56 protein-coding genes, 1 tRNA gene and 2 pseudogenes (2 of these 59 running past the window's edge) are annotated in these 55,300 nt (G+C 71.3%); 29 read left to right on the plus strand and 30 right to left on the minus strand.

Going from position 1 to position 55,300, the window contains the following annotated elements; all coding sequences use genetic code 11:
- The 3 genes from nagA to AMK22_RS27125 all read left to right on the plus strand — a co-directional run.
- Positions 1-1,002 carry the 3' portion of an N-acetylglucosamine-6-phosphate deacetylase gene (gene nagA, locus AMK22_RS27115; protein WP_073789236.1) on the plus strand. The gene continues 153 nt to the left of window position 1, outside the view, so the window shows 1,002 of its 1,155 coding nt (coding positions 154-1,155); the start codon falls outside the window, past its left edge; it ends in the stop codon at positions 1,000-1,002.
- A gap of 305 nt (positions 1,003-1,307) precedes the next feature.
- Complete coding sequence (locus AMK22_RS27120) at positions 1,308-2,318, plus strand: 1-phosphofructokinase family hexose kinase (RefSeq protein WP_073789237.1); 1,011 nt, start codon at positions 1,308-1,310, stop codon at positions 2,316-2,318.
- A gap of 141 nt (positions 2,319-2,459) precedes the next feature.
- Positions 2,460-3,308, plus strand: a complete 849-nt coding sequence (locus AMK22_RS27125; RefSeq protein WP_073789238.1) for a class II fructose-bisphosphate aldolase — start codon at positions 2,460-2,462, stop codon at positions 3,306-3,308.
- A gap of 162 nt (positions 3,309-3,470) precedes the next feature.
- On the opposite strand, the gene AMK22_RS27130 is transcribed toward AMK22_RS27125, so the two are convergent.
- On the minus strand, positions 3,471-4,424 hold the full coding sequence (locus AMK22_RS27130; protein ID WP_073789239.1) for a CBM35 domain-containing protein: 954 nt from the start codon (positions 4,422-4,424) through the stop codon (positions 3,471-3,473).
- 161 nt (positions 4,425-4,585) lie between these two features.
- The gene (cdgB, locus tag AMK22_RS27135) at positions 4,586-6,232 is read right to left on the minus strand and encodes a diguanylate cyclase CdgB (RefSeq protein ID WP_073789240.1); all 1,647 of its coding nucleotides are present in this window, start codon (positions 6,230-6,232) and stop codon (positions 4,586-4,588) included.
- 524 nt (positions 6,233-6,756) lie between these two features.
- Here cdgB and AMK22_RS27140 point away from each other — a divergent pair.
- On the plus strand, positions 6,757-7,263 hold the full coding sequence (locus AMK22_RS27140; protein WP_073789241.1) for a flavin reductase family protein: 507 nt from the start codon (positions 6,757-6,759) through the stop codon (positions 7,261-7,263).
- A 63-nt stretch (positions 7,264-7,326) separates the two neighbouring features.
- Here the strand turns inward: AMK22_RS27140 and arfB are convergent, their stop codons facing one another.
- Positions 7,327-7,761, minus strand: coding sequence for an alternative ribosome rescue aminoacyl-tRNA hydrolase ArfB (gene arfB / locus AMK22_RS27145; protein WP_073789242.1), 435 nt, complete (start codon positions 7,759-7,761; stop codon positions 7,327-7,329).
- 324 nt (positions 7,762-8,085) lie between these two features.
- Between arfB and AMK22_RS27150 the strand changes: the two genes are divergently transcribed.
- On the plus strand, positions 8,086-8,661 hold the full coding sequence (locus AMK22_RS27150) for a TerD family protein (protein WP_073789243.1): 576 nt from the start codon (positions 8,086-8,088) through the stop codon (positions 8,659-8,661).
- A 331-nt stretch (positions 8,662-8,992) separates the two neighbouring features.
- A complete protein-coding gene (locus tag AMK22_RS27155; RefSeq protein ID WP_073789244.1) occupies positions 8,993-10,573 on the plus strand; it encodes a M4 family metallopeptidase in 1,581 nt (526 codons plus the stop codon).
- 89 nt (positions 10,574-10,662) lie between these two features.
- Here the strand turns inward: AMK22_RS27155 and AMK22_RS27160 are convergent, their stop codons facing one another.
- The 3 genes from AMK22_RS27160 to AMK22_RS27170 all read right to left on the minus strand — a co-directional run bounded on the left by AMK22_RS27160 (position 10,663) and on the right by AMK22_RS27170 (position 13,925).
- Positions 10,663-12,114, minus strand: a complete 1,452-nt coding sequence (locus AMK22_RS27160) for a M1 family metallopeptidase (RefSeq protein ID WP_073789340.1) — start codon at positions 12,112-12,114, stop codon at positions 10,663-10,665.
- A gap of 594 nt (positions 12,115-12,708) precedes the next feature.
- On the minus strand, positions 12,709-13,305 hold the full coding sequence (locus AMK22_RS27165; RefSeq protein ID WP_073789246.1) for an ankyrin repeat domain-containing protein: 597 nt from the start codon (positions 13,303-13,305) through the stop codon (positions 12,709-12,711).
- Positions 13,306-13,352: 47 nt separating this feature from the next.
- Positions 13,353-13,925 carry a GlcG/HbpS family heme-binding protein gene (locus AMK22_RS27170; protein ID WP_073789248.1) on the minus strand — a complete coding sequence of 191 codons (573 nt, stop codon included), beginning with the start codon at positions 13,923-13,925 and terminating at the stop codon, positions 13,353-13,355.
- 308 nt (positions 13,926-14,233) lie between these two features.
- Here AMK22_RS27170 and AMK22_RS27175 point away from each other — a divergent pair.
- Positions 14,234-14,683, plus strand: a pseudogene (locus AMK22_RS27175) (LuxR C-terminal-related transcriptional regulator); the annotation flags it as partial.
- Between the two features lie 10 nt (positions 14,684-14,693).
- On the opposite strand, the gene AMK22_RS27180 reads toward AMK22_RS27175, so the two are convergent.
- A complete protein-coding gene (locus AMK22_RS27180) occupies positions 14,694-15,152 on the minus strand; it encodes a hypothetical protein (RefSeq protein WP_242434148.1) in 459 nt (152 codons plus the stop codon).
- Between the two features lie 265 nt (positions 15,153-15,417).
- On the opposite strand from AMK22_RS27180, the gene AMK22_RS27185 reads away from it, so the two are divergent.
- Entirely contained in the window at positions 15,418-15,915 is a 498-nt protein-coding gene (locus tag AMK22_RS27185; protein WP_073789250.1) for a hypothetical protein, read from the plus strand.
- A 72-nt stretch (positions 15,916-15,987) separates the two neighbouring features.
- On the opposite strand, the gene AMK22_RS27190 is transcribed toward AMK22_RS27185, so the two are convergent.
- The 3 genes from AMK22_RS27190 to AMK22_RS27200 all read right to left on the minus strand — a co-directional run bounded on the left by AMK22_RS27190 (position 15,988) and on the right by AMK22_RS27200 (position 18,430).
- On the minus strand, positions 15,988-16,665 hold the full coding sequence (locus AMK22_RS27190) for a pentapeptide repeat-containing protein (protein WP_073789252.1): 678 nt from the start codon (positions 16,663-16,665) through the stop codon (positions 15,988-15,990).
- Between the two features lie 84 nt (positions 16,666-16,749).
- The gene (locus AMK22_RS27195) at positions 16,750-17,226 is read right to left on the minus strand and encodes a GNAT family N-acetyltransferase (protein WP_073789341.1); all 477 of its coding nucleotides are present in this window, start codon (positions 17,224-17,226) and stop codon (positions 16,750-16,752) included.
- Positions 17,227-17,398: 172 nt separating this feature from the next.
- Positions 17,399-18,430, minus strand: coding sequence for an aminoglycoside phosphotransferase family protein (locus AMK22_RS27200; protein WP_443333319.1), 1,032 nt, complete (start codon positions 18,428-18,430; stop codon positions 17,399-17,401).
- 6 nt (positions 18,431-18,436) lie between these two features.
- Here AMK22_RS27200 and AMK22_RS27205 point away from each other — a divergent pair.
- Positions 18,437-19,123: pseudogene (locus AMK22_RS27205) on the plus strand (rhomboid-like protein); the annotation flags it as partial.
- A gap of 310 nt (positions 19,124-19,433) precedes the next feature.
- A complete protein-coding gene (locus tag AMK22_RS27210) occupies positions 19,434-20,834 on the plus strand; it encodes an NAD(P)/FAD-dependent oxidoreductase (protein ID WP_073789254.1) in 1,401 nt (466 codons plus the stop codon).
- A 214-nt stretch (positions 20,835-21,048) separates the two neighbouring features.
- Here the strand turns inward: AMK22_RS27210 and AMK22_RS27215 are convergent, their stop codons facing one another.
- Positions 21,049-21,720, minus strand: a complete 672-nt coding sequence (locus AMK22_RS27215; protein WP_073789255.1) for a hypothetical protein — start codon at positions 21,718-21,720, stop codon at positions 21,049-21,051.
- Positions 21,721-21,878: 158 nt separating this feature from the next.
- Here AMK22_RS27215 and AMK22_RS27220 point away from each other — a divergent pair, with 158 nt between their 5' ends.
- Both AMK22_RS27220 and AMK22_RS27225 read left to right on the plus strand, forming a co-directional pair.
- Positions 21,879-22,370 (plus strand): hypothetical protein, encoded by a 492-nt coding sequence (locus tag AMK22_RS27220; RefSeq protein WP_073789257.1) that lies wholly within the window; start codon positions 21,879-21,881, stop codon positions 22,368-22,370.
- A 267-nt stretch (positions 22,371-22,637) separates the two neighbouring features.
- Positions 22,638-23,138, plus strand: coding sequence for an inorganic diphosphatase (locus AMK22_RS27225; RefSeq protein ID WP_073789344.1), 501 nt, complete (start codon positions 22,638-22,640; stop codon positions 23,136-23,138).
- 2 nt (positions 23,139-23,140) lie between these two features.
- Here AMK22_RS27225 and AMK22_RS27230 read toward each other — a convergent pair whose 3' ends face one another.
- A complete protein-coding gene (locus AMK22_RS27230) occupies positions 23,141-23,806 on the minus strand; it encodes a SixA phosphatase family protein (RefSeq protein ID WP_073789346.1) in 666 nt (221 codons plus the stop codon).
- A 23-nt stretch (positions 23,807-23,829) separates the two neighbouring features.
- Positions 23,830-24,435 carry an inorganic diphosphatase gene (locus AMK22_RS40205; protein WP_079186421.1) on the minus strand — a complete coding sequence of 202 codons (606 nt, stop codon included), beginning with the start codon at positions 24,433-24,435 and terminating at the stop codon, positions 23,830-23,832.
- A 394-nt stretch (positions 24,436-24,829) separates the two neighbouring features.
- On the opposite strand from AMK22_RS40205, the gene crcB (AMK22_RS27240) reads away from it, so the two are divergent.
- The 4 genes from crcB (AMK22_RS27240) to AMK22_RS27255 are packed head-to-tail and all read left to right on the plus strand — an operon-like array spanning position 24,830 to position 26,817.
- Positions 24,830-25,300 (plus strand): fluoride efflux transporter CrcB, encoded by a 471-nt coding sequence (gene crcB / locus AMK22_RS27240; RefSeq protein WP_079186427.1) that lies wholly within the window; start codon positions 24,830-24,832, stop codon positions 25,298-25,300.
- Positions 25,297-25,674, plus strand: a complete 378-nt coding sequence (locus AMK22_RS27245; RefSeq protein WP_073789260.1) for a DUF190 domain-containing protein — start codon at positions 25,297-25,299, stop codon at positions 25,672-25,674. The genes crcB (AMK22_RS27240) and AMK22_RS27245 overlap by 4 nt, the downstream gene beginning before the upstream one ends.
- Positions 25,671-26,045 carry a fluoride efflux transporter CrcB gene (crcB, locus tag AMK22_RS27250; RefSeq protein WP_073789261.1) on the plus strand — a complete coding sequence of 125 codons (375 nt, stop codon included), beginning with the start codon at positions 25,671-25,673 and terminating at the stop codon, positions 26,043-26,045. The genes AMK22_RS27245 and crcB (AMK22_RS27250) overlap by 4 nt, the downstream gene beginning before the upstream one ends.
- Positions 26,046-26,100: 55 nt before the next feature.
- Complete coding sequence (locus AMK22_RS27255) at positions 26,101-26,817, plus strand: MarR family transcriptional regulator (protein ID WP_079186422.1); 717 nt, start codon at positions 26,101-26,103, stop codon at positions 26,815-26,817.
- A gap of 111 nt (positions 26,818-26,928) precedes the next feature.
- On the opposite strand, the gene AMK22_RS27260 is transcribed toward AMK22_RS27255, so the two are convergent.
- The 3 genes from AMK22_RS27260 to AMK22_RS27270 all read right to left on the minus strand — a co-directional run bounded on the left by AMK22_RS27260 (position 26,929) and on the right by AMK22_RS27270 (position 28,992).
- Complete coding sequence (locus AMK22_RS27260; protein ID WP_242434149.1) at positions 26,929-28,056, minus strand: MFS transporter; 1,128 nt, start codon at positions 28,054-28,056, stop codon at positions 26,929-26,931.
- A gap of 130 nt (positions 28,057-28,186) precedes the next feature.
- Positions 28,187-28,762 carry a Chromate resistance protein ChrB gene (locus tag AMK22_RS27265; protein WP_338014192.1) on the minus strand — a complete coding sequence of 192 codons (576 nt, stop codon included), beginning with the start codon at positions 28,760-28,762 and terminating at the stop codon, positions 28,187-28,189.
- A gap of 156 nt (positions 28,763-28,918) precedes the next feature.
- Positions 28,919-28,992, minus strand: a tRNA-Thr gene (locus AMK22_RS27270).
- A 178-nt stretch (positions 28,993-29,170) separates the two neighbouring features.
- Here AMK22_RS27270 and AMK22_RS27275 point away from each other — a divergent pair.
- From AMK22_RS27275 to AMK22_RS27285, 3 genes are all read left to right on the plus strand, one after another.
- The gene (locus AMK22_RS27275) at positions 29,171-30,307 is read left to right on the plus strand and encodes an ABC transporter ATP-binding protein (protein ID WP_073789265.1); all 1,137 of its coding nucleotides are present in this window, start codon (positions 29,171-29,173) and stop codon (positions 30,305-30,307) included.
- A 361-nt stretch (positions 30,308-30,668) separates the two neighbouring features.
- On the plus strand, positions 30,669-31,082 hold the full coding sequence (locus AMK22_RS27280; RefSeq protein WP_073789267.1) for a hypothetical protein: 414 nt from the start codon (positions 30,669-30,671) through the stop codon (positions 31,080-31,082).
- 150 nt (positions 31,083-31,232) lie between these two features.
- A complete protein-coding gene (locus AMK22_RS27285) occupies positions 31,233-31,943 on the plus strand; it encodes a nucleotidyltransferase family protein (protein WP_073789268.1) in 711 nt (236 codons plus the stop codon).
- 256 nt (positions 31,944-32,199) lie between these two features.
- Here the strand turns inward: AMK22_RS27285 and AMK22_RS27290 are convergent, their stop codons facing one another.
- The 6 genes from AMK22_RS27290 to AMK22_RS27315 form a co-directional block, all read right to left on the minus strand.
- Positions 32,200-33,897, minus strand: a complete 1,698-nt coding sequence (locus tag AMK22_RS27290; RefSeq protein ID WP_242434150.1) for a DoxX family membrane protein — start codon at positions 33,895-33,897, stop codon at positions 32,200-32,202.
- Between the two features lie 242 nt (positions 33,898-34,139).
- Positions 34,140-35,096: a 23S rRNA (guanosine(2251)-2'-O)-methyltransferase RlmB gene (rlmB, locus tag AMK22_RS27295; protein ID WP_073789271.1), complete on the minus strand. Its 957-nt coding sequence runs from the start codon at positions 35,094-35,096 to the stop codon at positions 34,140-34,142.
- 118 nt (positions 35,097-35,214) lie between these two features.
- Entirely contained in the window at positions 35,215-36,618 is a 1,404-nt protein-coding gene (cysS, locus tag AMK22_RS27300; protein ID WP_073789273.1) for a cysteine--tRNA ligase, read from the minus strand.
- A 288-nt stretch (positions 36,619-36,906) separates the two neighbouring features.
- Positions 36,907-37,497 carry a 2-C-methyl-D-erythritol 2,4-cyclodiphosphate synthase gene (ispF, locus tag AMK22_RS27305; RefSeq protein WP_242434151.1) on the minus strand — a complete coding sequence of 197 codons (591 nt, stop codon included), beginning with the start codon at positions 37,495-37,497 and terminating at the stop codon, positions 36,907-36,909.
- On the minus strand, positions 37,487-38,233 hold the full coding sequence (gene ispD / locus AMK22_RS27310; protein ID WP_073789275.1) for a 2-C-methyl-D-erythritol 4-phosphate cytidylyltransferase: 747 nt from the start codon (positions 38,231-38,233) through the stop codon (positions 37,487-37,489). The genes ispF and ispD overlap by 11 nt, the downstream gene beginning before the upstream one ends.
- 476 nt (positions 38,234-38,709) lie before the next feature.
- Positions 38,710-39,192: a CarD family transcriptional regulator gene (locus tag AMK22_RS27315; protein ID WP_006380568.1), complete on the minus strand. Its 483-nt coding sequence runs from the start codon at positions 39,190-39,192 to the stop codon at positions 38,710-38,712.
- A gap of 834 nt (positions 39,193-40,026) precedes the next feature.
- On the opposite strand from AMK22_RS27315, the gene AMK22_RS27325 reads away from it, so the two are divergent.
- Positions 40,027-40,674 (plus strand): DUF461 domain-containing protein, encoded by a 648-nt coding sequence (locus AMK22_RS27325; RefSeq protein WP_073789278.1) that lies wholly within the window; start codon positions 40,027-40,029, stop codon positions 40,672-40,674.
- Between the two features lie 152 nt (positions 40,675-40,826).
- Here AMK22_RS27325 and AMK22_RS27330 read toward each other — a convergent pair whose 3' ends face one another.
- Both AMK22_RS27330 and AMK22_RS27335 read right to left on the minus strand, forming a co-directional pair.
- Positions 40,827-41,507, minus strand: a complete 681-nt coding sequence (locus tag AMK22_RS27330; RefSeq protein WP_073789279.1) for a response regulator transcription factor — start codon at positions 41,505-41,507, stop codon at positions 40,827-40,829.
- Entirely contained in the window at positions 41,504-42,778 is a 1,275-nt protein-coding gene (locus tag AMK22_RS27335; protein WP_073789281.1) for a sensor histidine kinase, read from the minus strand. The genes AMK22_RS27330 and AMK22_RS27335 overlap by 4 nt, the downstream gene beginning before the upstream one ends.
- 198 nt (positions 42,779-42,976) lie before the next feature.
- Here AMK22_RS27335 and phoU point away from each other — a divergent pair, with 198 nt between their 5' ends.
- Entirely contained in the window at positions 42,977-43,654 is a 678-nt protein-coding gene (gene phoU, locus AMK22_RS27340; RefSeq protein WP_073789282.1) for a phosphate signaling complex protein PhoU, read from the plus strand.
- 271 nt (positions 43,655-43,925) lie between these two features.
- Positions 43,926-44,075 carry a hypothetical protein gene (locus AMK22_RS40210; RefSeq protein WP_199883326.1) on the plus strand — a complete coding sequence of 50 codons (150 nt, stop codon included), beginning with the start codon at positions 43,926-43,928 and terminating at the stop codon, positions 44,073-44,075.
- Between the two features lie 321 nt (positions 44,076-44,396).
- On the opposite strand, the gene AMK22_RS27345 is transcribed toward AMK22_RS40210, so the two are convergent.
- Positions 44,397-45,827 carry an MDR family MFS transporter gene (locus AMK22_RS27345; RefSeq protein ID WP_079186424.1) on the minus strand — a complete coding sequence of 477 codons (1,431 nt, stop codon included), beginning with the start codon at positions 45,825-45,827 and terminating at the stop codon, positions 44,397-44,399.
- Positions 45,828-46,145: 318 nt separating this feature from the next.
- Here AMK22_RS27345 and AMK22_RS27350 point away from each other — a divergent pair, with 318 nt between their 5' ends.
- Positions 46,146-46,907: a phosphoglyceromutase gene (locus tag AMK22_RS27350; protein WP_073789283.1), complete on the plus strand. Its 762-nt coding sequence runs from the start codon at positions 46,146-46,148 to the stop codon at positions 46,905-46,907.
- 141 nt (positions 46,908-47,048) lie between these two features.
- Here the strand turns inward: AMK22_RS27350 and AMK22_RS27355 are convergent, their stop codons facing one another.
- Both AMK22_RS27355 and AMK22_RS27360 read right to left on the minus strand, forming a co-directional pair.
- Complete coding sequence (locus AMK22_RS27355; RefSeq protein WP_073789284.1) at positions 47,049-47,432, minus strand: hypothetical protein; 384 nt, start codon at positions 47,430-47,432, stop codon at positions 47,049-47,051.
- 191 nt (positions 47,433-47,623) lie between these two features.
- Positions 47,624-48,220, minus strand: coding sequence for an AAA family ATPase (locus AMK22_RS27360; RefSeq protein WP_073789285.1), 597 nt, complete (start codon positions 48,218-48,220; stop codon positions 47,624-47,626).
- A 176-nt stretch (positions 48,221-48,396) separates the two neighbouring features.
- On the opposite strand from AMK22_RS27360, the gene AMK22_RS27365 reads away from it, so the two are divergent.
- Positions 48,397-48,645 carry a hypothetical protein gene (locus AMK22_RS27365; RefSeq protein ID WP_073789286.1) on the plus strand — a complete coding sequence of 83 codons (249 nt, stop codon included), beginning with the start codon at positions 48,397-48,399 and terminating at the stop codon, positions 48,643-48,645.
- Positions 48,642-48,884, plus strand: a complete 243-nt coding sequence (locus AMK22_RS27370; RefSeq protein WP_073789288.1) for a hypothetical protein — start codon at positions 48,642-48,644, stop codon at positions 48,882-48,884. Before AMK22_RS27365 ends, AMK22_RS27370 begins: the two co-directional genes overlap by 4 nt.
- On the opposite strand, the gene AMK22_RS27375 is transcribed toward AMK22_RS27370, so the two are convergent.
- Entirely contained in the window at positions 48,853-49,119 is a 267-nt protein-coding gene (locus AMK22_RS27375; protein ID WP_073789290.1) for a hypothetical protein, read from the minus strand. The two genes, AMK22_RS27370 and AMK22_RS27375, sit on opposite strands and share 32 nt — an antisense overlap.
- 107 nt (positions 49,120-49,226) lie before the next feature.
- On the opposite strand from AMK22_RS27375, the gene AMK22_RS27380 reads away from it, so the two are divergent.
- Positions 49,227-50,330 carry a phosphotransferase family protein gene (locus tag AMK22_RS27380; RefSeq protein WP_073789291.1) on the plus strand — a complete coding sequence of 368 codons (1,104 nt, stop codon included), beginning with the start codon at positions 49,227-49,229 and terminating at the stop codon, positions 50,328-50,330.
- Between the two features lie 107 nt (positions 50,331-50,437).
- Here AMK22_RS27380 and AMK22_RS27385 read toward each other — a convergent pair whose 3' ends face one another.
- Together AMK22_RS27385 and mshA are read right to left on the minus strand one after the other, a co-directional pair.
- On the minus strand, positions 50,438-50,920 hold the full coding sequence (locus AMK22_RS27385; protein WP_073789349.1) for a YbjN domain-containing protein: 483 nt from the start codon (positions 50,918-50,920) through the stop codon (positions 50,438-50,440).
- A gap of 217 nt (positions 50,921-51,137) precedes the next feature.
- The gene (gene mshA, locus AMK22_RS27390) at positions 51,138-52,490 is read right to left on the minus strand and encodes a D-inositol-3-phosphate glycosyltransferase (RefSeq protein ID WP_073789293.1); all 1,353 of its coding nucleotides are present in this window, start codon (positions 52,488-52,490) and stop codon (positions 51,138-51,140) included.
- A gap of 322 nt (positions 52,491-52,812) precedes the next feature.
- Here mshA and AMK22_RS27395 point away from each other — a divergent pair, with 322 nt between their 5' ends.
- From AMK22_RS27395 to AMK22_RS27405, 3 genes are all read left to right on the plus strand, one after another.
- Positions 52,813-53,592 carry a class I SAM-dependent methyltransferase gene (locus tag AMK22_RS27395; protein ID WP_073789295.1) on the plus strand — a complete coding sequence of 260 codons (780 nt, stop codon included), beginning with the start codon at positions 52,813-52,815 and terminating at the stop codon, positions 53,590-53,592.
- A gap of 450 nt (positions 53,593-54,042) precedes the next feature.
- On the plus strand, positions 54,043-55,179 hold the full coding sequence (locus AMK22_RS27400) for a C40 family peptidase (RefSeq protein ID WP_073789296.1): 1,137 nt from the start codon (positions 54,043-54,045) through the stop codon (positions 55,177-55,179).
- 100 nt (positions 55,180-55,279) lie between these two features.
- Positions 55,280-55,300: the beginning of a hypothetical protein gene (locus tag AMK22_RS27405; protein WP_073789298.1), read on the plus strand. The gene runs 192 nt beyond the window's last position; the window shows 21 of its 213 coding nt (coding positions 1-21); it begins with the start codon at positions 55,280-55,282; its stop codon lies beyond the right edge, outside the window.

A 55,300-nucleotide genomic window follows, 5' to 3' on the forward strand; every position in this document is an offset into this window, starting at 1 on the left:
CTGGTCCCGGGCTTCGTCGACATGCACAACCACGGCGGCGGCGGCGCGTCCTTCACCTCCGGCACCGTCGACGAGGTCCTCACCGGCATCCGCACCCACCGCGAACACGGCACCACCACGCTGGTCGCCTCGACAGTCACCGGCGAGCTGGACTTCCTGGCCCAGCGGGCGGGCATCCTGTCCGAACTGGTCGAGCAGGGCGACCTGGCCGGCATCCACTTCGAGGGCCCGTTCATCTCGCCGTGCCGCAAGGGCGCGCACAGCGAGGACCTGCTGCGTCACCCGGACCCGGCCGAGGTCCGCAAGCTGATGGACGCGGCGCGCGGCACCGCGAAGATGTTCACCCTCGCCACTGAGCTTCCCGGCGGCATCGAGTCGGTGCGGCTCCTTGCCGAACACGGCGTCATCGCCGCCATCGGCCACACGGACGCCACGTACGAGCAGACCGTCGAGGCGATCGACGCGGGCGCCACCGTCGCCACGCACCTGTTCAACGCGATGCCGCCGCTGGCCCACCGCGCGCCCGGCCCGATCGCGGCCCTCCTGGAGGACGAGCGGGTCACGGTCGAGCTGATCAACGACGGCACGCATCTGCACCCTGCCGCCCTGGAGCTGGCCTACCACCACGCGGGCGCCGACCGCGTCGCACTGATCACCGACGCCATGGACGCGGCCGGGTTCGGCGACGGGCGCTACCAGCTCGGCCCGCTCGCGGTCGAGGTCAAGGACGGCGTCGCGCGACTGGTAGAAGGCAACTCGATCGCGGGCTCCACCCTCACCCTGGACACCGCGTTCCACCGCGCCATGACCATCGACCGGATCCGGGTCGAGGACGTCGTCCAGTCCATCTCCGCCAATCCGGCCCGGCTCCTCGGCGTGTACGACAGGGTCGGCTCGCTGGAACCGGGCAAGGACGCGGACCTGGTGGTCCTGGACGCGGACTTCGCGCTCAAGGGCGTCATGCGCAAGGGCGAGTGGATCACCGAGCCCTGGACCGACTGAGGATCGGCTGAAGACCGGCAGAGGGCCGTCCGGGGCCCGAAGCCGGGGCCGCCGAGACCGGGCCGGGACCGTCCTGATCGCAGCCTCGCGCGAGCGCCTGCGGTGTTCACCGCCGTTGACGGCTGTTGACGGCGAGTTGAATACGTAACGAAGAGACGGCGGTTGGTCCCGGGGCCTGGGCCGACCGCCGCCTCTTTGACATGATCGTCCGGGATACGGGCGGTCCGAACGCCTGTATCAGGCAGAGAAAGCGCATTCCATCCCGAGGGATCGCGCTCCAGGCAGGGATCGAGGGAGCGGCCGCGGTGATCCTCACGGTCACACTGAATACGGCACTCGACCTGACGTACGGCGTCCCGGAACTCGTCCCGCACGCCAGCCACCGCGTCAGCGACATCTCCGAGCGCCCCGGCGGCAAGGGCCTCAACGTGGCCCGGGTGCTCTCCGCCCTCGGCCACGAAACGGTGGTCACGGGCTTCGCCGGGGGCTCGACCGGAGCGGTGCTGCGCGAGCTGCTGGCCGACCTGCCGTCCCGGGACGCCGTGCCCGCCGACTCCGGCCCGGTCGCGGACGACCCCGTCCCCGCCCCCGCCTCCTCGCCCGCGCCCGCGCAGATCACCGACGCCCTCGTCACCGTCGCCGGGAGCACCCGTCGCACGATCGCCGTCGTCGACCGGACCACCGGCGACACCACCCAGCTCAACGAACCCGGCCCGCTCGTCAGCGCCGACGAGTGGTCCGCCCTCCTCGCCCAGTACGAGGAACTGCTCACCGGGGCCGACGCCGTCGCCCTCTGCGGCAGCCTGCCACCGGGCATCCACGTCGGCGCCTACGCCGAACTGGTCCGTTCCGCCCGCGCGGCCGGCGTCCCCGTGCTCCTCGACACCAGCGGCGAGCCGCTGCGCCGGGGGATCGCCGCCCGCCCCGACCTGATCAAGCCGAACGCCGACGAGCTCGCCCAGCTCACCGGCTCCCGCGACCCGCTGCGCGCCACCCGCGACGCCCGCCGCCGCGGCGCGCACGCGGTCGTCGCGTCGCTCGGGCCGGACGGCATGCTGGCGGTCACCCCCGACGGTGTCTGGCAGGCGTCCCCGCCCGCCAAGGTGCTGGGCAACCCGACCGGTGCGGGCGACTCCGCCGTGGCCGGGCTGTTGTCCGGCCTCGTCGAGGCGCTGGGCTGGCCGGACCGGCTGCGACGGGCGGTGGCACTGTCGACGGCGACCGTGCTCTCCCCGACGGCCGGCGACTTCGACCGCGCGGCGTACGAGGAGCTGCTGCCGTGCGTCGGCGTCGAGGAACACACCACGGCGGCCTGAGCCGCCACCCGTACCGTCCCGACCGGACGGCGGCCGGTTCGAGAACTGCCACCCGCACCGGCTCGTCCGGTCACCCCGTACCGGCTCGTCCGGTCGCCACGACCGGACGAGCCGTTCAGCACAGAAGCAACAGAGGTCAGCATGCCGCTCGTCAGCACCGGTGAACTCGTCTCCGCCGCCCAGGCCGAAGGGCGCGGGATCGCCGCCTTCAATGTCATCACGCTGGAGCACGCGGAGGCCATAGCCGTCGGCGCGGAGCGCGCCGGGGCCCCCGCCATCCTGCAGATCTCCGAGAACGCCGTGAAGTTCCATGGCGGACGGCTCTCCCCCGTGGCCGCCGCGGCCGCCGCCGTCGCCCGTGCCTCCGGCGCCCCGCTCGCGCTCCACCTCGACCACGTCGAGTCCGTGGACCTGCTGCACCAGGCGCACGCGGAGGGCTTCGGCTCGGTGATGTTCGACGCCTCCAAGCTCGGTTACGAGGAGAACGTGCGGGTCACCGCCGAGGCGGTGGCCTGGGGGCGCGAGCGCGGCATCTGGATCGAGGCCGAACTCGGCAAGGTCGGCGGCAAGGAGGGCGAGCCCCCGCTCGACGCCCACGCCCCCGGCGTCCGCACCGATCCGGCCGAGGCCGCCGCGTATGTCCGTGACACCGGGGTGGACGCGCTGGCCGTCGCGGTCGGCTCCTCCCATGCCATGACCGAGCGCACCGCCGCCCTGGACCACGAGCTGATCGGCCGGCTGCGCGACGCGGTCCCGGTGCCGCTGGTGCTGCACGGCTCCAGCGGTGTCCCGGACGACGAGATCCGCCGGGCCGTCGCCTCCGGCATGGTCAAGATCAACGTGGGTACGGCGCTCAACACGGCGTTCACCGGCGCGGTGCGGGCCTACCTGGCCGAGAACACCACGGGCGTGGACCCGCGCAAGTACATCGCACCGGGCCGCGAGGCGATGGCGGCGACAGTGGCGGGGTTCCTCTCGCTGATGGGCTGACCGGGGCAACGCACCGGAACGCGTGATCCCGGCCCCCGCCCGGGCACTGCGGACGCAAGGGGCAGCATTCGCGCAACAGACGCCCAGCCGCTCAGGAAAAAAATGCGACCTCTCCCGGGTTCGGACACCAGGAGAGGTCGCAGGGCGTTCGCCCTCAATGGGTCAGCCGTTCGCAGAGGTGACTTCCAGCCAATCCAGGATCACGTCGCACTGGTTCCCTTCCTGGCACGAGATGCTGATCTCGTTCTCGCCCTTGATCAGGTCGACCGGCGCCCAGGTGGTCTGCCAGTTCTTTTCCCAGTCCGAGTCGGACGAGCTGATGAAGTTCTTGAGACCGATGGGCTGCGGATTCGGCTTCCCGTTCACCGTCAGCGTCGCATTGGCGTCCTCGGCGGGGATCGCGTAACGCACCGTCAGGCGGTACTTACCGCCCTCTGCCATCGCCGCCTTCCACGTCACGGACGACCCGACCGCGTTGAAGCCGGTGACGTACGAGCCGTTCGGGCCCTCCGCACCCTTGATCGACTGGTCGACGGTCGCCGAGCCGCCGAGCTTCAGCGTCGCCGCGTTCTGCTTGGGCAGCTCGGCCGGGGCCTCGGCGCCGGTGGTCTGCTCGGGCTTCGGGGACTCCTCGACCTGATCGGAGGGGGCCTGGGAGGAGGTGGCCTCGTCCTTCTTCCGGTCCTTGTCGTTGTCCTTGTTCGTGAGCAGCATGGCGCCGATGCCGACGAGCACGACCAGGACCACCGCGACCGCGCCGATCAGCAGGCCCTTGGTGTTCGGGCCGCCCTTGCCGGAGCCGCCGGGGGCGATGCCGCCGGGCTGCTGCGGGGCGTGTCCGGCGGGTGCGCCGCCGGGGTAGGTCTCCGGGGCCGCGTACTGGGCGCTCGGTCCGCCGTACGGCTGCTGCGGCGGCGCCTGCTGCCCGTACTGGCGCTCACCGACGGCCCGCACCTGGTTGTACGAGGTCCGGGGCACACCTGGCTGGGCCACCGGAGGGTAGCCGTAGCCGCCCTGCCGTGGCGACTGCGCGCCCGACGCCTGCCCGTCCTCGTACAGATAGCCGAACGGATCGTCGTCCTCGGGCGTGTTTGCGCCGTTGTTCCCGGCCGTCATCCCTGGTTACTCCTCACCATCTCGCCAGCCGTCGCCGTATCTCGCCAGCCGTGGCCGACCGGCCGAGCCTACCCCGAACGGGCCACACCAAGAATTGCCGTCGCATGTCCTGTGACCGCTTCGAAGCAAGGCCCACCACCTGCGTGAACGTCGCGTAGACGTCAACCGGCCCGGCGGTTGACCTTCGACCGGGAACGCTTCTCCACATACATGCGCTGGTCGGCGGAGGCCAGCACCTCCTCGACCGACATGCCGCAGGCGGCCCAGCCGATGCCGAAGCTCGCCCCGACCCGCACCGCCCGCCCGTCGACCCGGATCGGCGGGATGATCGCGTTGCGGAGGCGTACGGCCAGATCCGCGGCGTCCGCCGCCCCGAGCCCGTCGGCCAGGACGACGAACTCGTCGCCGCCGAGACGGGCGACGGTGTCGCCGTCGCGCACACCGGTGCTGAGGCGGCGGGCGACCTCGATCAGCACCGCGTCACCGGTGTGGTGCCCGAAACGGTCGTTGATGGACTTGAAGCCGTCGAGGTCGCAGAAGAGGACCGCGATCCCCTTCGCCCCGTCGTCCTGCTCGGTGTCCGGGGCGACGGCGTGCACATGGTGGTCGTACGGGCCGTCGGGCCCCGTTTCCACGTCGTAGCCGTGCACCCGCGCGTCCGGGTCGGGGTCGATGTCGGCGTACGCCGTGTCCAGCGTCTCGATCGCGGTGGCGGGGATCGCGTTCGGGCGTTCGCAGAGCCGCGAGCTGAGCCTGGACCGCAGCTCCGCGCTGTTCGGCAGACCGGTGAGGGCGTCGTGCGAGGCCCGGTGCGCGAGATGCAGTTCGTGGCGCTTGCGCTCCTCGATGTCCTCGACATGGGTGAGCAGGAAGCGCGGTCCGTCGGTGGTGTCGGCGACGACGGAGTTGCGCAGCGACACCCAGAGGTAGCTGCCGTCCCGCCGCCCCAGCCGCAGCTCGGCGCGGCCTCCCTCGGCGGAGGTGCGCAGCAGGGTGCCGATGTCCTCGGGGTGGACGAGGTCGGCGAAGGAGTAGCGGCGGAGCACGGAGGCGGGGCGGCCGAGCAGCCTGCACAGGGCGTCGTTGGTGCGCAGCAGCCGCCCGTGCTGGTCACCGCCCATCTCGGCGATGGCCATGCCGCTGGGCGCGTACTCGAACGCCTGGCGGAAGGACTCCTCGCTGGCGCGCAGCGCCTGCTGCTCCCGTTCCAGACGGACCAGGGCCCGCTGCATGTTTGCTCTGAGCCGGGCATTGCTGATCGCAATGGCCGCCTGCGAGGCGTACATCTGGAGGGCCTCCCGCCCCCAGGCGCCGGGGCGGCGGCCGTTGCGCGGGCGGTCGACGGATATGACGCCCAGCAGGTCGCGTCCGCCGCCGGAGGCGTACATCGGCGCATAAAGGCGGTCCTGGGGGTGCCACTCGTCCTCGAAGCGGGGCTCGGGCCCCTCCGTGTGCCACTGCGGTACGTCGTCGTCGAGAAGCACCCAGCCATCCGTGTGGGGTATGAAGCGGAGCTCGTCCCACGCCTCACCCATGGCCAGCCTGCGCTCCCAGGAGGTGCGCGAACCGATGCGTCCGGTGATCAGGGCCTCCGCGGCACTGTTGCCCGCGAAGGCGGCGACGACGAGGTCTCCGTCCTGCCTCACCAGGTTCACGCAGGCCAGTCCATAGCCGAGGCCCGTGACGATTCCGTCGGCCACGGTCTGCACGGTGTCGGCCAGGCTCCGCGCCGTGTTCAGCTCGGACACGGCCTGGTGCAGCTGCCGCAGCGTCGCTAGACGGACATACGGCTCCGACTCGGCCTCCATTGCTCGCACTCCCCGAGACCTCGACAGCACTCCATGTTCATATCGGCGTACTTGATGACGTACTTGGATGACCCACTTAGATGACTTACTTAATGAAGTGTCACGGCCACTGAATCACAGTGAGCTGCACCGTCGGTACACAGGGTCAGCAAATATTGCTCTCTGTGACTCAAGTCACAAAAGATGGTAAAGAGGTCCGGACGTCGCCCAGGTGCGGTCCGTCCTTTTCTTGAACGCAAATCCGGGCGTTGCCGTACGGGGCCGGTGGGGCGGCGAGGGCCGGGGCCGACGGGGCCACGTGCCGGGATCCGTGCGGGTGAAGGGCCGGGGCCCGCGGGGATGAAGAGGCTGGAGGGGTCCTAGGACCAGGATGGTCCCCTGGCCCGATGCGGCCGCGCCCCGGCCGCGGATAGCGTGCCGGTGTGTTGCAGACAGAGTCCCCCGCCCCGCGTTCCGGCCCCACTCCCCAGGGCCTCGTCCCCCAGGACCTCGTTCACCAGAACCTCGTCCCCCATGCTGAGGGGGTGAGCAATGATGAGTTCCGGGCCGCGCTGTCCCGACTGGCCGCCGGAGTCGTACTGGTCACGGCCGAGGAACCGCCGCTGGACGAGAACGGGATCGGCGAGGACGTCGGGATGACGGCGACCGCCTTCATGTCGGTGTCGCTGAACCCGCCGCTGGTCATGGTCAGCCTGCGCAACGACTCGCGGATGGACGACCTGCTGTCGGAACAGCCGCTGTGGGCGGTCTCCGTGCTCGCCGAGAGCCAGCGGCACATCGCCGGGCGGTTCGCGATGAGGGGCCGGATCAGCGACCGGCTGCTGTTCGAGGACATCCCCTACCGGAGAGGGGAGTTCACCGGTGCGCCCCTGGTCGGCGGAGCACTGGCCACCCTTGAGTGCCGCACCGAGCAACGGGTCCTGGCGGGCGACCACACGCTGGTGATCGGCCGGGTGCTGAGCGCGGCCCTGCCCAGCGGGGACGGATCTCCGCTGATGTACTTCCGGGGGCGGTACCGGCACCTGGGCTGAGGCGGCGCGGTGCGCGCATGCCGGCCCGTACGGCACTGCCCCTCACGGTGCGCGCGGCGGCCGTCACCAGTCGCGGCCGGAGCGGCCGCGTTTCGTCTCGCCGCGCTGCTTCTTCTCGCGCAGTCGGCGCTCGTTGATGCCGCGCGGGATCTTGGTCCTGCGGCGCGGCTTGGGGGGCGGCGCCGTGGCCTCGGCCAGCAGGGAGGCGAGCCGTACGAGAGCCGTCTCCCTGTTGCGCCACTGGGACCGGTGCTCGGACGCCCGCACCACGACGACCCCGCCCACGAGCCTGTTCTCCAGCCGCTGGAGCGCCCGTTCCTTCCACACCTGGGGAAGCGCCTCGGTCGCCGCGAGGTCGAAACGCAGTTCCACCTGGGAGTCGCTGGTGTTGACGTGCTGTCCGCCGGGGCCGGAGGAGCGCGAGAAACGCCACATGAGCTCGGCCTCCGGCAGGGAGACCGAGCCGCGGATGACATAGGGCCCGGACATGACACCCATGTTCCCCGCCCCAACGGGTGTCCGTCACCTTCTTTTGCCGAACGTCTTCTTCTGCCGGGCGGCTTCTTCTGCCGGGCGGCCGTGCCGGTTCTTCTGCCGTACGGCTCCCCGGCCGTGTCCGGCCCCTGTCGTACGGGCGCGCCGACGAGGGCGCCGACCGGGAGCGGGCCGCCCGGACGAGCCGACCGGACCGGGCCGACCGGGGGACTTCGGTAAAGAAAGTAAAGGGGGCAGGAACCTCGTGGTCCCTTGTCCGCGTTATGACCAGTGACGGTAGCTTCGTGATGGCATGAAGCCCGCACTCGACGATGAAAGGGACTTCCCATGGCTGTAAGCCTGTCCAAGGGCGGCAACGTCTCCCTCACCAAGGAGGCCCCGGGCCTGACCGCCGTCACCGTCGGCCTCGGCTGGGACGTCCGCACCACCACCGGCACCGACTTCGACCTCGACGCCTCGGCCATCGCGGTCAACCAGGCCGGCAAGGTCGTCTCCGACGGCCACTTCGTCTTCTTCAACAACAAGTCCACCCCCGACCAGACCATCGTCCACACCGGCGACAACGTCACGGGCCAGGGCGAGGGCGACGACGAGCAGATCAACGTCAACCTGGCGGGCCTGCCGGCGGACGTCGACAAGATCGTCTTCCCGGTCTCGATCTACGACGCCGAGAGCCGCAGCCAGAACTTCGGCCAGGTGCGCAACGCGTTCATCCGCATCGTCAACCAGGCCGGCGGCACGGAGATCGCCCGCTACGACCTGAGCGAGGACGCCGCCACCGAGACCGCCATGGTCTTCGGTGAGCTGTACCGCAACGGCGCGGAGTGGAAGTTCCGCGCGGTCGGCCAGGGTTACGCCTCGGGCCTGTCCGGTATCGCCCAGGACTTCGGCGTCAACATCTGACGCACCCGGGTCCTGCGGACCCGGTACGTACCCGTCGGGAGCCCCCGGCCGTTCGTCCGCGGCCGGGGGCTCCCGTCTGTCGTGTGCCCGAACGCCCACGCGCCCGCGGGCCGCGCGCCCGCGTGGCACGCGGGCGCACCGCGCGTCCGCATGAATCAAAAGGACGTCAAACCCCGCTGAACAGTCGTCAAATAGCGGACACAAGCCCACCCCAGACGGACAAGAGGTGGTCAAAAAAATGTGAGGTATTTGTTAGTACACCGTCAATCTTGGTCATTCGGTGGCACGCTCTTCGCTCGTAACCCCCCACGGAACGAGCAACGGAGAACGCATGACCCCCCACATGAACACCCGTCGCGCCGCGGCTCTCGCCGCCGTCGCCGCGATGGTCGTCGTAGGTGTCCAGACCGGAGCGGCGAACGCCGCGCCCGACCAGGGAACCGGCGCCCCCTCCGCCACTCGCAGCACCGTCCCCTTCGGTGCGAACAACGCCTCCCAGCGCACCGCCGCCATCAAGTCGGCCCAGGCCGACGTCTCCTCGACCGCCGAGTCGCTCGGCCTCGGCGCGCAGGAGAAGCTGATCGTGCGTGATGTGATCAAGGACGCCGACGGCACCGTCCACACCCGCTACGAGCGCACCTACGCCGGGCTCCCGGTCCTCGGCGGCGACCTCATCACCCACACCGCCCGTGACGGCAAGGCCAAGGGCGTCACCAAGGCGACCGACGCCCGGATATCCGTGCCGTCGACGACGGCGAAGATCAAGACCGCGGCGAGCGCCCGCAAGATCATCTGGGCGAGCGACGGCAAGCCCGTCCTCGCCTTCGATTCGGTGCGGCACGGGACGCAGAAGGACGGCACGCCCAGCCGGCTGCACATCATCACCGACGCGACCACCGGCAAGGAACTGCGCCGGTACGAGTCCATCGAGACCGGCGTCGGCAACAGCCAGTACAGCGGCAAGGTCGAGCTGACGACCACCCAGGCCGGTTCCGGCTACGAGCTGACCGACGGCGACCGCGGCGGCCACAAGACGTACGACCTCGACCAGGGCGAGAGCGGCACCGGTTCGCTCTTCACGGACGACGACGACACGTGGGGCGACGGCACCGGGAACGACCGCCAGACCGCCGCCGTCGACGCCGCCTACGGTGCCGCGAAGACCTGGGACTTCTACAAGTCGGCGTTCGGCCGCGACGGCATCGCCGGTGACGGGAAGGCCGCGTACTCGCGCGTCCACTACGGCAACGAGTACGTCAACGCATTCTGGGACGACAGCTGCTTCTGCATGACGTACGGCGACGGTGCGGGCAACAAGAGCGCCCTCACCGCCCTCGACGTGGCCGGCCACGAGATGAGCCACGGCCTGACCGCGTCCACCGCCAACCTCGACTACTACGGCGAGTCCGGCGGCCTGAACGAGGCGACCAGCGACATCCTCGGCACCGCCGTGGAGTTCTCCGCCGACAACAGCGCCGACGTCGGCGACTACCTCATCGGCGAGAAGATCGACATCAATGGCGACGGCACCCCGCTGCGCTACATGGACAAGCCGAGCAAGGACGGCGGCTCCGCGGACAACTGGGACAGCAACGTCGGCGACCTGGACGTCCACTACTCCTCCGGCGTCGCCAACCACTTCTTCTACCTGCTGTCCGAGGGCAGCGGCGCGAAGACGATCAACGGCGTCGACTACGACTCCCCGACCGCCGACGGCTCCACCGTCACCGGCATCGGCCGGGACAAGGCCGTCCAGATCTGGTACAAGGCGCTCTCCCAGTACATGACGTCGAGCACCGACTACGCGGGCGCCCGCACGGCGACCGAGAAGGCGGCGACCGATCTGTACGGAGCGGACAGCGCCGAACTCGCGGCCGTCGACGCCGCCTGGGACGGCGTCAACGTGAAGTAGCGCCGACGCGCACCGGTCGTCCGGGCCCTGCCGGGCCACTCGGGCCACCCTGGGGACTGCGCGGAGAAGCTGTGCGGAACGGGAGCCGGTCAGTCCTTCGGGGCGGGCCGGCTCTTCCCGTACAGCCAGGTGTCCCACAACTCCGTCAGGTCCTTGCCGGTCACCCGCTCCACATGGGCGTCCACATAGGCGGTGAAGTCGGCGGTCGACGCGGTGCCGTGCCGGTGGGCCCGTGTCCAGCCCCGCACGAGCGCGAAGAAGCGCTCGTCGTCGCCGACGGCCTCCCGGATCCTGTGGATGACCATCGCGCCGCGTCCGTACACCGGCGCCCGCGAGATGTCCGCGGCCGTCGGCGGTTCGGCGGGCGGAAAGGCCCAGTTGTCGTCGTTGCCGAAGGCGGCCTCGAACCGGTCCTCGACCGGCTCGCCCTCCTTGTCGTCCTCCCACAGCCATTGCGCGTACGTCGCCAGGCCCTCGTTGAGCCACATGTCCCGCCAGCTCGCGGGCGTGACGGAGTTCCCGAACCACTGGTGCGCCATCTCGTGGACCAGCAGCCCGACGCTCGGCGGTCCCGGGAAGAAGGGCCGGTTCTGGGTCTCCAGCGCGTAACCGGCGTCCCCGTCCCGCCCGACGATCGCGCCCGTGGCGGAGAAGGGGTACGGCCCGAACCGTTCCGCCTCCCACGCCACGACCTCGGGGACGCGGGCCAGGACCGCCGCGCTCCGGGCCGCCACCGCCGTGTCGGCGGCGGTGAACACCTTGATGCCGTCCGGGGTGCTCGACGCCTTCGTGTCGAAGCGGCCGACGGCGAGCGTGGCGAGATAACTGGCCATCGGTTCCGCGACGCGCCAGTGGTACGTGCTGGTGCCTCCCGAGGCGCCGTCCGGGGCGCCACCCGTGGTGGTGGCGGCGCGGGAGGTGGTACGGGAAACCAGTTCGCCGTTGGAGACGGCGGTCAGGCCCTGGGGGACGGTGACCTCGATGTCGTACGACGCCTTGTCGCTGGGGTGGTTGTTGCCGGGGAACCAGGCCATGGCACCCGTCGGCTCGCCGAGCGCGACCGCCCCGCCCGACGTCCTGAGCCAGCCCTCCTCCGACCGGTCGGGGTCGGTGAGGATCTCCGGGGAGCCGGAGTAGCGGACGACCGCGCGGAAGGTCCTGCCCTTGCGGAGCCGGTGTCCGATCCCGGCGTCGGGCCGCAGCGTCAGCTCGTGGCCGGCCCGGTTGACGGCGGCGGGGCGGCCCTCGACGGTGGCGGACCGCACGGTGAGCCCGGCGAGGTCCAGGTTGAAGGCGCTGAGGTCCTGGGTGGCGCGCGCGGTGATCGTGGCGGTGCCGCGCAGCCGGTGGGCGCCCGGGTCGACGTCGAGCACGAGGTCGTAGTGCGTGACGTCGTAGCCGCCGTTGCCGAGCTTCGGAAAGTACGGATCGCGCAGGCCCGAGGCGCCGGGGGTGCCGTCGACCCCGCCGCTGCCGGTGCAGGCGGTGGAGGCCGCCAGAACCAGCAGCGCGAGAGCGGCGGCACGTGCCGGGCGGCATATGGGTCCCGCACGGCGTCCGCGCGCTGTGCGGCGCGGACGTGCCGTGCGGCGTGCGCGCGCCGTACGACGTACGGGTATTCGCTGCTTCACACCCGCGATCCTAGGCGCGTACCGGGCGGACGCACGGGGTGACCGACCGCCGGGGTGACGGACACCGGCGGCGTCGCCGGAGAGGCGAGCACCGGCCCTCGCCGGGGCGACGGGGGCTTCCCGGCGGCGGTCCGCCCGGGGGAGGCTCCGGGCCCGGGGCGCGGCCTCTCCCAGGCATCCGAGGCCGCCCGGGAGGCTCCAGGACCAGGGCGCGGACCGGCTCGACGGACCGGATCGGCGGACCGGGACGCGGGGCTCAGCGGACCAGGGCGCGGGGCTCAGCGGAGGAGGCCGAGGGCGCGGGGGCGGCCGGGCTGACCGCAGGACGCGGATCTTCACCCCGCGTGCTGGAGTGCGCCCCGGCGTCCGCGCCGTGCCGTGTGCCGGGCTGCGTACTGCCCTGTGCCCCGGCGCGTGTGTCGGCCTACCGGTCGGCCCGCGTATCGGTCGCGCAGCCCGCGAGCACGACCGCAGTGGCGATGGCCGTCAGCACCCGACGCGCGTTCACCGGGCGTCCCGCAACAGCGCGGCGATCTCCGCGAAGCCCCGGCGTTCCGCGTGCTCCAGCGCCGTGACGCCCTCGCCGTCCGGAAGATCCGGTGCCGCCCCCGCCTCCAGCAGAAGCTCGACGATCTCCTGGTGCGCCCTGCCGCCGTCGCCGAGGATCACGGCCTCCAGCAGGGCCGTCCAGCCGAGCCGGTTGACGTGGTCGACGTCGATGTCCGTGGTCCGGAGCAGCTCGCGCACGTAGGCGACATGACCACGCTCGCTCGCCGGGATCAGCGCGGTGCCTCCGAACCTGTTGCGGAGCTTCAGGTCCGGACCGGCGGGCAGGAGCACCCGCAGCATCCGGACGCTGCCGGTCACACCGGTCGCCAGCCAGGGACTGTCCTCGCGCCGGTCCTGGGCGTCCGGGTCCGCACCCGCCGCGACCAGCAGCCGGGCGGCCTCGACATGGTCGCCGTGGACGGCGAGGAGCAGCGGAGTTCGCAGCTCCTCGTCGCGACGGTCGACGCGGGCGCCGCCCTCGATCGCGGTCCGCACCCCGTCGGTGTCGCCGGTACGTGCGGCGTCGAGCAGTCGACGATCGAGGGCGTTCATCTCTTCTCCTGTTCCGTGGCCGGTGGCCTGGGGCGGCGACTCGTGAATTACCTGGCGAGGGCGGCGACGCCGACGTTCGCGAACTTCTCGTCGAGGTCGCCGCTGGGGGCGCCGGCCACTCCGATGGCCGCCACCGGGGCGCCGTTGACCTGCACCGGGGACCCACCCGCGAGGAACAGTGTGCCGGGGATGTCCTTGAGGGTCGGGGCCTGGGCCAGACGCTTGGTCAGCTCGGAGGTGGGGGCGTTCCAGGAGACGGCGGTGTACGCCTTCTTCACGGCCGACTCGTACGACTGCGGGCCCGCGCCGTCGCCGCGCAGCGTGACGATGGTGTTGCCGTTGCGGTCGACGACGGCGACGGAGACCCGCTGGTTCTCCTTCTTCGCGGCGTCGAGGGTGGCCTGTGCGGCCTTGGTGGCGGCGGCCACGGTCAGGTGGGTGGTCTGCTGGAGGTTCCGGTTCGAGACGTCGGCCTTGACCGCGGCGGCGGGGGCGGCGGCCGGGGCGGAGGCGCTGGCGGAGATGGCGCCGAAGGTTCCGGCGCCGACGGCGGCCACGGCGACGGCACCGGTCAGGACACGGGCGCGCAGCGACAGCTTCTTCTTCGTGTTCTTCTCCATGGTGTGCTCCTTCGGCGCGTTCGGCTGCGGTGGTGTGCGAGCGTTTCCCGCTCTGCCATCGATCTTCCGGCCGCTTCCGGGCCCGTACGGTCGACGAACCGGCTCGACCCGGCTGGCGGAACGGCCGACGGTTCCATCGGCCGATCGGTTGATGCGGGCGTGGCCGTCCGGGGTGACCATGGGTGTGTCCGTGCAGGTCAAAACGGTCGTCGTCGACGACCGTGAACGGCGACGACGAGCAGCGAGGGGTACGAGGGCCGCCGCCCCCGACGCCGCGCGGTGCGCCCTGCCGCCGTCGCCGTCGTCGTCAGCTGGGCGAGGGCATCGACGGGGTGGAGGCCACCCGCCGAATCTCCGCCACGGGCGTCCACGTGCTGGTCCTCACCACGTACGACACGGATGCCGACATCACCCGGGCCATCGGTGCGGGAGCCACCGGCTATCTGCTGAAGGCCGAACGCCCGGAGGAGCTGTTCGCCGCGATCCGCTCCGCCGCCCAGGGCCGCACCACGCTCTCCCCGCCCGTGGCCAGCCGCGTCATGGCCCGGATGCGCGAGCCCCGGCCCGCCCTCACCGACCGCGAACTCGACATCCTGGCCCAGCTCTCCCAGGGCCTGGGCAACCGGGACATCGCCCGGGCGCTGTTCATCAGCGAGGCCACGGTCAAGACCCACCTGGGCCGCATCTACGACAAACTCGGCGTCGACACCCGCGCGGGCGCCGTGGCCGTGGCGAAGGAGCAGCGGCTGCTGCCGTAGCCCGGCCTCGTCACGCGAAGGGTTCGTCGGTCGTCTTCACCGTGAACGCCCGGTCGACCCAGACATCCAGCGCCCGCAGATCCCGACAGGAACCGATCCGCTCCCGAACCGCCTCGTCCACAGCCACACCGCGATGGTCCAGGACCCGCAACACGCTCAGCGCCCGCTCCCTCGCAACGCCCTCCTCGCGGCCTTCTTCGCGTCCCTCCTTGCGGAAGCTCTCGGCGACTATGCCGTGGAGGTGGCTGAGACTCGTGCTCATCAAATCCCTCCAGATCTTGCGGGCCGGGGTGTCTCCCAGGCCGGCCTCGGTGAATTCGGCGAAGACCGCCGCAGCATCGGCGTCCGTGGTCCTGAGCGCCACGGCCAGAGCTTCCAGTATGGCAGCGATGTCCTGATCGTTCCCGTGCGTGATCGCCGAGAACACAGCCATCGGAATGTCCTCGGCGGCCTGTGCGGCGTCCGTCACGGCGGGCACGTTGTGCGGGCCCAGGACCAGCGGGAACACCGCGAGGCTCGGGTGCTTCTCCAGGCCGATACGGATCGGCTCGGCCGCCCCCTCCGCCGGACATGCGCAAAAAAACTATGCACCCGGCATATGTCAGAATCCCATTTTCCCTATGCACCACCTGATCGAAGGTATTCATCGTCGCCACATTGACCGATCCGCACTGCGACATTGACGGGTCTGTACCGCGACATTGACGACCGTGCGGGCATGACACCATCGGACCGTGCTCGACATCGGCTACTCCCTCTCCCGACGCTTCCCCGACCCCCCGCAGACCGACTACCGCCGCGCGGATGTCCACGCCTTGCGGCACGACCTGTTCTGCGGGGACGTCTATCTCGCCGACACCGAAGCCGATCGCGAACTGTCCACAGCCTGGGGATGGGTGCCGGTGCTCGACTTCGCGTGGGCCCTGTGCGACATCGTCGAGCAGCTCGACCGGGACCCGCGTGGCAGCCGTTCGCACCAACGGCAGTTCGCCGAGCTGGATTTCACCGAGTCGTCCGACCGCATGCTCTTCGAGCGCCGCTTCGGCTGGGTGGACGTCGAGGCCGACTGGATGCCCGGTGACGAACCCCCGCTCACCTTCAACCACGCGCTGCTGCGCCGGGAGGCCCGCGACTTCCTGCACGACCTGATCGCGGACCTCGCCGACATGCACGAGGGGCTCGCCGACAACCCCGCGATCTGGGACCTCCAGGCCCGATTCCCCCGTATCTGACCCCCTGTGCTGGACCGGCCCCAGCCCGACCGGGTCGGACGCCCGGCCCGGTGGCGAACACACCTCCACGCGCTACGCCTCCACGCGCACCCCTATCTGCGCCGCGAACGCAGGCGCCAGCTCCATCAGCTGGTCCGGGCTGATCACCGCACCCGCCAGCCGCTCCACTCCCCTGGCGATGTCCAGTTCCGCGACCGTCCGCAGATCCACCGACTCCATCCGTACGGAACTGAAGTCGGCACGCTTCAGCACGCAGTCACGGAACTCCACCCGCACCAGGTGCGCCTCCCCGAAGTCCGGCTCGGACAGCACACAGCCCTCGAACACCACGTCCTTCAGCCGCGCCTTCCGCAGATTCAGGTAGTCGATCTTCCCGCCGCGCACCAGGACCCGTTCCAGCGCGGCACCGTGCAACTGCACCCCGCCGAGCCGGGCGTCCGTCATCTCCACGTCACGCAACGACGCCTCCGCGAGGTCGGTGCCGACCCCCCGGACACCCGTCAGCACCGAGTCGATGAAGCGGGCCCTGACCAGGTCCGTACGGTCCAGGGCGCAGCCGTCCAGCGCACAGTCCATGAACCGCGCGCCCGGCCCCGACCCGTCCGCGAGGTCCGTCCCGTCGAAGCGCAGACCGTCGTAGTCCCCGTCCGGCTCCAGCCCTTTCCCGTCGTACGGAACCAGCGGCGGCAGCCGTACCTCCGGCCGCCGGACCGCCGCGACGGTGTCCTTCTTCCTGCTGCTGCGTGCCATGCCCCCATCGTGGACCACACCACTGACAATCAACGGTGACAATCGCCGCTGCCGGGGAGTACCCCGGTGGGCGCCGGTCGGGTCCTACCGGACGCCGAGCTTCGCGAGCGCCTCGTCCGTCAGCCGGTACACCGTCCACTCGTCCTGCGGCCGTGCCCCCAGCGACTCGTAGAACGCGATGGACGGGGCGTTCCAGTTCAGCACCGCCCACTCCAGTCGCTCGTAGCCGCGCTCCACGCAGATCCGTGCCAGCTCCGTGAGCAGTGCTTTCCCGTGCCCGCCGCCGCGCCGCTCCGGCCGTACGTAAAGGTCCTCCAGGTAGATGCCGTTCACCCCGCGCCAGGTGGAGAAGTTCAGGAACCACAGCGCGAATCCGACGGCCTCGCCGTCGTCGTCCGACTCGGCGATGTGCGCGTACGCGGCGGGGCGCTCGCCGAACAGTGCCTCGCGCAGCTGCTCCTCGGTGGCCTTCACCTCGTGCAGGGCCTTCTCGTAGTCGGCCAGTTCACGGATCATGGCGTGGATGGCGGGAACATCGGCAGGGGTAGCAGTACGAATCATGGAGGCAGCGTAGAACCGACGCGTGCCGGTCCACACCCGACGGTCCGCGCCCGACGTCACCGCCCGCCGGTCCGAACCCGAGTGTCCGCGCCCGACGTCACCGCTCCGCAGGTCCACAGACCCACACCCGACGGCCCGCACCCGGTGCCCCGTACCCGTCGGCCACGCCCTCTCATCCCCGCCCCAGCAGCAGCCGGGCGATCTCGACCTGTTCCGGTTCCAGCCGCCGCTCCCCGTCCGAGACGGCCCACAACCCGTTCTGCAGCAGCCGCCCCAACGTCCAGGCCCGCGCCCGTTCCCTCTCCCGGTCGAGGCCCAGCGCCTCCGTCATCAGGTCGAACCGCCACCGCACTGCCGCCGCGTCGAACCGGTTGACCAGCGCCGGAAACAGCTCGAACCCCGGATCGCCGACCAGCGGTTTCGGGTCGATGGCCACCCAGCGGTCGCCGGCCGTGCGGTGATCAGCAGCTCCCCACCCGCCCCGGCCCTGGTCCCGGCCCCGTTCCCGGTCCCGTTCCTGGAGCGCCGCACCACGGTCCGCCGCCCCACCCGCCAGCACGTTCCCGTAGTGCAGGTCCCAGTGCAGCACCCGGTCCCCGGGCTCCCCCGCGACCTCGCGCACCGCCGCCGCGCAGTCGGTCAGCAACCGCCGCTCCGCCTCGTCCGACAACGCCTCCGCCGCGCCCGGCGCCTCCTCCAGCATCCGCGCCACGATGTCCCCGAGCCGCCGCAGCCCGCACCCGGCCGGAGCCGGTACGGACGACAGCCGGGCCAGCAGCTCCGCCAGAACGCGGACCGCCTCCCGGTCGTCCGCCACTCCTGCCAGCGAACGCCCGCTGTCCAGCCGCTCCAGCAGCATCGTCCCCGTCGCCGGGTCGTGGTCGAGCAGTTCCACGGCCCCCGCGCCCGCCTCGCCCCACACCCGCAGCGCGACCGGCTCGCCCGCCGTCTCCTCGTCCACCTGCTGGAGCTTCAGCGCCGCCGGACGGCCGTCCGCCTCACGTATCACCGGAAGCACCAGCGCACACATCCCGTGGAGAGCCGCGCCGTCCGGCCGGAGCCCCCACCGTTCCAGGAACTCGGCCGCCCTCCCCGGCAGCGCCGCGAGGAAGGCCCGCCCGGTCTCCCCGTTGTACTTGGACTGGGTGGCGCGCAGTGCGTCCGGGATGTCGATCACACGAACGATCGTAGAGCCGTGCGTCAATCGGATATGGCCCCCAGCAGCCCCGCCCCGCCCGGCCGGCCGGGCCCCGCTCCACCCGACCGGCCGCACACCACCACCGGTTCGCGGCTCCGCGGCGTCGGCTCATGGCTCTACGGGGTCGGCCCGTGGATCCGCAGCGCGCCCGGCACCTACCTGTGGCTGACCACGCTCGTCGTCACGACCGTGATCATCCATCAGATGTCCCCGGACTTCGAGGAGGCCTTCCTGCGCCGACGGTCCACCAACCTCCACGAACTCTCCGAGGACCCCCTACGCGTACTGATCGCCAGTGCCTTCTGGACCGACAACGGCCTGTGGGCGCCGTACGCCGTCCTCTACACCGTCTTCCACGCCCGCGCGGAACGATGGCTCGGCACCCTGCGCTGGCTCGCTGTCGCCGCCGCGGCGCACGTCCTGGCCACCCTCGTCAGCGAAGGCGTACTGGCCTGGGCCATCAGGAACGGGTACGTGACACCGGCCGCCACCCATACGCTCGACATCGGTGTCAGTTACGCGCTCGCGGGTGTCGTCGCCGTCCTGACTTACCGGGTTCCGTCGCCCTGGCGGCACGTGTATCTCTTCGCCGTCGCCGTCTTCTACGCCATCCCGCTCATCAGCGGCCGCAGCACCTTCACCGACCTCGGGCACTTCACCGCCGTGCTCATCGGCCTGGCCTGCTATCCGCTGACCCGGGGCCGGGCCCGGGACGAGGGCAGGGACGAGGGAGACGAGGGCCGGGACGGGGACGGGGCCCGGCCCCGGAGCCCGCGCCACGAACGGCCCCGCCACCCATCCGGCAACCAGCCCGGCCATTCCGACCAGTCCAAGCAGCCCAACCAGTCGAGCGACGGATCCAGCGACGAGTCCCACGACGGGCCCGGCTACCCGTCCCCGCACGGGACGGGAAACCCTCCGGCGCAGTAACGTCCGCCCCGGCGCAAGCCGGAAAGCCCCCCACCACCACAGCCTTCACACCGGACGAAGCAGGGACAGCAGGGACAACATGAGCACCGTCAGCACCGTCAACGGCGGCATATCCTTCTGGTACGCGGACCGGGGCACCCCCATCGCCCGGGAGCCTCTCCCCGGCGACAGCACGGCCGATGTCTGCATCGTGGGCGGCGGGTACACCGGACTCTGGACCGCCTACTACCTCAAGAAGGCCGTCCCCTTCCTCAACATCACCATCCTCGAAGCCAACTTTTGCGGCTACGGCGCCTCCGGACGCAACGGCGGCTGGCTCTACAACGGCATCGCCGGGCGCGACCGCTACGCGAAGCTCCACGGCCACGAGGCGGCCGTCCGGCTCCAGCAGGCGATGAACGACACCGTCGCCGAGGTCGTGCGCGTCGCCACGGAGGAGGACATCGACGCCGACATCCATCAGGGCGGGGTCCTCGAAGTCGCTTATACGCCCGCCCAGTTGGCCCGCCTCAAGGACTTCCACTCCGTGGAGATCGCCTTCGGCGAGACAGACCGCGTGCTGCGGGGCGCCCGCGAGACCGGCGAGCGCGTCAACGTCACCGGAGCCGTCGGTTCCACCTGGACCCCGCACGGCGCGCGGCTGCACCCGGTCAAGCTCGTCACGGGCCTGGCCGCGACCGTCGAGGCGCTCGGCGTCACCATCCACGAGTCGACGCCCGTCACCGCCATCGAGCCCAAGCACGCCCGTACCCCGTACGGCACCGTCCGCGCCCCGTACATCCTGCGGTGCACCGAGGGCTTCACCGCGAACCTCAAGGGCCACAAGCGCACCTGGCTCCCCATGAACTCCTCGATGATCGCCACCGAGCCGCTCCCGCGGTCCGTCTGGGACGCCATCGGCTGGGAGGGCCGCGAAACCCTCGGTGACATGGCCCACGCCTATATGTACGCCCAGCGCACCGCCGACGACCGCATCGCGCTCGGTGGACGCGGCGTCCCGTACCGCTACGGCTCGGCCACCGACAACGACGGCCGCACCCAGCCCGCCACCATCGAGGCGCTCCGCGACATCCTCGTCCGACTCTTCCCCGTCGCCGCGGGCGCCCGCATCGACCACGCCTGGTCCGGCGTCCTCGGCGTGCCCCGCGACTGGTGCGCCACCGTCACCCTCGACCGTTCCACGGGCCTGGGCTGGGCCGGCGGCTACGTCGGCTCCGGCGTCGCCACCACCAACCTCGCCGCCCGCACCCTGCGCGATCTGATCCAGCAGGACTCCGGCCAGTCGGGTCCCACGGAACTGACCACCCTGCCCTGGGTGGATCACAAGGTCCGCAAGTGGGAGCCCGAGCCCTTCCGCTGGCTCGGCGTCCACGGCATGTACGCCGCCTACCGCGCCGCCGACCGCCGCGAACTCACCTCGCCCCGCCCCGGCACCGACCCCATCGCGAAGGCCGCGGACCGGCTCGCCGGACGACACTGAGCGCCCGGAGAGGAGCGGACACGAACGAACGGGCATCCGCCACCGAAGTGGCGGATGCCCGTGACGCGCCCTCAGGACGCCCTCAGTACGCGCTCCGTGCGCCCTCAGTACGCCCCCGGAAGGGCCCCCGAAAAGACGAGCTCAGACCCACAGCAGGCCCGCACGGAGCCCTCGGAGGGCCCTCGGCGCGCGAGGCCCTCGGGGCGCACGGAACTCAGGCCTTGCTGGTGCAGATCGCGTTGTACGGACGGCCGGGGCTCGGGAACAGCTCGATGGGGTTGTCGGTGCCGGACGGACATTCCTTGGCCGTCTTCGTCAGGGCGAGCACCTTGAACACGCCGCTGCCCCCCTTGCCGCAGGGCACCTCCTTGGCCTGGTCGTCCACGCAGTCGCCCTTCACCAGCTGGCCGCCGCCCGCCCCGGCGTCACCGGGGTGGTCGCCGGACAGGTTCCGGCCGCAGACGGTCTTGCTGGGGATGCCACCGGTGCTCTGGCTCGGGCCGAAGGAGATCTTCACGGAGATGATCACGTCGGTGCCGGCCGGGCACTGGATCGAGTCGGCGAAGATGGCGCCGTCCTTGATCTCCAGGGCCTTGATCGTCGCCTTCGGGTCGTCGCACTCCAGGGCCTGGTAGGCGTCCTTCGACTCCTTCGCGTCGGGCCCGGCGCAGTCGCCGACCTTCCAGTCCTTGGACTTGTGGGTGCCGCCCGAGGCCGCGTCGTCCAGGGCCTCCTTGCTGCATGCCGTACCGGCCCCCAGGACGAGCGCGACGAGCAACGCCGCCTTCGAGCAGTCCAGGAGAGCCCTGCGGGGACCGCGCCGCCGTACAGGAACGTCCCCCTCCGTTCCGGTGCTCAGGGATCGCGTGAGGCCGTGGACTGTCATGCCGCTCCTTGGATTCGGGTACGTGGCGAGCCCGCGCGGCGCTTGTCATGCCCGCGTGCAGTCGCTCGCGCGCGTAAGGACGACGTAAACGTCCGCCGTGGTTCCCGGGTGCGGAAGACTGTGCTTCGCACACGGAGAGGCAAGGGAACGGGGGGCGTATGACGACCTGGGGGCTGGTCATGGAGACCACCGTGGGCGGCGGGGAGCGCAAGCACATCGAGACATACGTGCTGGCACACATGGCGGGAACACGTGAGGACGCCCTGCTGGAACTGGAACGGCGGGCCCGGGTCCACACCCCGACTCACCCCTGGAACCCGAAGCGGCGCCGGCTCTTCCGGAAGGACGACGGTTTCCTCCTGGTGATCGACGGCACCTGGCAGTCGTACAGCACCCGGTTCACGGTGGCGGAGCTGCTGGAGGACAGCGCCGCGCCCGAACCCGAACCGGCGCAGGAACCGGAACCGGCTCCTGGCCCCGAGGCCGAACCCGAGGTCGAAACGCCTCCCGCCCCCACCCCTTCACTCGCGACCGAGCGAGTGAAGGGGTGGGGGCGGCGTGCGGAGCATCCCGCGGAGGAGGTCGTGGAACGGTACGCGGACGGGGTGCCCGTGCGGCCCGCCTGGCTGGGCCGTGCCGATCTGCCGTGACGGCGGCTGCTCCTCGCGACGGCCGTGGAAACCGGCTGCCGCGGGAACCGGCTGCCGTGAGAGCCGGCTGCCGTGAGAGCCGGCTGCCGTGCCCGTCGGGACGCGGGGCGCCCGCGTCCGGCCCTGCCGGGTTGACCTGATCGGGCGTACCGGGGACTCGCCACGCTGCCGGGAGCCGGACGGCGACCGACGATGAACGGGACGCGCGTCCGCCGCAGCCCGTACGGGTGCGGCCGGCACGGCCCGGAGGCGGTCATGGAGGCGGGCATGGAGTTCGACGTGACGGTGGAGATCCCCCGTGGGTCCCGCAACAAGTACGAGATGGACCACACCCTGCACCGCATCCGCCTGGACCGGATGCTGTTCACATCCACGAAGTACCCGGCGGACTACGGCTACATCGAAGGAACGCTGGGCCGCGACGGCGATCCGCTCGACGCGCTCGTCCTGGTCGGCGACCCGACGTTCCCCGGCTGCGCCATCGAGTGCCGGGCCGTCGGCATGTACGTCATGAGGGACGAGAAGGGTCCCGACGAGAAGGTGCTGTGCGTACCGGCCCACGATCCGCGCTACGCCGCCGTGCAGGACATCGACGACATCCCCCGTTTCGACACCCTGGAGATCACCCATTTCTTCGAGGTCTACAAGGACCTCGAACCAGGCAAGTCCGTCGAGGGTTCCCACTGGGAGGGACGGGACTCGGCATACGCGGAGATCGAGGCGTCACGCGAACGCGCCCGACGCGCCGGGGCCGAGGGGCGTACGTGACATCAGCCCCGCGCGGCGGGGACGGGGCCGCGGGGAACGGCGAAGTCGGTGAGCACCGCCGCACCGGGCACGAGCCCGGCCCCGCCCCCGGCCCGGGTACCCGGCAGCGCCAGTACCGCGAACGCGGAGGTCGGGAACTTGGTACGGGCCCGCGCGAGCGCCTGTTCGTCACCACCGCCCGCGAGGGACAGGACGAGTTCCTGCACCCCGGGCTGATGCCCGACCAGCAGCACCGTCCGACCCGGCGCCGGGCCGTCGCGACCGTCACGGCCACCCCGCGCGAGCACGTCGTCGAGCACCTCGTGCAGCACGCGGAGAAGGTCGGACGCGCCCGCGGCGTACACCCTCGGCTCGTACACCACGTCCGGTTCCGCCGCCTCCGGTTCCGTAACGTCCGGTTCCGTCGCGAACAGCTCCGTCGCGACCAGATCCCAGGTCTCCCGGGCGCGCCGGGCGGTCGAGCAGACGACCAGGTCGGGAACGTACCCCGTCTCGTACAGTCGGCGCCCTGCCGCCGGGGCATCACGACGGCCCCGGCCCGCGAGCGGCCGTTCGTGATCAAGGACACCGTCCGGCCAGGCGGACTTGGCATGCCGCAGCACTATCAGCCGATCGCCGCCGCTTTCGGGCCCGGCACCGAACTCGGACCCTCCGGTCGCTCCGGTCACCCCTACCACCCCGGTCACCCCGGTCACTCCAGGCATCCGGTGAGCCGGAGATAGGCACGGCGCGCGTCCGACACCAGTTGGTCGGCCTCCCTGCGGCTGCCGCAGCCCGTCACCCGGTACGCGGTCCCGGGCGACAGCCGGCCGAGCGCCGTCGCCCACACGTCGGGCTCCGCGTGCCAGCGGCGCAAGTCCGTGGCGTCGACCAGGTCGATGAAGGGCTCGGCCTCGGCGACGCACAGCACTTCGTCCATGTCATGACGGCCGTCGTTCAGATGCAACAACGCCACCGGCCAGGCCGCCACCTCGTCGCCCGACCGGGCCGGCTCCCGCATCAGGACCAGGGTCCGTACGGACCGCCCGTCCGGGTCCAGGGTGTCCTCGACACGTCCCTCGCCCACGGGCCAGCCGTCGGCACCGCCACTCGCTTCCGGCCCGTCCGAGACATCAGGCGGGGAGAACCCGCTGGATGAACCGACAGAAGAACCGGCAGAGGAACCGCCGGACGAACCGACAGAGGAACCCCTGAACGAACCATTGGACGAACCGATGGAGGAACCGATGGAGGAACCGATGGAGGAACCGATGGAGGAACCGATGGTCGACTCGACCTCGACGGTGATGCGTGACACCGCTGCCCACCTCCCGCGACGCCGGGCGACCGGCTCGTACGGCAGCCACCCGCGCCGCACCGGCGCGGTCGCGGCGAGCCTCGTCGCCAGGCGAATTCCAGTGTCCCGCGCCCGTACGGCCGGGACAACCACCGCTCGCCGCCCACCGCTCCGAGCCGTACGGTCGGCGCCCGGCCCGGCAGGAGAACCGCGGCGATGCCCGGTAGGCTGGTCCGAGCGGTGTTCCCAGCGGTGATCGCGTAGTCACGCGGTCCCCTCCCCCACCGCACGGCGGTGGGGCCCGCCGTACCCGAACCGCGGCGACGGCGCCGCCAACGGTCCCTACTTGCGACGCGCACCGTACGTTCCCGTGCCTGGCGAGTAGGAGACACGCATGGAAGAGCCCCGGACCCCGATGCTGAACGAACCCGTCGACCCCGACGTCGACCTCCGCGTGCCCGACGGTCGGCGCAAGGACTCCCGGCTGTCGCGACAGGGTCCGGTGGTGGCCGTCGTGGCGGTCGGCGGCGCCGTGGGGGCGACCGCGCGATACGGGGCCTCGCTGCTGTGGCCCACGGCGACCGGCGCCTTCCCATGGACGACCCTGACCGTCAACGCCGTCGGCTGTGCGGTGATCGGGGTCTTCATGGTGGTCATCACCGACGTCTGGGCGGCCCACCGTCTCGTACGCCCCTTCTTCGGCACCGGCGTCCTCGGTGGCTTCACCACCTTCTCCACCTACGCCGTGGACATCCAGCGCCTGGTGGACGGCCGGGAGACACGCACCGGCCTCGCCTACCTGGCCCTCACCCCGGTCATCGCCCTGACCGCCGTATGGCTCGCGGTCGCGCTGACGCGCCGCGTCATCACGTGGAGGCAGCCATGAGGTTCACCGGTTCCGCACTGCGCGTCACCGTGTTCGTCGGCGAGATGGACATGTGGCACCACAAGCCCGTGTACACCGAGATCGTCCACCGGGCCCGCGAGGCCGGGCTGGCGGGCGCCTCCGTCTTCCGGGGCATCGAGGGGTTCGGGGCCTCCTCCCTGATCCACACCGTCCGGCTGCTGTCGCTGAGCGAGGACCTGCCGGTCGCCGTCGTGATCGTCGACACCGAGGAGCGGATCCGGGCCTTCCTGCCGCAGCTCGACGAGCTCGTCGTCCAAGGGCTGGTCGTCCTCGACGACTGCGAGGTCATCCGCTGCACCGGCCGTGATCGCAGGGGCCGGGACAAGACCCGCCACGGCAAGGAGGAACGGTGAACTGGCTGCTCGTGATCGCGGGTGCCATGGTCGGAGCCCCACTGCGCTACCTCACCGACCGTGCGGTCCAGTCCCGGCACGACAGCCTCTTCCCGTGGGGGACCTTCACCGTCAACATCTTCGGGTGCCTGATCCTCGGACTGATCACCGGCGCGGCTGCCGCCGGGGCCGCCTCCTCCGAGACACAGCTCCTGCTCGGCACCGGCCTCTGCGGGGCGCTGACGACGTACTCGACCTTCTCGTACGAGACGCTGCGCCTGGCCGAGGACGGGGCCCGCTTCTACGCGGCGGTCAACGTCCTGGCGAGCACGGCCGTCGGGCTCGGAGCCGCGTTCACCGGCGCAGCACTCGCCCGCGCCCTCTGGGGGTGACCACGCCCGGAGCGGTGGAGCGGGAGCGAACGACGGAAACGGTAGAAATGGGGACATGCCCCAAGGAGAGCCCGGAACGGCGGACGTGGACGCCGTGGACGCCGTCGCCAACACCTCCAACACCACTGACACAACTGACACCTCTGACACCGCCGATTCCTCTGGTTCCTCTGGTTTCTCCGAAGCCGACGACGTCGACGACGTCGACGCGGTGACGCGGGCGGTCGTCACGGCGTCACGGGTACTGGTCGCGGTGGCGGCGAACTCGCTCGCCGAGGTCGAGGAGCGGGTGACTCTGGCTCAGTTCCGGATACTGGTGGCGCTCTCGACGCGCGGCGCGACCAAACTGGTGGGGCTCGCGGAGCTGTTGCGCGTGTCGCCCCCGACCGCGATGCGCATGGTCGACCGGCTGATCGCCTCCGGTCTCGCGGACCGGCAGGTCAACCCCGGCAACCGCCGCGAGACCCTGCTCCGGCTCACCGACGAGGGCCGCCGCACCGTCGAGGACGTCACCGCCCGGCGCCGCCGTGAACTCACCACGATCATCGCGCGTCTCGCCCCCGCCCGACGCACGGCCCTCGTCGGCGCGCTCACCGCCTTCAACGAGGCGGCCGGTGAACCCCCCGCCCCGGGCCCGGAGGCGGACGCCCCACATCTGCTCGGCTGGGCCGACCTCCCACCGGCGTACGACACCCCGCCGCCGTCCCCGGACGGCCCCGCGCCGACGGCACCGGGCGACGGCGAGGCTCCCGCGCGACCCACCGGGCGCTGAAGGCCGACCGGGGGACCACTCGAAACGGCGCGCGGCACGGCCACCATGCCCAATGCGTGATCATTCCGCCCGTCGACGTGGCCGTCGCCGTTGCCTCCCCGGCGGTGTGCGTCAGCGGGGTGTACGGCGGATGCGCAGGGCGAGCGGAAGAAGCCCGATCAGGAGGGCGAGTGCGGCATACCCCCAGGTGAGTGCGGCTACGGAGGCAATGGAGGCGACCAGGAGCGGGCCTCCCGCGTCGCCGAGTTCCCGGCCGAGTTCGGCAGCCCCCATGGTCTGCCCCATCCGCTCCTCGGGGGTGGTGGCCGCGAGGGCGGCGAAGCCGAGCGGAGTGATCAGGCCGGTGCCGATCCCGATGAGAACGGCGGCCGCGAGCAGCCCGGCCACGCCTGGCAGCAGGGCGGCGACGAGTCCGCACGCGGTCAGCAGGAGCCCCGCGGCCGTCCCGGAACGCACCGTCAGCCGCCCGTCGTCCAGCGCCCGCACGGCCCAGGGCTGGACGACGGCAGCACAGGCCGCCAAGGCGGAGACGGCGGCACCGGTGGCCAGGGGCGACAGCCCGTCGACGGCACCGGAAAGGGGCAGGAACCCCACACCGACCGACAGGGCGGCGGTCGCGGCGGCCAGTGCGGCGACCGGCCGCAGGAAGACACCGTCGGTCAGGCGCCGGGCCAATCCCAAGAGGGTCTGACGGGCCTTGGGCAGCGGCGGCACGGCGGGCACCGTGAGCGCGGCCCACACCGCGACCGCAGCAACCAGCACCATCAGCACGCAGAACAGCAGCGCCAGCCCTCCCGCCCAGACCAGGACACCGCCGAGGAGCGGGCCGGCGGTGTAGCCGATGCTCTTGAAGAACCCGTAGGAGCCGAATGCGCGGCCGTGCTTCGCCCGCGGATTCAGCCGGGCGACCATCGCGGAGGCGGCGGGAGAGAACGCGGAGGCCGCGGCCCCCTGCCCCAGCCGGGCGGCCCACAGCCATCCCGGATCACGGACCGCGACGAACACGGCGGAGGCGGCGGCGAACGCGATCAGCCCGCCCAGCAGCACCGGGCGCGGCCCGACGCGGTCGGCAAGCGTGCCGAAGACCGGCTTGAGGACGACCTCGGCACCGTCGTACAGGGCGAGCAGCACCCCCAGGTACAGCACCGACCGCACCAGGTCCTCATCACCGGCACCGAGGTTGGCGGCAATGCCATGGGCGCCGAAGGCGGTGGTAACCCGGCCGCGTACAGCGGCCACATCCGCCGCCCGCGTATCCCATCGGCCCCTCCCGGCCCGCCCGGCTCAGCGGACCCAGCAGCACTGTCACGCCCAGCCGGCTCGGCAGGCTCAGCGGTGGGCTCAACGGGCTCGGCGGCGCGCTCCGCGCTCACGGCGCACCCTCCTGACCGCCGGAGGAGAAGGCGTGCAGGTGGACGAAGACGCGTTCGCCGTAGTCCTCGAACCGGCGTACGCACTCGGCGAGTTGCCGTTCGGCCTTCTCGGCGCCCGGCGCGCCGAACACGTCACGGGCCTTCAGATCACGGTGCCAGCGCCGCAGCCGCTCCAGCGACTGCTCCTCCTCTTCCAGCTCGGCAAGGGTGAACTTCGCCTTGCCGATCTCCTTGTCCAGCTCCGCCGTGTACTTGCCGCAGTCGGCGACGAACTCCGCCCAGTCCTCCTCGCGGGCGGTGGTGAACATCGCCTCGAACCGCTGCGCGTCCTGCGGACCCCGGCCCGCGGCACGCAGCACCACGGTCTCGCCCTGCGCCCGCCGGGCCAGTTCCACAGCCCGTTGCACGCCGTCGGCGAAGAACGGCACCTCCGGCACCGCCCACACCCCCTGGCCGAGCGACAGCGCGCCGACCTTGCGCAGCTCGCGCCACACCGCCACCCGGTGCCGCGACGGCTGCGACGGCAGCCGCACGATCAGCACCATCCACTGCATCGCCGTCTCCTCACCCACTCAGAAAAAGTAACGCACGTTACATGCAAACAGGGAGCGCGCGTCACCTCACCACCCCAGGCCGAACGGGCACGACCCGACCCGGCCGAGCATCAGGAACCCCGACGCGGACAGCAAAAGGCCCGGGTCGGAGCGATCCGACCCGGGCCTTCGCGGAGCCCCCTGTCGGATTCGAACCGACGACCTACGCATTACAAGTGCGTTGCTCTGGCCAGCTGAGCTAAGGAGGCATGCCGGAGCAGTGTAACCAACCTCGCCCCGCGCACGGTCCCAGAATTTCACGACCCTCGAACTACTGACATATTCCGCATGTCCAGGTAGCGTCGCTCAAGATTCACTCAAGTGGACCAGACCACTCCCTACTCGGATCGTCCGGCACGTTCCTGCCGGTGGAGGAGAAGAATCAGCATGGCCAGTGTCACGTTCGACAAGGCGTCCCGCATCTACCCCGGCTCGACGAAGCCGGCCGTGGACCAGCTGGAGATCGACATCGCGGACGGCGAGTTCCTCGTACTCGTCGGTCCTTCCGGTTGCGGCAAGTCGACTTCCCTCCGCATGCTCGCGGGCCTCGAGGACGTCAACGCCGGTGCCATCCGCATCGGTGACCGCGACGTCACGCACCTGCCGCCGAAGGACCGGGACATCGCCATGGTGTTCCAGAACTACGCGCTCTACCCGCACATGACCGTCGCGGACAACATGGGCTTCGCGCTCAAGATCGCCGGTGTCAACAAGACCGACATCCGGGCGAAGGTCGAAGAGGCCGCCAAGATGCTGGACCTCACGGAGTACCTGGACCGCAAGCCGAAGGCGCTCTCCGGTGGTCAGCGCCAGCGCGTCGCGATGGGCCGTGCCATCGTGCGTGAGCCGCAGGTCTTCCTGATGGACGAGCCGCTGTCGAACCTCGACGCCAAGCTCCGTGTCTCCACCCGCACGCAGATCGCCTCGCTCCAGCGCCGCCTGGGCATCACGACCGTGTACGTCACGCACGACCAGGTCGAGGCCCTCACCATGGGCGACCGGGTCGCCGTCCTCAAGGACGGCCTGCTCCAGCAGGTCGACTCGCCGCGCAAGATGTACGACAAGCCGGCGAACCTCTTCGTGGCCGGCTTCATCGGCTCCCCCGCCATGAACCTGGTCGAGGTCCCGATCACCGACGGCGGCGTGAAGTTCGGCAACAGCGTCGTCCCGGTCTCGCGCGAGGCGCTCAAGGCCGCCGCGGACAAGGGCGACACGACCGTCACGGTCGGCATCCGCCCCGAGCACTTCGACATCGTCGAGCACGGCGGCGCCGCCGCGAAGTCCCTCACGAAGGACAGCTCCGACTCCCCCGCCGGCCTGGCCGTCTCGGTCAACGTCGTCGAGGAGCTCGGCGCCGACGGCTACGTCTACGGCTCCGCGCGGGTCGGCGGCGAGGACAAGGACCTGGTCGTCCGCGTCAACGGCCGCTCCGTCCCGGAGAAGGGCACCAAGCTGCACGTCGTGCCGCGCCCGGACGAGCTGCACGTCTTCGCGACCTCGACGGGCGCCCGCCTCACCGACTGACGCTCCGCACGCCCGCGCACGGACCCGTACCTCGCACGCCGCTCACGCCCGCGTGCACCGCACGGCCCGCACGCCCGCGCACCACGACGGCCCCGCACGCTTCCCCGTGCGGGGCCGTTCGCGTGCACGGCACTGCCCCGGGAGACTCCGGGAGTCCTGGGAGCCTGCCGGAAGGCCGCGCGGAGCCGTTCGCGCGTCGCGGAGGCGGGAACGGGTTTGAACCGAGCTGTGCCGACTCCCCGCTGCGCACCGGCCGTTTCGCCGCTCCCGGTCAACACCGAATTCGAAAGGCGCCCTCGAACCATCCCTCGCAAGGGTGACAAGATGTCGCCATGTCATTACCGACCGCTACGCTCGCTGCGTGACCCACACCGCTCGCCGTATCGGCCGTTCCCTCGCTCTCGTACTGCCCGTCGTGATGGTCCTGTCCGGGACCCTCGCCGTCACCAGCGTGCCGTGGGCAGCGCACAGCTCCGATTCGCGGGTCCTGGCCGCGTCGGCCCAGGACGTATCGAAGCGTGCCAAGGCACGTGCCCCGCAGGACATCCTCCGTGACCGTCTGCTCGTGGAGCTCCGCGAGAAGGACCCGGGCGTCGCGCTGACGAACCTTCAGCGCTCCGTCGAGGGTCGGCCCACGCTCGCCCGGCACTGCATGTCGATCGCGAAGGCGCTGGGCCGGGCGGCGGTCGAGCAGTACGGGCCGACGCGCGCCCACCGGTTCTCCCGCCCCGTCTGCGACACGTCGTTCGCCTCCGGCGTCGCGCAGTTCAGCTGACCCCCCGGCAAGCGGGCCCAACACCGGTCGGCCCGGCACCGGTCGTCCCGACCCCAGCCGACGCGACACCCGGTCCGTCCGGCACCGGTCGGCCCGTCGCTCGACCGGCCCCGCACAACACGACACCAGGCACCACATATCGTGCCTGGTATGCATACGTATCCGACGCAGGCCGTGGTCCTGGCGGGTGGCCAGGGATCGCGGCTGCGCCCGTACACCGACGACCGCCCCAAGCCGATGGTCGAGATCCCGGGCACCGGGACCCCGATCATCGGCCATCAGCTTTCCTGGCTGGCCGCCGAGGGCGTGACCGACGTCGTGGTGTCGTGCGGTCATCTGGCCGAAGTACTGCAGGAATGGCTGGACTCAGCGGTGCTGCCGCTGCGCGTGACGACCGTCGTGGAGTCCGAGCCCCTGGGCCGGGGCGGCGGCCTGAAGTACGCCGCCGCCCGGCTGCCCGACCCGGACCAGCCCTGGTACGCCACCAACGGCGACATCTGGACGCGCTTCTCGCTGCGCGAGATGGCCGCCTTCCACGCCGAGCGCGACGCGACCGCCACGCTGGCGCTGGCCCGTCCCCGGATCCCGTGGGGCGCCGTGGAGACGGACGCGTTCGGGCACATCACCGACTTCATCGAGGCGCCGCCGTCGCCGTATCTGATCAACGCCGGCGTATACGTCTTCTCGCCGGCCTTCACCACCCTGCTGCCGGACCGCGGCGACCATGAGCGGACGACGTTCCCGAAGCTGGCGCGCGAGCGCAGGCTGGCCGGGTACCCGCTGCCGCACGGGGCGTACTGGCGGGCCATCGACACGGCGAAGGACCTGACCGAGGCCGCCAAGGAACTCGACGGCGGGTGACTCCGTCCGCTCGGTGGCCGGTGACTCCGACAGTTCCGAAACCTCCGTGAGCGCCTGCGGCGGAGCACGCCGCAGGCGCGCGTGCACCGCGTACGCGCGTCTGCTCGTGCACCGCGTACGCGGAGGGGCGGTCACCGGATCCGACCGGTGACCGCCCCTTCTTCGTCCGTCCTTCTTCGTCCGTCCTTCTTCGTCCGTCTTTCCCGTCCGCCTCCCCGCCCGCCTCGGAACGGGGCGAGACGGACGGGCGCCAGGCTCAGCCGAGCAGGCCCCCGATCGGGTTCTGCCCCGCGCCCGACGTTCCTCCGGTGGAACCGCCCTCGTCCGGGCCGCTGCCGCCCGAGGGGCCGCCGCCGGTGCCCGTGGAGCCCGAGGAGCTCGGGCCGGAGCTGCTCGCCGGGGGCTGCTGGGGAGTCGTCTGCCGCGGGACCTGCTGGACGGTGCCCTGGGTCTGGCTGGGCTGCCCGGCGCCGGTCGTCGCACGGCCCGGCTCGCGCACGGAGTCCGCGGGAGGCGTGGACGCCCGCGTGGACGGGGTGGTGGCGGCGCCGCTGCGGGTCGGCGACGGGCGCCGCCCCTCGGGCGTGTGTGATGCCTCACCGGTACGGGACTTCTCCGGAAGCGGGGAGCCGGGCAGCTGGTTGGTCGGGTTGCCGTTCGGGCCCGGCACGGTCACGACCCCGGAGGAGCGGACGGCCCCGCCGAGGATGGAGCCCACGAGGAACGTGAGTCCGAGGACGAGGGTCGCGACGGCGGCGCCCCGGCGCAGCACTCGACGGCGCAGGTCCCAGATCGCCGAGCGCGGGCCGAGCGTGCGCCACGCCTCGCCGGCGAGCCGCCCGTCGACGGAGTAGACCGGCGCGCCCGCGATGATCAGCGGGCTCCAGGCGGCGAGGTAGATGATGTCGGGCGCGTCGTACACGGCGACGCTGCGCCAGCTCACGGTGACCAGCAGGGCGGCGGAGAGCAGGGCCCCGACGGACGCGGCGACGCGCTGCCAGAGGCCGAGCACAGTGAGGACACCGACGACGACCTGGAGGAAGGCGACGGTGAGCCCGGCGCCCACCGGGTGCGAGAGCGCGAAGTCGCGCAGCGGTTCGGCCAGCGTCCAGGGGTGCAGCGAGTTCAGCCACGTGACCATGGAGCCGCGTTCGCCGCCGTCGAAGTACACCGGGTCGCACAGCTTGCCCATGCCGGCGTAGATGGAGATGAAGCCGAGGAAGACCCGCAGGGGCAGCAGCACCACGCCGAGGTTCATACGGCGTCCCGGGTAGTACGCGTGCCGAACGGCGTCCTGAGCCTGGCGGCGGCCCCGGGCCTCCGTGCCGTCGTCGTACGCGGCCCCGGCCCCGGCCCCGTCCTCGTCACCGGCCGCGTCCACGTATCCGTCGTAACCGGTGTCGCGGCCGTACGGACCGTGATCGACGGGGTCGTAGGCACCAACCGCCTGGCGCATCGGCGGCAGCAGCGGACCGTTGCCGTGCGGTCCCGGCTGCTGGGGCGCGGTGACGACGGGATTGGGCTGGGTCTCCTCCAGGCAGTCGATCAGCTGGGTGCTGCCCGCGCCGAGCCCGCCGTCGAACTCGCCGGGGCGCCCGGAGTCGCCGTGGTGGGCACGGGAGTCGTAGGCGTCGTACGCGGCCGTCGAAGGGCCTGCGGCCGAATTCCGCACGGCCTGGAGGAGTCCGGTGGCTCCGGGGTCGCCGGGGGCGGACCTGCCACTCCACACGACGGGCGCGCGCCTGCCGCGCGCCGTTCCGGGGGACCCGCTCATGGCGGGGATCCTGGGCACGCCCGCGGGGGCCAGCCCGCGCAACCGTGCGCGCTGGCCGGGCGCGAGCTGCACCCGGAAGCTGGCGTGGTTGACGATGACCTGCGCAGGGTCGCAGTCCACCTTGGTCATGCTCAGGGCGGGTTGTTCGTCGAACCGAGGCGTTCTGGTGTCCACACTCATCTAACCGAGTGATGAGTGTTTAGGACACTGCCTTGACGAGCCCGATGTGTCCGAGACCCGTCAATCATGTCCGAGACGCGTCAACGACGGTTCTCGGACCGAACGGGAACGGGCCGAACGGAACGATCGACGGGCCGGACGGGACGGCTGACGGGACGAGGCCGGGCCGGGCCGCCGAACGGGACGAGACCGGGGCGGACGGGCGGGACCGGGCCGGATGGCCGACCCCGCCCAAGAGTGTCTCAGGCCCGGCGCCGCGCGGCCTCGTAGAGGACGATCCCGGCCGCGACACCGGCGTTCAGCGACTCGGCACCGCCCGGCATCGAGATGCGGACGCGGTAGTCGCAGGTCTCGCCGACGAGACGGCCGAGTCCCTTGCCCTCGCTGCCGATGACGACGACGACCGGGCCGTCGAGCGCCTCCAGGTCCTCGACGGTGTGCTCGCCGTCCGCGGCGAGGCCGACGACCGTGAGGCCCGCCTTCTGGTAGCCCTCCAGGGCCCTGGTCAGGTTCGTCACCCGGGCGACCGGCGTACGGGCCGCGGTGCCGGCCGAGGACTTCCAGGCACCGGCCGTCATCCCGGCCGCGCGACGCTCCGGCACGACCACGCCGTGCCCGCCGAACGCGGAGACGGAACGGACGATCGCACCCAGGTTGCGCGGGTCGGTGACACCGTCGAGGGCAACGATCAGCGGCTCCTCGCCGTTGTCGTGCGCGGCGACCACCAGGTCGTCCGGGTGCGCGTACTCGTACGGCGGGACCTGGAGGACGAGGCCCTGGTGGTTCAGACCGTTCGTCATCCGGTCCAGCTCGGCGCGCGGCGCCTCCATCAGGTTGATGTTGCCGCGCTCGCCCGCGAGCTGGAGCGCCTCGCGGACCCGCTCGTCGTTGTCGATGTACTGCTGGACGTACAGGGTCGTCGCGGGCACCCCGTCGCGCAGGGCCTCGTAGACCGGGTTGCGGCCGACGACCATCTCGGACGTGCCCTTGGCGCCGCCGCGGCGCGGCGCGGGGCGGCGGTGCGCGGCCTGCTTGGCCTTGGCGTGGGCGATCCGGTTCTTCGCGTGCCCCTTGCGCGCGGAGGCGGGCGGCGTCGGGCCCTTGCCCTCCAGGCCACGGCGTCGCTGGCCACCGCTGCCGACCTGCGCGCCCTTCTTGTTGGCAGTGCGGCGGTTCCTGCGCTGGCTGTTCCCGGCCATGACCTACCTGTTTCGTTGCTGCTCGGACGAGCGTGCGTTGCGTACGTATATGAAGTGTGCCCCCATGAGTGTGCCGTCCGGGACTCCGGACGGCACACACGGGATGCCTACGGGCTGCCTACGAGCGCGGACCGAGGGTCCAACGCGGTCCGGCCGGGCTGTCCTCGATGACGAGCCCGGACTGGCCGAGCTGGTCGCGGATGGCGTCGGCGGCGGGCCAGTCCTTCCGGGCGCGGGCCGCCTCGCGCTGGTCCAGGACCAGGCGTACGAGCGTGTCCACGACCCCGTGCAGATCGTCGCCGCGGTCGCTCTCGCCCGCCCAGTGCTCTTCCAGCGGGTCGAGCCCGAGGACGCCGAGCATCGCCCGTACCTCCGCGAGCCGGGCGACGGCCGCCTCCTTGTCGTCGGCGGCCAGCGCGGAATTGCCCTGCCGGACCGTGGTGTGGACGATCGCGAGCGCCTGCGGGACGCCCAGGTCGTCGTCCATCGCCTCCGCGAACGCGGGCGGCACCTCACGGGCCGGGGCGACCATGCCGCCCGCCTTCTCGACGACCCGCTGCACGAAGCCCTCGATCCGCGCGAACGCGGACTCGGCCTCGCGCAGGGCCTCCTCGCTGTACTCGATCATCGACCGGTAGTGCGGGGTGCCGAGGTAGTAGCGCAGCACGATCGGGCGCCACGCCTTGACCATCTCGCTGACCAGCACCGAGTTGCCCAGCGACTTCGACATCTTCTCGCCGGACATGGTGACCCAGCCGTTGTGCACCCAGTAGCGCGCGAACTCGTCGCCGAACGCCTGGGCCTGGGCGATCTCGTTCTCGTGGTGCGGGAAGATCAGGTCGATCCCGCCGCCGTGGATGTCGAAGGCCCGGCCGAGGTACTTGTGCGCCATGGCCGAGCACTCCAGGTGCCAGCCGGGCCGGCCGCGGCCCCACGGGGTCTCCCAGCTGGGCTCGCCCGGCTTGGACGCCTTCCACATCGCGAAGTCGCGCGGGTCGCGCTTGCCGGTCTCGCCCTCGCCGGACGGCTGACGCAGATCGTCCAGGTCCTGGTTGGACAGCGACAGATAACCCGGGTAGGAACGCACATCGAAGTAGACGTTGCCGTCCGCCGCGTAGGCGTGACCACGTTCGATCAGGCCCCGCATCATCTCGACCATCTCGGTGACGTGCCCGGTCGCGCGCGGTTCGTACGTGACCGGCAGGCAGCCCAGCGCGTCGTACCCGGCGTTGAACGCCCGCTCGTTCTCGTAGCCGATGGCCCACCACGGCCGGCCCTGCTCGGCGGACTTCGCGATGATCTTGTCGTCGATGTCGGTGACGTTCCGGACGAACGTGACGTCGTAGCCGCGGTACTCGAACCAACGGCGCATGATGTCGAAGTTCAGACCGGACCGGATGTGCCCGATGTGCGGGGCCGCCTGAACGGTGGCACCACACAGGTAGATCGAGACACAGCCCGCCGTGAGCGGGACGAAGTCACGGATCTGCCGGGCGCTGGTGTCGTACAGGCGAATAGTCACGCCTCAAGGGTAGTGGGCGTGCACCAGTGCCCCGCGCCCCCTCGGGGGTCGCAGGGGTCCTCTTCACGGGAAGCGGTGTGCGCCGGCGGCTCGCTCGGGTCCGCGAGAGGACCTTGCTCGGCGCGATCCGGACGATCACGTGCTCGGTGCCGGTGGGACCGACGGGTCGAACTCCGCGTACGGCTTGCCGGTGTACCTGACGGACGGCTCGTCGAGAAGCTCCGGCGCTGCCGCACCGCTCCCGGGGGGCCGTCCCGCGCCGACGGTGCGGGACGGCCCCGGGGCGGGTCAGCCGGTGCGGTGGACCAGCGCGGTCGCGATCCCGGCGATGCCCTCGCCCCGCCCGGTGAAACCGAGCCCGTCGGAGGTCGCGGCGGAGAGCGAGACGGGCGCCCCCACGGCGTCCGACAGCACCCGCTGCGCCTCCCCGCGCCGCTTGCCGATCTTCGGCCGCACGCCGACGACCTGGACGGCGACGTTCCCGATCTCGAAGCCCGCGGCCCGTACGATCCGCGCCGCCTCGGTCAGCAGCGTGACCCCGGAGGCGCCGGACCACTCGGGCCGCCCGGTGCCGAAGTGCTGCCCGAGGTCGCCGAGCCCGGCGGCCGAGAAGAGCGCGTTGCATGCGGCGTGCGCGACGACGTCGGCGTCCGAGTGCCCGGCCAGGCCGGGGCCCTCGCCCTCCCACAGCAGGCCCGCGCACCACAGCTCGCGGCCCTCCTCGAAGGCGTGGATGTCGGTGCCGATCCCGACGAGCGGGATCACCGGCCCGGCCGTCCGGACCTGCGCCGCGTCCCCGCCGGCGGACGCCGCGGACCGTTGCCCCGCCGACTCGTTCCCGGCCGCCACCGCCCCGGGAACCGTTTCCTCAGAAGCCATCGTTCGCCCTCCTGCGCGCGAGTACCGCCTCGGCCAGCACCAGATCCAGCGGCCGGGTCACCTTGAACGCCTCCTCGTGCCCGGGGACGACCACGACCGGCTCCCCGAGCCGTTCCACCATGCCCGCGTCGTCCGTGGCGCCCTCGCCGCCGACGACGACGGTGCGGTGCGCGCGCACGAGCGTGTCGCGGTCGAAGCCCTGCGGGGTCTGCACGGCGCGCAGCCGGGCCCGCTCGGGCGTGCCGAGCACCGGCTCCGGTTCACCCGGCGCCCCGGGCTCCACCTCCTTGACCGTGTCGGCGAGCGGCAGCGCGGGGACGACGGCGGGCGCGCCGTCGCGCACCGCCTCGATCACCGCGTCCACCGTGTCGACGGGCACCAGCGGGCGCGCCGCGTCGTGCACGAGCACGACGGAGATGTCCTCGGGCAGGACGTCGAGGCCGAGGCCCACCGACTCCTGGCGGGTGTCGCCACCGGGCACGACGAGGTAGTCGGTGCGTTCGGGCAGGGCGTGCTCGTTCAGCAGGTTCTTGACCTCGGGGGCGCCGTCCGGCGGCGCCACGACGACGACCAGCGAGACGGAACGGGACGCCGCCATGGCCCGTACCGCGTGGATGAGCATCGGCGTCCCGCCCAGCCCGCGGAGCGCCTTGGGGGCTCCCGGGCCGAGCCGGACACCGCGGCCGGCCGCGGGAATCACGGCGGCGGTGCGGGAGAGGCGCGGTTGATCAGACATCGGTTGCACTCCGGAGCTTCGGCATGTTTGTTTCCACGGCCGACGTGGGTATGGCCACAAGCGAGCCGGGCGCCGAGCCGCGACTCGACCGGGCCCTTTCCGTGACACCCGGTCGAAGCCGGGCGAGCCGCATCGGCCGCTCGGGATCGGCTGCGCAAGATCGCGAGCAAAGTATCGGGGGGATCGCCGCTGAAGCCAACGCAAGGGTGCGACGGAACATAATCGTCGCTATTCAGCCATGTCCTGGCTGAATCCAGATGGATCGTGCCGCCCTTCGGCGCACCTGGCCTTCGTCGTACCGGCCTTCCGTGCCCGGCGACCGCGCCGCACCGATACCGGAACGCCCACCCGGATACCGGGAACCGCATGCCGGATATCGGCATGCATGCGGACATGCCGCAGCGCCCGACCGACGTACCGTGAACACGGTTGTCAGCGGGCACCGCAGCACATTTTCATGACCGGCACGAGCCGGTTCAGGACGCGAGTACCTCGTCGAGCAGAGCCTCGGCCTTGTCCTCGTTCGTGTTCTCCGCGAGAGCGAGCTCGCTCACCAGAATCTGGCGGGCCTTGGCCAGCATTCGCTTCTCGCCCGCGGAGAGTCCGCGCTCGCGCTCACGGCGCCACAGGTCGCGAACCACTTCGGCGACCTTGATGACATCACCGGAAGCGAGCTTCTCCAGATTTGCCTTGTAGCGCCGGGACCAGTTCGTCGGCTCTTCGGCATACGGCGCACGCAGCACCTCGAAGACCCGGTCCAGCCCCTCCTGCCCGACCACGTCGCGCACACCCACGAACTCCGCATTGTCCGCCGGCACACGAACCGTCAAGTCGCCCTGGGCGACCTTGAGCACCAAGTAGGTCTTGTCCACGCCTTTGATCTGGCGAGTTTCGATAGCCTCGATCAGCGCGGCCCCGTGATGGGGATAGACCACGGTGTCGCCAACCTTGAACGTCATGTGACAGGTACCCCTTCCGTGGCTATCAAGGGTAACACGAGAACAGCTTCTCCTGAATGGCGTTTTCGCAGGTCAGGGCATATCTCGGGGCTTGACAACAGCGACACGTACGTGCTGCGGAAGGTTCACGGAAGCCGGTATTCGCAGGTCGGAGCGGCTGCACGGGCGGGACGAAACGTACACCTCGCGCACCCCGGAACCCCCCTCTGAAGTGGTCGAACGTCCCATTTTGTCGGGTTCTCGATGCCAAACTTTCCATACTCCGTTCGAAGATCGCCCACTCGTACGGATGTATGCGTGGAGGTAAGTGGTGTCGTTCAATGGAATTGATCGACACTGCGCCGTGATCACTTATGCGCACGTAATGCGCCACCCTCATGAATTGATCACCGGCAATATGTGAACGCCATGTGTCGGCGCATGAGGACCGCACATGGCGATCGGATGCGGCGGCGCGCGACGACCGGATGCGGCGACCGGATGCGGGTGCCCGTTGTTCCGATGCGACTGCCCCGCAACCCGGTTGCGTCCGCCCCGCACATCCGGGCATGGCCGCCCGGTATGTCCGAGCGCGGCTTCTCGTCGCCACGAGCGGACGCGCTGCTCCGAGGGCGGTGCCGACAGGGCGCCGTCGGCCCGGGGACACGCCTCGGGAGCGCCGGGGGCGGAAGCGCGGAGCGGGTAAGGGGCGGGTCGGGTGCGGGGCGGGCGGGGCGGCTCGGTAGCCTAAGGCCGCTGACACACACTTAGGGCGGCTTTACGCCGCTCGCAGGGCGACCCCCCGTCGCTCGACCATCCGTCCGCAGTCCGATCGTTCAAGGAGTTGCCGCCGCCGTGAGCCGCAGCCTTCGACACGGCGCCCTCGCCGCCACAGCCATCGTGTTCTCGATCGCCTCGCTCGCCGCGTGCGGTGCGGGCAATGACGCAGCCACGCTCCAGATCACGCCGGACAGCGCCGCCACCACCTCCGGTGACATCAGCATCCAGAACGCGAACCTGATCACCCAGCCCGAGCGCAACGCGGAGGGGCCGGCCGTGGTCTCCGCCACGCTCTTCAACGACGGCACCAAGCAGCAGACCCTCGAGTCGGTCACCCTGCCGGGCACGAACGCCACGGTGAAGCTGCACGCCGCCGAGGGCAGCGGCCCCGTCGTCGTCCCGGCCGGCGGCAGGGTGATCATCGGCGGCAAGGGCAACGCGTCCGCCGTGATCGAGAACGGCCGCGAGGCCGCCCCGGACGGCAGCGTGCAGAACGTCGTCTTCAAGTTCAGCTCGACCGGCGAGATCCCGCTCGGCGTGTTCGTCGTCCCGGCGACCAGCCACTTCACGGACTTCGGCCCGAGCTCACTGCCGACGGCTCCCTCTCAGAAGCCGACCGCACCGACCGGCTCCGCGACGCCGGGTGCCCCGGGCGGGGCCCACTCCGAGAACGACACGTCCGCCCAGGACGGCTCCGAGGCCGACGCCCCGTCGGGCGACTGACCGGACGGACGCACAGGGACACGTCGGCACCCGCAGCCGGTGGGTGCCGGTCCCTGGCAGGCGCACGGGAACGTGAACGGCGGAGGGCGCCCTCCCTTTCGGGGAAGGGCGCCCTCCGCCGTCGTGTACCGCCGTCGCGCGACCGCCGTTGTCTACGGCTCGAACTTGTACCCCAGGCCGCGGACCGTCACCAGGAAGCGCGGCGCGCCGGGGTCCGGCTCGATCTTGGCCCGCAGGCGCTTGACGTGGACGTCGAGGGTCTTGGTGTCGCCCACGTAGTCGGCGCCCCAGACCCGGTCGATGAGCTGCATGCGGGTCAGCACACGGCCCGCATTGCGCAGCAGCATCTCCAGCAGGTCGAACTCCTTGAGCGGCAGGTCGACCTTGCCGCCCGCGACCGTGACGACGTGGCGGTCCACGTCCATCCGGACCGGCCCCGCCTCAAGGGCTGCCGGGGTGACCTCCTCCGGCTCGCCCCGGCGGCGCAGCACGGCGCGGATGCGGGCGACCAGCTCGCGCGAGGAGAAGGGCTTGGTGACGTAGTCGTCGGCTCCTATTTCCAGGCCGACGACCTTGTCGATCTCGCTGTCCTTGGCGGTGACCATGATCACGGGGACGTTGGACCTGCTGCGCAGCTGACGGCAGACCTCGGTGCCGGGCAGGCCCGGCAGCATCAGGTCGAGCAGTACGAGATCGGCGCCGTTGCGCTCGAACTCGTCAAGACCGTCCGGTCCCGTGGCCGCGACGGCGACTTCGAAACCCTCCTTGCGGAGCATGTAGGACAGAGCGTCGCTGAAGGACTCCTCGTCCTCGACGACAAGCACTCGGGTCACGGAAGGACCTCCGGGGCAGGGATTGGTTCAAGGGTGTCGGGGTGAGCGGGTCCATAAGGGCCCTCGTCGCCGTCGGCGACGAGCGGTCCGCCCGAGCTGCGGTCCCGTTCCCGTGCGGGGCCCGCTTCGGGCAGCCGCAGGGTGAAGGTGGAGCCCTGGCCCTCCGAGCTCCAGACCGTGACCTCCCCGCCGTGCGAGGCGGCCACGTGCTTGACGATGGCGAGGCCGAGGCCGGTGCCACCGGTGGCCCGTGAGCGGGCCGGGTCGACGCGGTAGAACCGTTCGAAGACCCGCTCGCGGTCCTTCTCCGAGATGCCGATGCCCTGATCGGTCACCGCGATCTCGATCTGGTCCCCGCCGGGTACGGACACACGCCGGGCGGCGATGCCCACTCGGGTACGGGCGGGGCTGTAGTTGACGGCGTTCTCGACGAGGTTGCCGAGCGCCGCGGCGAGCTGACCGCGGTTGCCCCATATACGGAGCTCCGCGGTGCCACCCGCGGCCATGGTGATCTGCTTCGAGCCGGCCTGCTGGCGGCAGCGGTCGATGGCCTCGGCCACCAGTTCGTCCACGCGTACCGGCTCGGCGTCCTCCAGCGGGTCGTCGTTCTGCACCCGGGAGAGGTCGATGATCTCCTGCACGAGGTTGGTCAGCCGGGTCGCCTCGATCTGCATCCGCCCGGCGAACCGCTCCACCGCCTCCGGATCGTCGGAGGCGTCCAGCACGGCCTCGGAGAGCAGCGAGAGCGCGCCGACCGGGGTCTTGAGCTCATGGCTGACATTGGCGACGAAGTCGCGCCGTACCGCCTCGATGCGGCGGGCCTCGGTGAGGTCCTCGACCAGCAGCAGCACCAGCCGGGAGCCCAGCGGGGCGACCCGGGCGGAGACCGCCAAGGCCTCGCCGCGGCCGGTGCCGCGGCGAGGCAGGTCCAGTTCGACCTGCCTTATCTCGCCGTCCCTGCGGGTGTCCCTGGCCATGTTCAGCATCGCGTCGACGGCGAGCCGCCCTCCCCTGACCAGCCCCAGCGCGTAGGCGGCGGAGCTGGCCTTGACCACGCTGTCGCTCTCGTCGAGCACGACCGCGGAGGAACTGAGCACGGACAGGACCGTGTCCACACCGGGGGGAAGAGCCGCGTTGCTGTCGGGCCGCAGAGAGGTTCGCGTCGGCTTCTTCTGGTCGCGCTCGCTCCAGCGGAACGCGAGCATGGCGATCACGCCGGTACACGCACCGCCGATCGCCGCAGCTGCGGCGACTGCCGCGTTCACGTCCATACGTCAAGGTTATGCGGGTCCGGGAGGACTCTCCCAGCCATCCGGGTGCCTGTCCGAACACTCGTCGCCCAGAGTTCACCGAGGAGCAAGGGACGGTTCACTTGGGCGGCCGGAAGCGGACGCGTACGCCGCCCAAGGTGGCAACGTGGGGCTCACAGCCTGCCCCGGTATTGCACAGAAGACTGGAGAGGGACTTCCATGCGTGACGCCTACCACGAGGAACTCGACTCGATCGGCGAGGGGCTGGTCGAGATGGCCCGGCTCGTCGGGTCGGCGATCGGCCGGGCGACGACGGCCATGCTCGATGCCGATCTCAAGCTCGCGGAGAGCGTGATCGCCGCGGACCAGAAGGTCGACGACCTCCAGCACGACCTGGAGGCCCGGGCCATAGCCCTGCTCGCGCGCCAGCAGCCGGTGGCGACCGATCTGCGCATCGTGGTCACCTCGCTGCGGATGAGCGCCGACCTGGAGCGCTCGGGCGACCTCGCCCAGCACGTCGCGAAGCTCGCCCGGCTGCGGTTCCCGGAGTCGCCGGTGCCGCACGACCTGCACGCGACGATTCTGGAGATGGGGCAGCTGGCCCAGCGCCTGATGGCCAAGGCGGCCGAGGTGATCATCACGAAGGACGTCGATCTGGCCCTCCAGCTGGAGCAGGACGACGACGAGATGGACCTGCTGCACCGCACCCTGTTCCAGCACCTGATGGACGACCGCTGGAAGCACGGCATCGAGACCGCCGTCGACGTGACGCTCCTCGGCCGCTACTACGAGCGCTTCGCGGACCACGCGGTGTCGGTCGCCAAGCGTGTGGTCTATCTGGTGACGGGCGAGCACGCGGACGAGATCCAGCAGCAGGCCCCGGTGGAGGGCGCGTAAGGGAGGGCGCGAACCGGACGGGGTGCCCGGCGGAAGCTCTGAGGGGCGGAAGCTCTGAGGGGCGGAAGCTCTGAGGGGCGGACGGGTCCGGATGCGGGGCGGCGTGCGCGGTCGCATTTCGATCGCACACGCGTTCTGCACGTGTGCGCCGTTGATGCGCCCGCCCCTGTGGGCGTCCAATGGGACGGGGCGGCACGCCTTGTCCGTACGCCCCGGCCGTGCGTACGTCGCTGTCGGCGCACGGCCCTGTCGTACGCCTTGAGGAGGAACCATGGCCGATTCCCCCACGACCGACCCCCGGCAGGAAACCCCCGCCGACGCGGTGCACCTGCCCCTGCTCGGCGCCTGTGGCTGCGGCTCGGGCTGCGGCTGCGGCTGCCAGTCCGGCGCCCCGTGCCAGTGCGGCGGCTGCTGCGGCTGACCGAGGCCGCCCAGCAGTGACGGGCGCGCGCCCCGCGCGGAGTGTTACGTCTCCGCGCGGGGCGCCGCTGTGTGTGACACAGCCGTGTGTCACAGCCGTGCAAATCGTGGACGCGTGCGCCGGGGGCGTGTGGGCTGTGGGCGTGTGCGCCGTGGGCATGTGCGCCGTGGGCATGTGGGCTGTGGGCGTGTGCGCCGTGGGCATGTGCGCCGTGGCATGTGCGCCGTGTCTTCATGGGCCGTGGCAGTACGCACGCCCCGCATGTGTCATGGGTCATGCGTCACGGACCATGCGCCGCGTCGCACCCCGGACGGCAGGCGCTCAGCCGCTCTCCACGGACAGGTGCTCGGACGCCGACGGGGTGGCCGAACCGTTGCGCGCGCCTCCCTCGCTCGCGACGCACTCGACACGCCCGGTGCTCTCGACACGCTCGGAACTCCCGGCGCTCCCGCTCCCGCCGTTCCCCGCCCGGACGCCCGCCGCCCCGGCCCCGGCACCGCCGTCGAGCGTCGCCGCGGACTCCTCTTGAAGGTTCCGCATCAGCAGCCAGTAGCCGAGCGCGGCACCGGTGCCCAGTACCGCACACGCCCCCCACAGCCACTGCGCCCCGAAGCGGTCGATGACCTGGCCCGACATCAGGGGCGCGACCAGCGCCGCGGCGGACCAGGACATCGTGTACATGCCCTGGTACCGGCCGCGGCCCCGGGCCGGCGAGAGCCGGACGACCAGGCCGGTCTGGATGGGCGAGTTGACGATCTCGGCGATCGTCCAGACGCAGATGCTCAACGCGTAGACGGCGACGGACCCGGCGAACGCGGTCAGCCCGAATCCGTATCCCGCCAACAGGGAGGACACGACGAGCAGCCGACGGGGGTCCCGGTGCTCGATGAAACGGGTGACCGGGATCTGGAGCACCACGATCAGCACACCGTTGACGGCGATGGCGGTGCCGAAGTCGGAGCTGGAGAACCCGTCCGCACCCATGGCCACCGGCAGGCCCACATATCCCTGCTGGAAGATCAGAGCGATGACGAAGGACAGCCCGACAACGCTCATGAACCGGCCGTCGCGCAGCACGGTGGAGAGCCGCACCTCGTCCGCGCGCCCGGCAACCGTCCGGCCGGGCGCCCCGTCCTTCCCGGACCACGTCTCGGGCCCGGGCCGCGACTCGGGCACCTTGGCGAAGACGACGACGGCACAGATCAGCGTCATCGCGGCCTCGCCCAGGAACCCGGCGAGATAGCTGTACTCGGCGACGAATCCGGCCCCGGCCGACGAGACGGCGAAGCCGAGGTTGATCGCCCAGTAGTTGAGCGAGAAGGCCCTGACCCGGTCCTCGGGCCGCACGATGTCGGCCATCATGGCCTGGACGGCGGGCCGCGAGGCGTTGCTGGCCATGCCGACGACGAAGGCGACGGCGGCGATCGCCACCGGATCGACCATGAATCCGAGCACGGCCACGGACACGGCGGTCGAGGTCTGTGCGATCAGCATGGTGGGCCGACGCCCCAGCCGGTCCGTCATCACCCCGGCCCCGAGCGCGGACACGACCCCGCCGAGGCCGTGCAGCGCGGCCACCAGACCGGCGTACGAGGCGGAGTAGCCCCGCTCCAGGGTGAGGTAGAGCGCCATGAACGTGGCGACGAACGCTCCCAGACGGTTGACCAGCGTGCTGATCCACAGCCACCAGAACTCCCGGGGGAGCCCGGACACGGACTCCTGCAGAGCCCGTCTGACACCGGCGACAGACATGCGGAATCCCCCAGAGAAGTACGACGGAGCGAACACCACCGGTAAGAGGCCCGGCGGCGAACCGAACATTACGGTCACCGGATTCCGGATCGCCAGTCGATTGACGCGCCCCGTCAATCGACGCGCTCCTCTCCCGCCCCGAGCGCGCACCGCCCCCGTCCGCCCCGGCTCCGAACCCGGCGAGGGACTCCGACCCGGTCCTGGTCAGGGGCCGAGTCCGCCCTGGTCAGGGGCCTGGACAGGTGTTGACCCACCCCTGGCCGTCCGCCCTGTGACCGTCCGCGCGGCGCTCACGGGGCTTCGATTACGCTCGGAGCCATGGCCGACGCACCGTACAAGCTGATCCTCCTCCGTCACGGCGAGAGCGAGTGGAACGCGAAGAACCTGTTCACCGGTTGGGTGGACGTCAACCTCACGGAGAAGGGCGAGAAGGAGGCTGTCCGCGGCGGTGAGCTGCTGAAGGACGCCGGTCTGCTCCCCGACGTGCTGCACACCTCCCTCCAGAAGCGCGCCATCCGCACCGCGCAGCTCGCGCTGGAGTCCGCGGACCGCCACTGGATCCCCGTCCACCGCTCCTGGCGCCTGAACGAGCGCCACTACGGCGCCCTCCAGGGCAAGGACAAGGCGCAGACGCTCGCCGAGTTCGGCGAGGAGCAGTTCATGCTCTGGCGCCGCTCGTACGACACCCCGCCGCCCGCCCTCGAGGACGGCACCGAGTTCTCCCAGAGCGACGACGCCCGTTACGCGACGATCCCGCCGGAGCTGCGCCCGCGCACGGAGTGCCTCAAGGACGTCGTCGTCCGCATGCTTCCGTACTGGTACGACGGCATCGTCCCGGACCTCCTCGCCGGCCGCACGGTCCTGGTCGCCGCCCACGGCAACAGCCTCCGGGCCCTCGTCAAGCACCTCGACGGCATCTCCGACGCCGACATCGCGGGCCTGAACATCCCGACCGGCATCCCGCTCTTCTACGAACTGGACGCCGACTTCCGCCCCGTGAAGCCGGGCGGCACTTACCTCGACCCGGAGGCCGCGAAGGCCGCCATCGAGGCCGTGAAGAACCAGGGCAAGAAGAAGTAGCCACTGGGCTCCGACAGCCCCCGTCCGCAGTTCGCCGCGGGCGGGGGCTCGTCGTCGTACGCGGCCGGCTCCGGCGGGAGGCGTCGCGCGTGCCGTCTCCTCCGGTCCTGCGTCAGCCCTCCGTCCGTCCCCGTCCGGGAGTCAGTCGAGGCCGCCGAGCTCGGCGCCGAGCTCCGCGTCGCGCATGCCCGGCAGGGCGTACCCCTCGTTCTCGTCCCACGGGACGTCGACGTCGTCCATGTGCACGTGCCACTCCGCCCCGCCCACGGCGCGGCGCAGCTCGGTGACGGAGTCGAGCACGTGGGTGAGCACCGGCAGCCATCTGTCCGGATCGCTCGGCAGTTTGGTGGATCCCGCGAGGATCTCGCCGTCCTCGTCGCCACCCAGGTCGTAGAGGTGGAGGTCTTCCTCGTCGTCGTACGGGAACGACGCCGTGCGGGCGGCGACGACACGCTCGACCGCGGCGGTCTCGGGGCCGGTCAACGGCTCCGACCGACGGGCGCTGTAGTACACGGAAACGCTCATGACCCGAGCGTACGACGGAGGTGTGACAACGCCGGGCGGGCGAACGGGCCGGGACCGGGGCGGTTCCGGGAACGGGGGACGGCTCCGGAACCGGGGCGACTACGGGACCGGGACGGGGGTGCGGGGGACGTCGGTGGTCGGTCCGGCCGGTGGCCGCGTGGTCGCGCCCCCGGCCGCGGGGGTCTTCGCTCCTATGCCAACGCCTGTCCCACGCGCGCCGCAAGGGTGTTCCAGGGACGGCACGGGACGACCGGCAGTCCGTGGTGGGCCGCCTGGGCGGCGAGCCAGTGCGAGTACGCGGCGCTGACCTGAGCCCGGTGCCGCTGCTCGCCGTTGCCCGGCTCCCGGGAGGCGTAGTTGGCGGTGATCCGGTCCGGGTCCTCCTCGTGCAGGAACACCGCCCGTACGCGGTGCCCGGAGCCGGCACCGCGGTTGATCGCCGTCGCGGCCACGGCCGGGGTGAGGTAATCACCCTCGATCACTGCGGGGGCGTCGACGGTCAGGCGGTTGTCGACCACGCCCAGCACCGCGGGTTCCAGGGCACGGGCGGTGGCGATCTGAAGGTCGAGCACCTCGTCGACAGCGAGCCGGGAGGTGTCGGGGATGTCGTCGAAGTGATGGACGGCGGGGTGGTGTTCGGCCGTCGTCATCGCCTCGACCGCGCCGACCACGTCGTCGAACTCGACCACGAACGCCGGGCGTTCGGCGGCGAGCCGCGCGGCCAGTCGGCTCTTGCCGATGCCTGACGCCCCACCAACCAGCAATATGTCCCATGATGTTCCTGTCATGGGACGAACGTATCGTGCGGTCCCCGGGCCCGCCCCGGCACCTGGCGCTACCGTGAGGCCGAGCAACGGTCCGTGTGCGGGCGGGAGTCCACTCGTGCGGGGTCGCAGCCGCGCGAGTGCGGTACGGGCCCCGGGCGGGCCGTGCGCGGAGAGCAAGGAGAGCGGGGAGAGCAACCATGGGCGAGCCCCTGAAGACCTTCGTCGGCGGCGCCGAAGTCGACGTGCCCAACAGCATTCCGGCCATCCGTGCCGCGCTGCCCGAGGAGAGACGCGAGGAGTTCGACCGCGCCATCAACGACGCCGGGGTGGGCGAGATCCAGGCGGTCATGCGCCACTGGATGCTGGAGGCCGTACCCGATCCGGAGGCCGAGAAGATCCTGGACCGACTGGCGCAGGACGAGGCCGAGAGGCGGACCGTCGCTTGAGTTTCCGCATCTCCTACGCCCCGCCCGCCGACGACACCCTGGCCAAGATGCGTGACGGCGAGGTCTTCCGGGACGAGATGGCCCGCACCCTGGGCCGGGACCCGTACGGGCACGGGTCCACCGCCGTCAAAAGCGAGCGCGACCGCCGCGAGGCGACGGTCGCCGGGGCCATCGTGCTCTATTACGTGTCCGGGTCGGTCCTGATCGTCACGGTGGTGAGGCTCGTCCCGCTGCCGTGAACGACCGGACCGGCCCCGGCCCTTCCGAGAACGAGGCGAACGAGGCGAACGAGGCACCCTGACGCATGCCCACCGGCTTGAGCTGCATCTCCTCCCCGCCAGCAGCCATCTCCACGGTCCGGGCGGCTGCTTCCTCGCAGCCGCTGACCTGCGCCTCGGTGACCTTGGTGACCTTGTTCTTGGTACCGACCGCCGTGAACGCGAACCCGTCCGCGCAATTTTGTTCGTTGATCAATCAAGCTGGGAAAACGGTGCGATCGTGACGACGCTGTGATCACGCCGTGAATGAGCTGTTCGTCACCGCGACGCGCAGAAATCACGACTCAGGGGGCAAACCCACTCATGACGAACGATGACCCGACCCCCGTCGTGCTGCGGTCGGTCGGTCTGAGGGAGGACCGGATCGCCACCCTCACACGTCTCGCCGGAGGCACCTTCAACACCGTCACCCGGGTCACCCTCACCAACGGCGACGATTGGGTGGTCAAGGTCCCACCGCCCGCGATCGACGGGACCTTGATGAGCCATGAGCGCGATCTGCTGGTCAACGAGGTCGAGTTCTACACCTGCGCAGCCGGTACGGCACCAGTGCCGCGCGTGCTCCACAGCCAACTCGACCCGGTGTCGCCGACCGGCCCGTACCTGATCGCGTCGGCACTTCCGGGACGCCCCTGGAGTGACGTCGCCGACGACATCGCCGCCCATGACGCTGCCGCCACGCGCCCCGCGGCACCGGACGCCTCCGGTCCAGGCACCGCCGCACCGGGAGCCTCTGTTCCCGACGCCTCCGCTCCGGGCGCCGAGGAGCATCGGCTCAGGAACGAGCTGGGCAGGATCGTCGGGCGTACGCACTCCCTCACGGGCTCCGGCGGATTCGGCTACCCGGGGCAGGCGCTGGGCCCGCTGTCCGCGACCTGGCGGCAGGCGTTCACCGCGATGACCGACGCCGTCCTCGCCGACGCGGACACCTACCGGGCCCGGCTGCCGCGCCCGACGGCGGACATCCGCGCGCTGCTCGCCGCCGCGTCGCCCGTCCTCGACGACGTCACCCGGCCCGCCCCGGTCCACTTCGACCTGTGGCGGGGCAACCTCCTCGTCGACGGCGAGCCGGGCGCCCGCTCCCTCGGCGGGATCGTCGACGGCGAGCGGATGTTCTGGGGCGACCCGGTCGCCGACTTCGTGTCACTCTCCCTCTTCGCGGCCCCGGAGGACGACGAGGATCTCCTCACCGGGTACGCCGAGGGCAGCGGACAGCCGATGGTGTTCGACGCGTCCGCACGACTGCGGCTCGCGCTCTACCGCTGCTATCTCTACCTGATCATGCTGGTGGAGACCGTCCCGCGCCGAGTCCCCCGGGAGCAACTGGACTGGACGTGGCGGGAGGTCGGTCCACAACTCGTGCGGGCCCTGGGCGACGTGGAATCGGCGCTGCGGTCGGGGGACTGAGCCCAGCGGGCCCGGTTCGACCTGTCAGCCGGTCAGCCGGTTGGACATTTGGGCTCTTGGGCAGTTGGCCGGTCGAGCGGCCGGCCGGACGGCCGTTTCGCCGGACGTCAGCGTTCCGGACGTTGGGTCAGGTGTCTGAAGGCTTCCAGGTTCCGCGTGGACTCGCCGCGCGACACCCGCCATGCGTACTCCTTGCGGATCGCGCTCGCGAACCCCAGTTCCAGCAAGGTGTTGAACGAGCCGTCGGCCGCCTCCAGGACCGTACCGAGCAGCCGGTCCAGTTCCTGCGGCGTGACCACGGAGAGCGGCAGTTTGCCGACGAGATAGATGTCGCCGAGCCCGTCGACCGCGTAGCTCACACCGAAGAGGCGGAGGTTGCGTTCCAGCAACCATCGGTGGACCGCCGGCTCGTTCTCGTCCGGGTGCCGGATGACGAAGGCGTTGAGGGAGAGCGAGTGCCTGCCGACCCGCAGCGAACAGGTGGTGGACAGCTTGCGCGTGCCGGGCAGCTTGACGACGTAACTTCCGGGTTCCGGGCTCTCCCATTCGAGCTCGGCGTCCTTCAGCGCCGCCTCGATGATCCGCGCCATCGGTGCGGCCTCCGCGACCTGCGTGGCCGGTGCGGCCTGCGCGGTCTCTCCCGGCTGTGCGGCCTGCGTGGCCTCTCCCGGTTGCGCGGCCCGCGCGGTCCGTTCCGACGGCGTGGTCTGCGTGGCCTGCTCCTGCCGTTCGTCCTGCTCCGGCCGCCCGCCCCGCGCCGTCACGTCGGCCATCGCCGCATCAGCCGTCGTCGCTTCCTCGGGTACGTCAGCCATGGTGCGAGCGTACGCGACGGCGGCGCGCGTGCATCGCGGCCATATACACGTCGGCGGTCGCCGACGCGGCGGTGTCCCAGCCGAAGCCCTGCGCGTGGGCCGACGCCGCCGCGCCCATCCGTGCGACCAGGTCCGGCGCGTCCGCGAACCGGGCCAACGCCTCCGCGTACGCCGCCGGTTCGCGCCCCGGTATCAGGAAGCCGGTGATCCCGTCGCGCACCGCCACCGGGAGCCCGCCCACGGCCGCCGCGACGACCGGGGTGCCCGCCGCCTGCGCCTCGATCGCGACCAGTCCGAAGGACTCGCTGTGCGAGGGCATGACCAGCACGGACGCGGCCCGGAACCAGTCGGCGAGCTCGTGCTGCCGCACCGGCGGGTGGAACCGTACGACGTCCGCGATGCCCAGCCGCGCCGCCAGCTTCTGCAACCCCTCCGGCTTGGCGAGCCCACTGCCGCTCGGACCGCCGACGATCGGTACGACCATTCGGGTACGCAGCGAGGGATCCCGGTCCAGCAGCACCGCCACGGCCCGCAGCAGCACGTCCGGGGCCTTCAGCGGCTGGATGCGGCCCGCGAAGAGCGGGATCAGGGCCTCCTGGGGCAGTCCGAGGCGGGCCCGGGCCGCGGCGCGCCCGTCGGCCGGGCTGAAGCAGTCCAGGTTGACCCCGGGGTGGACGACGGCGACGGAACCGGGGTCGGCGGCGTAGAAACGGATCAGTTCGTCCGCCTCCTCGGCCGTGTTCGCGATCAGCCGGTCGGCCGCGTCGACGATCTGGGTCTCGCCGATGACGCGGGCGGCGGGCTCCGGTGTGTCGCCCTCCGCGAGTGCCGCGTTCTTGACCTTGGCCATGGTGTGCATGGCGTGGACGAGCGGAACGCCCCAGCGCTGGGCTGCGAGCCAGCCGACGTGGCCGGAGAGCCAGTAGTGGGAGTGGACCAGGTCGTAGTAGCCGGGGCGCTGGCCGGCCCACGCCTGCATGACTCCGTGCGTGAAGGCGCAGAGCTGGGCGGGCAGCTCCTCCTTGGCGAGCCCTTCGTACGGTCCCGCGTCGACGTGCCGGACCAGGACGCCGGGCGCCAGATCGACCGCCGGGGGCAGACCGCCGGTGGTGGACCGGGTGAAGATCTCGACCTCGATGTTGATCGCGGCCAGGCGCCTCGCCAGCTCCACGATGTAGACGTTCATGCCGCCCGCGTCGCCCGTTCCGGGCTGGTGCAGGGGCGAGGTGTGCACGGAGAGCATTGCGATACGGCGCGGCTTGCGGTGACCGCCGGGGAAGGCCGCGGGAAACCTGAGACGCGGCGCCACACGACTGCTGCCGAGCCGGGAGACGTACTGACTCACGTCGTCCGGTCCTCCTCACTCAGGGCACGACACGGAGGGACCGAGCCCCTCCCGCGGGGGGAAACAGCGGAACCTCTCCTTTCATTTCCGCTTTACCAAATCATTACGAACTTCGCGGCCCGGCCTCGCATCAGATGCCCGTGTCGCATGCCCAGTGCCCCACGCCGGTGCCACATGCCTGGTGCCACGTGCCTCACGCCTCACGCCTCACGCCTCACGCCTTCAAGGCGCGTGGGCGCCTCCCGCTGCCGCCCGCCACCCAGGCCCCGCTGTCCCCTACTCCCCCGACGTCCACCGACCGGCGGTCGTTACGCTCGCTGTCATGCGCCCCATCGGCACCGCGACCCGCGGGACCACCAACCCGAACCGGCTCCGCCGCATGGACCGCTGGATCGCCGCCGCCCACGGCCCGGCCCTGCGCCGCGCGGACGCCCCCCTCGCCGTCGATCTCGGGTACGGGGCCGCCCCCTGGACGGCCGTCGAACTGCTCCAGCGCCTGCGCACCGCCGAGCCGCGCGCCGAGGTGGCCGGCATCGAGATCGCCCCGGAACGGGTCGCGGCGGCGAAGCCGTACGTACGCGATGGCCTCACCTTTCTGCACGGCGGCTTCGAGATCCCGGTCCCCCGCCGCCCCGACCTCATCCGGGCGGCGAACGTGCTGCGCCAGTACGACGAGGGCGAGGTGGCGGAGGTCTGGCGGCGACTGTGCGCCCGCCTCGCGCCGGGCGGGCTGCTGGTGGAGGGGACCTGCGACGAGATCGGACGTCGGCACGTATGGGTGGCGCTCGGGCCGGAGGGCCCGCGCACGGTGACATTCGCGACCCGGCTCGGCTCCCTGGACCGCCCCTCCGACCTCGCGGAACGCCTGCCCAAGGCGCTGATCCACCGCAATGTGCCGGGCGAACCGGTCCACGCCTTCCTGCGCGACTTCGACCGGGCATGGGCCGCGGCCGCCCCGTATGCGGCGCTCGGCGCCCGGCAGCGCTGGATCACGGCGGTACGGGCGCTGTCGGCCGACTGGCCGCTGACGGACGGGGTACGGCGCTGGCGCCAGGGCGAGGTCACGGTGCGGTGGACCGCGCTCCGACCCGACACGTATTGAGACACGCATGCTGAGAGACGCCTACTGGGACACGCGTTCTGAAACGCGAGCACTGAGACGCCGACACTGAGGCGTGAGCGCTGAGACGCCGACACTGAGGCGTGAGCGCTGAGACGCCGACACTGAGGCGTGAGCGCTGAGACGCCGACACTGAGGCGTGAGCGCTGAGACGCCGGCACTGAGGCGTGAGCGCTGAGACACGCGTGCTGAGACACGTTCTGAACCGGCAGCCCGGTAGGCACGGGGGTCCGTCTCCGCGGCCCGGCGCGCACCGACTTCGCAACCGAGCGCCCCCGGCGCGTGCGCGTATTGCCAACATTTCGGCCCGATCTGTGTGATGGTCGGAACAGCATGTGTGGGCCTCTGTTGCTTTTCGGGACGGCGTGGCACGATCGCGCCGTCGACGAATAGTTACTGACGGTTAATCAAGTGCTTTCGGAGGGGGATCATGTGAACCGACGTCACTGTGCCGCAGCCGCGATCACTCTGGTCTGTGCGCTGACCGTGCTCACCGCGCCGGTCGAGGCGTTCGCCGCGCCCTCCCCGCCGTCCCCCGCCGCATCACGGCACGCGTCGGACTCCAAAAACCCCGTCGGACCCGGGACCGGGGCGAAGACGAAGGCGACGAAGCCGTCGAAGGCGTCGGAGCCGAAGAAGAACCTCGAAGAGGTACGCGAGGAGATCGAGGCCCTCTACCGCAAGGCGGGTGCGGCCACCGACGCGTACAACCTCGCCGTCGAGAAGGCCAAGAAGCAGTCCAACGAGATCGTCAGGCTGGCCCGGGCCATCGTCGTGGGGCGGGCGAAGATCACCGAGCTCAAGAGCCAGGCGGGCGCCCAGGCCCGCGAGCAGTACCGCAGCGGGGGGCTGCCGCCCGGGGCGCAGCTGATGCTGAGCGACGATCCACAGCTGTTCCTGGACGGGGTGAACCGGGTGCGGGAGGGCCAGCAGGCCGCCCGCGGCGTCCTCGGTGAACTGACCAGGACCCAGCAGAACCTGGAGACGTACAGCAAGGACGCGACCACCAACTGGGAGAAGCTCGAAGCCAACCGCCTGAAGCAGGCCGAGGCCAAGAAAGAGATCAAGGAACAGATAGCGGCGGCGAAAAAGCTGGAATCCCAGCTCGAGAAGGAGGAGCGGGCCCGGCTGCTCAAGCTGGAGCAGGAAGCCGCGTACAAGATGCAGACGGCGTGGCTCAGCTCCGGTGCTTTGAAGGACATCAACCGCGAGGCGAGTGCGAGCGGGAAGAAGGCGTTGGCCTTCGCGACCGCGCAGATCGGCAAGCCGTACGTGTGGGGCGCCGAGGGGCCCGACTCCTACGACTGCTCGGGGCTGACGTCGCAGGCGTGGGCCGCGGCCGGCCGGCCCATCCCGCGCACCTCTCAGGAACAGTGGCGGCTGCTGCCGCGCGTCGCCATCAAGGACATGCGCCCCGGCGACCTGATCATCTATCACGACGACGCCAGCCACGTGGGGATGTACGTCGGCGACGGCGCCATCGTCCACGCCCCACGCCCCGGCCGCGATGTCACGCTGGCGGGCGCGGGTTCGATGCGGATACTCGGCGTGGTCCGCCCGGACAAGTAGGACGCCGCCTGGGGACGGGAGAGGGACGAGAGCCACTGCCCCCCGCCCATGTGCACGGTCGCGCCCGTGTGCACCGCCCCGTCCGTGCACGGTGGCGCCCATGTGCACGGTCACGCCCGAG

The sequence above is a fragment of the Streptomyces sp. CB01580 genome, assembly GCF_001905795.1.
Classification (GTDB): domain Bacteria; phylum Actinomycetota; class Actinomycetes; order Streptomycetales; family Streptomycetaceae; genus Streptomyces.

Coding starts and splice junctions, on each gene's coding strand:
- AMK22_RS27125 (WP_073789238.1), top strand. CDS start 2,460: ATGCCGCTCGTCAGCACCGGTGAACTCGTCTCCGCCGCCCAGGCCGAA.
- AMK22_RS27130 (WP_073789239.1), bottom strand. CDS start 4,424: ATGACGGCCGGGAACAACGGCGCAAACACGCCCGAGGACGACGATCCG.
- cdgB (WP_073789240.1), bottom strand. CDS start 6,232: ATGGAGGCCGAGTCGGAGCCGTATGTCCGTCTAGCGACGCTGCGGCAG.
- arfB (WP_073789242.1), bottom strand. CDS start 7,761: ATGGGTGTCATGTCCGGGCCCTATGTCATCCGCGGCTCGGTCTCCCTG.
- AMK22_RS27150 (WP_073789243.1), top strand. CDS start 8,086: ATGGCTGTAAGCCTGTCCAAGGGCGGCAACGTCTCCCTCACCAAGGAG.
- AMK22_RS27155 (WP_073789244.1), top strand. CDS start 8,993: ATGACCCCCCACATGAACACCCGTCGCGCCGCGGCTCTCGCCGCCGTC.
- AMK22_RS27165 (WP_073789246.1), bottom strand. CDS start 13,305: ATGAACGCCCTCGATCGTCGACTGCTCGACGCCGCACGTACCGGCGAC.
- AMK22_RS27170 (WP_073789248.1), bottom strand. CDS start 13,925: ATGGAGAAGAACACGAAGAAGAAGCTGTCGCTGCGCGCCCGTGTCCTG.
- AMK22_RS27190 (WP_073789252.1), bottom strand. CDS start 16,665: ATGGCACGCAGCAGCAGGAAGAAGGACACCGTCGCGGCGGTCCGGCGG.
- AMK22_RS27195 (WP_073789341.1), bottom strand. CDS start 17,226: ATGATTCGTACTGCTACCCCTGCCGATGTTCCCGCCATCCACGCCATG.
- AMK22_RS27210 (WP_073789254.1), top strand. CDS start 19,434: ATGAGCACCGTCAGCACCGTCAACGGCGGCATATCCTTCTGGTACGCG.
- AMK22_RS27215 (WP_073789255.1), bottom strand. CDS start 21,720: ATGACAGTCCACGGCCTCACGCGATCCCTGAGCACCGGAACGGAGGGG.
- AMK22_RS27220 (WP_073789257.1), top strand. CDS start 21,879: ATGACGACCTGGGGGCTGGTCATGGAGACCACCGTGGGCGGCGGGGAG.
- AMK22_RS27225 (WP_073789344.1), top strand. CDS start 22,638: ATGGAGTTCGACGTGACGGTGGAGATCCCCCGTGGGTCCCGCAACAAG.
- crcB (WP_079186427.1), top strand. CDS start 24,830: ATGCTGAACGAACCCGTCGACCCCGACGTCGACCTCCGCGTGCCCGAC.
- AMK22_RS27245 (WP_073789260.1), top strand. CDS start 25,297: ATGAGGTTCACCGGTTCCGCACTGCGCGTCACCGTGTTCGTCGGCGAG.
- AMK22_RS27255 (WP_079186422.1), top strand. CDS start 26,101: ATGCCCCAAGGAGAGCCCGGAACGGCGGACGTGGACGCCGTGGACGCC.
- AMK22_RS27275 (WP_073789265.1), top strand. CDS start 29,171: ATGGCCAGTGTCACGTTCGACAAGGCGTCCCGCATCTACCCCGGCTCG.
- AMK22_RS27285 (WP_073789268.1), top strand. CDS start 31,233: ATGCATACGTATCCGACGCAGGCCGTGGTCCTGGCGGGTGGCCAGGGA.
- AMK22_RS27290 (WP_242434150.1), bottom strand. CDS start 33,897: ATGAGTGTGGACACCAGAACGCCTCGGTTCGACGAACAACCCGCCCTG.
- rlmB (WP_073789271.1), bottom strand. CDS start 35,096: ATGGCCGGGAACAGCCAGCGCAGGAACCGCCGCACTGCCAACAAGAAG.
- ispF (WP_242434151.1), bottom strand. CDS start 37,497: ATGGCTTCTGAGGAAACGGTTCCCGGGGCGGTGGCGGCCGGGAACGAG.
- ispD (WP_073789275.1), bottom strand. CDS start 38,233: ATGTCTGATCAACCGCGCCTCTCCCGCACCGCCGCCGTGATTCCCGCG.
- AMK22_RS27315 (WP_006380568.1), bottom strand. CDS start 39,192: ATGACGTTCAAGGTTGGCGACACCGTGGTCTATCCCCATCACGGGGCC.
- AMK22_RS27335 (WP_073789281.1), bottom strand. CDS start 42,778: ATGGACGTGAACGCGGCAGTCGCCGCAGCTGCGGCGATCGGCGGTGCG.
- phoU (WP_073789282.1), top strand. CDS start 42,977: ATGCGTGACGCCTACCACGAGGAACTCGACTCGATCGGCGAGGGGCTG.
- AMK22_RS40210 (WP_199883326.1), top strand. CDS start 43,926: ATGGCCGATTCCCCCACGACCGACCCCCGGCAGGAAACCCCCGCCGAC.
- AMK22_RS27345 (WP_079186424.1), bottom strand. CDS start 45,827: ATGTCTGTCGCCGGTGTCAGACGGGCTCTGCAGGAGTCCGTGTCCGGG.
- AMK22_RS27350 (WP_073789283.1), top strand. CDS start 46,146: ATGGCCGACGCACCGTACAAGCTGATCCTCCTCCGTCACGGCGAGAGC.
- AMK22_RS27355 (WP_073789284.1), bottom strand. CDS start 47,432: ATGAGCGTTTCCGTGTACTACAGCGCCCGTCGGTCGGAGCCGTTGACC.
- AMK22_RS27360 (WP_073789285.1), bottom strand. CDS start 48,220: ATGACAGGAACATCATGGGACATATTGCTGGTTGGTGGGGCGTCAGGC.
- AMK22_RS27365 (WP_073789286.1), top strand. CDS start 48,397: ATGGGCGAGCCCCTGAAGACCTTCGTCGGCGGCGCCGAAGTCGACGTG.
- AMK22_RS27380 (WP_073789291.1), top strand. CDS start 49,227: ATGACGAACGATGACCCGACCCCCGTCGTGCTGCGGTCGGTCGGTCTG.
- AMK22_RS27385 (WP_073789349.1), bottom strand. CDS start 50,920: ATGGCGCGGATCATCGAGGCGGCGCTGAAGGACGCCGAGCTCGAATGG.
- AMK22_RS27395 (WP_073789295.1), top strand. CDS start 52,813: ATGCGCCCCATCGGCACCGCGACCCGCGGGACCACCAACCCGAACCGG.